This window comes from Pseudomonas sp. FBCC-B1565, from assembly GCF_059133265.1.
The window spans coordinates 115,343-173,013 of record NZ_CP101438.1 but is presented as its reverse complement, the minus strand read 5'-3'; the positions used below and the strand labels follow the sequence as shown (position 1 = coordinate 173,013).

Sequence of the window (57,671 nt, the reverse complement as noted above, 5' to 3'; positions counted from 1 at the left end):
AGGCGCTGTTCCAGCCCGGCGAACTCGCTTTGCAGGTGTGCCAATGGGCTGTCGCTGTTTTTGCCATCGTCCAGGGCAAAGGTCATGCCCCACACCTGGGCGCGCTCTTCCTTGCTCAGGTTGTCGAAAAACTCCATGAAGCCCGGCACCAGGTCGAGCTTGGTCAGCATCAGGTAGATCGGGAAGCGCACGCCCAGTTGGGTGTACAGCTCCTGGATACGCAGGCGGATGGCAGCGGCGTGGGCGGCGCGTTCGGCATCGGTGCCCAGCAACAGGTCCGACAGGCTGATGGCGATAAACGCACCATCGATGGGGCGACGCGAGCGCTGCTTTTTCAGCAGGTCGAGGAAGCCCAGCCAGGCGGCCTTATCGACCGTGGAGTTGCTGTCCTGGGTGGTGTAGCGGCCGGCGGTGTCGAGCAGCACGGCTTGATCGGTAAACCACCAGTCGCAGTTGCGCGTACCGCCGACGCCACGCACGGCGCCGGCGCCCAGTTGCGCGGCCAACGGGAAATGCAGCCCGGAGTTGACCAGCGCGGTGGTCTTGCCCGAACCCGGCGGGCCAATGATCACGTACCACGGCAACTCGTAGAGGTTGCGGCGCTCATCGCCACCGAGCTTGGCCTTTTTCAGCAGGGCCAGGGCCTCGTCCATACGCTGGCGCAGGGTGGTGAGTTCTTCGGCGGTGGCGACGCTGTTGGGGTCGGCCGGGGTTTCGGCGGCCAGGCTGCGCATCACTTCAGCGGCCTGACGGCGCGCCTGGATGATGCGGAACACGCGGTAGGCCAGCCACACCGCGAACACCAGGATGATCAACGCCCAGCGCCGGCCTTCTGGTACCAGCACGTCGAGCAACGGCCCGACAAACCAGATGATCAGGCTCAGGGCGATCAAACCCAGCACGGGGATCACCCAGCGAATCATGAAACTGAAAAACGCCTTCACTCGACGCCCTCCGCCAATACGGTGATTTCAACCCGACGATTGCGGGCACGGCCTTCGGCGGTGGCGTTGGTCGCCACCGGCTCGGTGTCGCTGCGCCCTTCGGCACTGAAGCGCTCGGCCTGGCCGGTCTTGGCCGCCAGGATCTCCAGCACCGACTTGGCCCGCGCTTCGGACAGCGCCCAGTTGGACGGGAAGCGCAACGTGGCAATCGGGCGGTTGTCGCTGTGCCCGGTCACCCGCACCTGGCCCTTGACCTTGCGGATGGCATCGGCGATACGCAGCATCAGCGGCTGGTAGTCGTCGACGATGCTGGAACTGGCGGAGGCGAACAGCTCATCGCCACGAATGGTCACCACGGAACGGTCGACCGCATCCTCCACCGCCACGCGGCCGGCCTTGATGTCTTCCACCAGGAAGCCCGCCAGGCGCGGGCGCTCGATGACTTTGGGCTGCGCCACAGGACGGTCGATGGCCTGCACCGGAATCTCGCCCAGGGCATGGATATTCTTGAACACCGGCTCGGCATCCGCCGCCAGCTTCATGCGCAAGCCAAACAGCAACGCCAGTAACAACGCCAAGCCGATGGCCACGGCGATCCACGGCGGCATGAACTGCGCCAGGCGGTCGCGGGCCACGGTCACGCCGCGCCAGTGCGGCGACAGCTCACGCTCATACTCGCCATGCGCACTGCGAATGGCTGCAGCAGTGCGTTCGCGCAGGGTCTCCAGCTGGCTGCGACCGTCGTTCATCACGCGGTAGCGGCCTTCGAACCCCAGGCACATGCACAGGTACAACAGCTCCAGCAGATACAGGCGTTCCCGTGGGCTTTGCAGGCAGTGGTCCAACAGCTGGAAGACCTTTTCGCCGCCCCAGGCTTCGTTGTGCACGGTGATCAGCAGGCTCTGTTTGCCCCAGTCGCTGGTACTGCCCCAGGGCGTGCTCAATACCGCTTCATCCAGCGCGGTGCACAGCGCGTAACGCGCCAGCAGCACTTCGTTGCGGGCGATGCCGGCGGCTTCGGCACGCTCTTCGAACTGGCGCAGGTAGGCCAACAGCTGTGCGCGCAGGCTGGCCGGCGCCGGGTGGGCGATGGTGTTGCGCAGGCGCGTCAGCAGCGCCAGCAGCGGGCCGGCGGCGCTTTCCAGGGGGTTGAGGCCGTGGCTCTTGCCGGTGAGCATCGGCGCGGCCGGCATGGCCAGGGGCGAAGGTTCGGTACTACGCACAGGTTCCGGCGCCCGGCCACCCGGACGCGGCATGAACTGGGTGCGGTCATCATCATTGGGATGCATCGCGGATTATCCTCGGATCGCCCAGAAGGCCAGGTTCAAGCCCGGGAACTGCCCGGCGATATGGAAGGCAAAACCGCCGGAATTGCCCAACTGTTGCCAGGCCTCGCTACCGCGATCCAGCTCGTAATAGGTCGAACCTGCGTGATACGGCAATTGGCGCGGCGCCACTGGCAGCGGCAACAGGCTGATGCCCGGCAGTTGCAGGTTGACCAGGTCGCGGATGTGCTCCACCGAGCCGACTTTGCTCTGCTGGCCGAAGCGTGCGCGCAGGGTTTCGCCGGGCACATCGGCGCGCACCACCAGGATGAAACTGGCGTTGTCGAGCAGGGTCTTGTCGGCCAGCATCGCCACGTGCACGCCGTAGGCTTTCTCGACAATCGGGATTGGCGTGGCCTTGCTGTCGATCAGCATCGACAGCGCTTCGCGCAATGCCGCCATCACCGGCGCGAAGCTCAGGGCCAGGTCGTCGTGCTGGTACTGCGGGTATTCCTGGGGGCGACGGCCGGAGGTGGAGAAGGTCGAGAACTCGCCGGCCAGGCTGACCAGCTCGCTGAAGAAGCGCTCCGGGTGCAACGGGCTCAACTGGCTCAAATGCTGGACCAGCGGTTGGGCACGGTTGACCAGTTGCAGCAGCATGAAGTCGGCAATCTCCGATGCGCCACCGGCGCCCGATGCCACCACCCGCCCCGCCAGGGCTTCGCCGCGCTGGTGCAGCAGGCCGAGCAGTTCGCTGCGAAAGGCACTGAGGGGTTTGCTCGCGGCCACATCCAATACCGGCGGGATGTAGGTGTCATCGAGCACCAATGCGCGGTCGGCACGTTTTTCCTTGATGCGCACCAGGCCCACGGCGGCGTAATCGCTGATGCCATCCTGGGCGGTGAGCAGGCGCAGGGCGCGGGAACCCACGGCCACCGGGGCGCGGTTTTCGAAGGGTGCGTTGTCATCGCGCACTTCGCGCACCTGGCTCACATAACGCGCAGCCTCCAGGGCTTCGCCTTCATCCACGGTATCGCGGGCGCCGGCGCGCTTGAGCGGCAGGGCCAGGTACACCAGGCCGTCGCGCAGGTTGTCGTCGATGTTCAGCGGGCTTGGTGCCAGGTCATCCTGGGGGATATTGAACGGCGTACCGTCGGGCAACAGGCCACGCGCCGATACGATCGCCAGCTTGCCCTGGGCCAGCAGGCCCTGGTCGATCAGCAGCTCGGAAAACCCCCAGGCGCCTGCAGACAACGGGCGGCTGCGGGCATCGATCAGGTTTTCCAGGTAACGGTCATGCTGCTGGAAGTGCTGCGTTCCGATGAACATGCCTTCCGACCAGACCACGCGATTGTTCCAGGACATGGGGGCTCCGATTGCTTCTTATTGGGCAGGGCTGGATGGGGTGGCCACGACGTCGGCGCGCACGGCACGCACATCGAGGCTGATCTGGTATTCGGTGTACTGGCGCGCGGGCACGTTGAGCACCGTACGCCATTGCGCACGGTCCAACTCGCGATAGCCCACCAGCAAGCCGATCTGGCGCGTGGACGGGTCGAGGTCGCGCTGGATGCTCAGTTGCTCGCCGGGTTGCACCATCACTTCGTCCTGGTCCAGCAGGTCCAGGCCCAGTGTGGATTGCGCACGGTCGGCCAGGGCGAAGTAATCGGAGCGGGCGAAGGTGGCGGCATTTTTCAGTTCGAAGATGCGCACCCGCACTGGGGCGGCCTGGCCGTTGGCACCGGGGTTAAGCCCGCTGATCGCATGAAAGTGCAGCTCGACGGCGGCCGTATCCACTTCGGCCTCGGCGGCTGTTTCGGGTTTGGCGGCGTCTTTGGCACACGCCGTCAGCAGAAACACGGTGGCGACTGCGAGTAAAAACCTGGGAATCATCCTGCGTCCTCAATGACGTACTTTGCTATCCGTTAAATCCATGTGCTGCGGTTCAGCGTCGCTGTCGTGCGCTGTGTTCTTCGTAGGCTCGGCTGAATTCGCGGCCGAACAGGTCCTGGAAATCTTCCTGGGCCTCGCGGGAAATATTGCTGTAGAGCTCGGTGAACTGCTGCCAGTACTGGGCCTGGCGCGAGCCATTGAAAATGCTCGACAGCCCGCCGGGCTTACCCATGCGTTCTTCCAGTTGGGCCGGCTCGAAGCGACTGAGCAGGTGCTTGATCGCCGCTTCCACGCCGGCCATCACCGCCAACTGGTGGGCACGCAGGTCGTTGAAACTGTCGCGCACGGCGAGGTCGGGTGCCATAAACGCCTGGTTGCCGTGGCGCAGGAGCAGCAGTAACGCTTCGTCGGCATTCGGGGCGAATTTCAACGGATTGTTTTCTGCCGGCTGGATCATGGTCTGCTGCATGCGAAACTCGCCCTTGAGGCTGGCACGGGCCCGCAGCACGTCGATCAGGCCTTCGACCATCAGACGGTAGCTGCGGCCGATGTTTTCCATCTGGGCCTCGGCCTGGGCTTTGTCCAGGCGCAGTTGATCCAGGCCCGCGCCGCGCAGGAAGGCTTGCAGCAGGTCCGGTTGCTGGCTGTCGGCCACGGGGGGCGGGGGCTCGACCACGGGGGGCGGCTGGATGACCGGCGGCGGCGCAGGTGGCGGCGCAGCGCTGACGACGGGTGCTGGCGTGTCACCAAACAGGTCCCAGTCTTCGGGAATCACCGCGCCCGACACCACCGGCGGTGCCACTACCGGCGCGGCCACTGGCGTCGGCGGACGGAAGTCATGTTGCTCGGAAGGCACGTGGTCCGGCACGGTCGGTGGCGGTACGGCGGTGGGGCTGAGGAAGTCGAACAGGTCCGGCAGCGTGTCCATCGATGAAGCGCCCTGGAACTGCGGCGCGATCACAGGGGTGGAAACAGGCACGGGCTTATTCGACACGGCACCCATCAGCGCTTCGAAACTGTTCGGCGCCTCGCCGGCAAACGGCTGGCTGTCGACGGCCTGTACGTTGAAATCGATACGCGCCTGGATCTCGTAATCGCCGATGCGGATCAGCTCGCCATCCTGCAACAGCTCGCTGTTACCTCTACGCAAACGAATACCGGCGTTAACCAACTCCACGCCGTTGGTACTGTTATCGGTTAAATAATAACGGCCATCTTTGTATTGAATAACGCAGTGCTGCGAGGAGACCAGACGCTCAGGATCAGGCAATACCCAGTCATTATCCGAGCTGCGGCCAATAGCCATCGAACCCTGATTCATGGACTTTTCGGAGCACTGCCCAGGGGTAATCTTGTGATAACTAGTGATAGTCAAACACAGCGACATCTTGCCTCCTTGCTGATACTTCGCGCGCGGTCGATTCCCGGGACAGCGCTTCCCGGGATATCCCCATCAGGTCGAGCAATCGACCGTCCAAAACCTGCCAATACCAGCATGATCGCTGATCTTAACTGGGCTCTATGACAAAAATCCTGTCCCGGTACGTCGTTCGACCCACTAGTCGCGCAGGTTGTTAAGCACCGCACATCTGTCACAGAGGGCGAATAGCTTACCTTGACAAGGCATAAGTACTACACCAAAAATGCACAACTTCTTGAATACCAGTGATGGCACATTAGTGGCGTCTTGCTTATATGACCAAGAAAACATGCAAAGTTCCTTGCGCAACTAATGCATGAATTGCCCGCCATCTAACGGGCTGATAGGGAGATCAAATTCAGTGGATGTGCCGTTGCTGCTCACCGCCGTTTCCGCGACTTCGCCCTGTGGCGAAGACATGGAATATGACGCGCAATTTCTGCAATTGGAGCGTGATGCCAAGGGCCAACCCGAGCGCAGCATGGGCGACTCGATCCTGCCCGCTGAACCGCCGGAATGGCGCAGCATCCAGCAGCAAAGCCTCGACTTGCTCGCGCGCAGCAAAGACCTGCGCATCACCCATTTCCTGCTGCAAAGCGCCCTCGCCCTCCAAGGCGTGGCCGGCCTGGCCGAAGCGCTGACGCTGATCGATGCGTTGCTGCGTGATTACTGGTCCGACCTGCACCCGCGCCTGGACGCCGACGACGCTAACGACCCCACCGTACGCATCAACGCCCTCACCGGCCTGACCTGCGACACCAACATCCGCCTGCTGCGCGAAAGCATCCTCACGCGCTCGCGCACCTTCGGCCCCGTGAGCCTGCGCGCCGCGCTCAACGCCAGTGGCCTGTTGAGCTTCCCCGATGAACAACTCGGCGCGCAGCAGCTCAACGCGGCGTTCCTCGACAGCGACCCCGAGCAGATACAGGCCACCCGCGACGCGCTGATCGCGGCGCGTGCGGCGTGCGAAGCCATCGAACAACAGGTCAACGATCAGGTCGGTTCCGCCCAGGGCGTGGACCTCAGTGCCTTGAAGCAACCGCTCAAGCAGGCGTTGCAGATACTCAACCAAGCGGTGCCCGGCGCCGCCGGCAGCAGCGAACCCGAGGCCGTCAGTGACGACAATGCCCCCTCGGCCGACTTCGCCGCCGCCCCCGCAGCACCGCGTCCCGTTGGCGATATCGCCAGCCGCGACGATGTGCTGCGCAGCCTCGACAAGATCCTTGCGTACTACACCCGGCACGAGCCTTCGAGCCCGCTGCCGGTACTGTTGAACCGGGCAAAGAATCTGGTGCATGCCGACTTTGCGGCCATCGTGCGCAATCTGATTCCCGACGGCATGTCCCAATTTGAAAACCTGCGCGGGCCGGACGGCGAGTAAGCCATCCGACTGTGCAGTAACAACACCGTCGCTCAAGCGACCAGGAGCAGCAACGTGGCGAAGCAAAGTTCTCAGAAATTCATCGCGCGCAACCGTGCGCCTCGAGTGCAGATCGAGTACGACGTCGAGCTCTACGGCGCCGAGAAAAAGGTCCAGCTGCCCTTCGTAATGGGCGTGATGGCCGACCTCGCCGGCAAGCCTGCCGAGCCGTTGGCGCCGGTGGCCGACCGCAAGTTCCTTGAAGTGGACGTCGACAACTTCGACTCGCGCCTCAAGGCCATGCAGCCGCGCGTGGCTTTCCACGTCCCCAACGAGCTGACCGGCGAAGGCAACCTGAGCCTGGACATCACCTTCGAAAGCATGGACGACTTCAGCCCGGCCGCCGTGGCCCGCAAGGTCGACTCGCTGAACCAACTGCTCGAAGCCCGCACCCAGCTGGCCAACCTGCTGACCTACATGGACGGCAAGACTGGCGCTGAAGAAATCATCATGAAGGCGATCAAGGACCCGGCACTGCTGCAAGCACTTGCCAGCGCGCCTAAGCCTGCAGGGGACCAGTAATCATGACTGACAATACCGCCCGCGAAGGCTCCCAGATCCTGGGCACCCAGACCGAAGAAGCCAGCGAGTTCGCCAACCTGCTGCTGCAAGAGTTCAAGCCCAAGACCGAGCGCGCCCGCGAAGCCGTGGAAACTGCCGTGCGCACCCTGGCCGAACAGGCCCTGGCCCAAACCGACCTGGTGTCCAATGACGCGATCAAGTCGATCGAATCGATCATCGCTGCCATCGACGCCAAGCTGACCGCCCAGGTCAACCAGATCATCCACCACCCGGATTTCCAACAGCTGGAAAGCGCCTGGCGTGGCCTGCACTACCTGGTCAACAACACCGAGAGCGATGAGCAGCTCAAGATCCGCGTGCTCAACATCTCCAAGCCGGACCTGCACAAGACCCTGAAGAAATTCAAGGGCACCGCATGGGACCAGAGCCCGATCTTCAAGAAGATGTACGAAGAAGAATACGGCCAGTTCGGCGGCGAACCCTACGGCTGCCTGGTGGGCGACTACTACTTCGACCAGTCGCCACCCGACGTGGAACTGCTGGGCGAGCTGTCCAAAGTCTGCGCCGCCATGCACTCCCCGTTCATCGCTGCGGCCTCGCCGACCGTGATGGGCATGGGCTCGTGGCAAGAGCTGTCGAACCCGCGCGACCTGACCAAGATCTTCACCACCCCGGAATACGCCGGCTGGCGTTCGCTGCGTGAATCGGAAGACTCGCGCTACATCGGCCTGACCATGCCGCGCTTCCTGGCGCGCCTGCCGTACGGTGCCAAGACCGACCCGGTGGAGGCCTTCGCCTTCGAAGAAAACACCGACGGTGCCGACAGTTCCAAGTACACCTGGGCCAACGCCGCGTACGCGATGGCGGTGAACATCAACCGTTCGTTCAAGCACTACGGCTGGTGCTCGCGCATCCGTGGCATCGAGTCTGGCGGTGAAGTGGAAAACCTGCCGGCCCACACGTTCCCGACCGATGACGGTGGCGTGGACATGAAGTGCCCGACCGAAATCGCCATCAGCGACCGCCGTGAAGCGGAACTGGCGAAAAACGGTTTCATGCCGCTGCTGCACAAGAAAAACACCGACTTCGCCGCGTTCATTGGTGCGCAGTCGTTGCAGAAACCGGCCGAATACGATGACCCGGACGCCACCGCCAACGCCAACCTGGCCGCGCGCCTGCCGTACCTGTTCGCCACCTGCCGTTTCGCTCACTACTTGAAGTGCATCGTGCGCGACAAGATCGGTTCTTTCAAAGAGAAGGACGAGATGCAGCGCTGGTTGCAGGACTGGATCCTCAACTACGTGGACGGTGACCCGGCGCACTCCACCGAAACCACCAAGGCCCAGCACCCATTGGCTGCCGCCGAGGTGATCGTGGAAGAAGTCGAAGGCAACCCGGGGTACTACAACTCCAAGTTCTACCTGCGCCCGCACTACCAGCTCGAAGGGCTGACGGTGTCGCTGCGCCTGGTATCCAAGCTGCCTTCGGCGAAAAGCGCGTAAACCACCGATGAGCTAGCTCTTCTGTGGGAGGGGGCTTGCCCCCGATGGCATCACCGGGGTGTAACTGACACACCGAGGTGCCTGCATCGGGGGCAAGTCCCCTCCCACACAAAAGCACTGCCCATTTGGAGTTAATCAAATTCAGTGGCCCACGCCACACAGGGAGAAAACATGGCTGTTGATATTTTCATCAAGATCGGCGACATCAAGGGCGAGTCCATGGACAAGGCCCACAAGGACGAAATCGACGTGCTGAACTGGAGCTGGGGCATGGCCCAGTCCGGCAACATGCACGTGGGCGGCGGTGGCGGCGCGGGCAAGGTGAATATCCAGGACCTGTCGCTGACCAAATACGTCGACAAGGCTTCGCCGAACCTGATGATGCACTGCGCCAGCGGCAAGCACATCGACAAGGTCAAGCTGACCGTGCGCAAGGCCGGTGGCGAAAGCCAGGTCGAGTACATGGTGATCAACCTGGAGGAAGTGCTGGTCACCTCGCTGAGCACCGGCGGTTCGGGCACCGATGACCGCCTGACCGAGAACGTGACCCTGAACTTCGCCCAAGTGATGGTCGACTACCAGCCGCAGAAAGCCGACGGCACCAAAGACGGCGGCGCGATCAAGTTTGGCTGGAACATCCGTTCCAACACCAAGCGCTGATAGCCTTTATGGCCGTGGCATCGCGCCACGGCCATACGTCCTCTGTCCCTCTCGCAACCCGTCCGTGGAGCTGCTTTGGTGATCACTGAAATCGCTTCCCGCGACCGTCTGCAACCGTCCCTGTTGGACCGGCTGACGGACGACGATCCAACCAACCCCAAGGAAAGCGCCGACAAACGCGTGCTGTCCCTGACCCAATTGAAAGCCTCGGTACTGCGTGACCTGGCGTGGCTGCTCAACACCACGTCGTTGCTCGATGCCGATGCCACGCTGCACACCCCGGCCGGCACCTCGGTGGTCAATTACGGCCTGCCGGCGCTGGCGGGCAACAGTGTTTCCAGCGTGGATATCAAGGCGCTGGAAGCCCTGATCTACCAGGCCATCGCCACCTTTGAGCCGCGCATTCTGCGCCACACCCTGCGTGTCAAAGCCCGTGTCGGCCATGGCGAGATGAACCACAACGCCCTGAGTTTCGAGATCGAAGGCGACCTGTGGGCCCAGCCGGTGCCGTTGCGCCTGTTGCTGCAAACCGACCTCGACCTGGAATCCGGCCACGTACGCGTGGTGAATGCCGACCAGCGGAGGCGCCCATGAACCCGCGCCTGCTGGAGCTGTACAACCAGGAACTGCACCACGTGCGCGAAAGCGCCGCGGAATTCGCCAAGGAATACCCGAAGATCGCCAGTCGGCTGACCCTGTCCGGTATGGACTGCGCCGACCCGTACGTCGAACGCTTGCTCGAAGGCTTTGCCTACCTCACGGCCCGCGTGCAGCTCAAGCTCGACGCCGAGTACCCGACCTTCACCCACAACCTGCTGGAAATCGCCTACCCGCACTACCTGGCACCGACACCGTCGATGACGGTGGTGCAGTTGCAGACCGACCCGGACGAAGGCTCGCTGGCCAGTGGTTTCCCGCTGCCTCGCGACACCGTATTGCGCGCTGCGCTGGGCCGCGAAACCCAGACCTGCTGCGAGTACCGCACCGCGCACCCGGTGACATTGTGGCCGTTGCAGGTGAGCAACGCCGAGTACTTCGGCAACCCCGCCGCTGTGTTGGGCCGCCTGGCCGCCAGCGAGCCGAAAGCCAAGGCCGGCCTGCGCCTGACCCTGCGCACCGGTGCCGAGCTGCCGTTCAACAGCCTCGACCTGGATAATCTGCCGCTGTACCTCAGTGGCGCCGACGAACAACCGTTCCGCCTCTACGAGCAACTGCTGGGCAACGCCTGCGCGGTGTTTGCGCGCAAGCCGGGTGGCGATTGGGTCGAGCGCCTACCGCAGGACGCGTTGCGTTCCCGTGGTTTCGACGACGCCGACGCGGCCATGCCGGTGGTGGCGCGGGCGTTCCAGGGCTATCGCCTGCTGCAGGAATACTTCGCCCTGCCCCACCGCTTCCTGTTCGTCGAGTTCGCCGAGCTGAGCCGTGCGGTCAAGCGTTGTGACGGCCAGGAGCTGGAACTGATCGTGCTGTTCGACCGCCACGAACCGAGCCTGGAAGGCAGCGTCGGCGCGGCGCAGTTCCTGCCGTTCTGTACCCCGGCAATCAACCTGTTTCCCAAGCGCGTGGACCGGATCCACTTGTCCGACCGGGTCAACGAGCACCATGTGATCGCCGACCGCACGCGGCCGATGGATTTCGAGATTCACTCCTTGAGCGGCATCACCGGCCACGGCACAGGGCCGGAGCAGCCGTTTTTGCCGTTCTACGCCGTGCGCGATCCGTCGCGTTATGGCCGTGACCAGGCGTATTACACCGTGCGCCGCGAGCCGCGTGTGCTGTCCAGCGACCAACGTCGCAACGGCCCGCGCTCCACCTATGTGGGCAGCGAAACCTTCGTCAGCCTGGTAGACAGCCGGCAGTCACCCTATCGCCACGACCTGCGCCAGCTCGGCGTGACCGCGCTGTGCACCAACCGCGATCTGCCGTTGTTCATGAGCGTGGGCAACGGCAAGACCGACTTCACCCTGGCCGACAGCGCGCCGGTATTGTCGGTGCGCTGCGTGGCAGGCCCCAGCCGCCCGCGCCCCAGCCACGCGCATGACGCCAAGGCCTGGCGCCTGATCAGCCAGCTCTCGCTCAACTATTTGTCCCTGAGCGAACAGGGCCAGGGCGCCGGCGCCTTGCGCGAACTGCTGCGCCTGTACGGCGACAGCAATGACGCCGCGCTGCAATTGCAGATCGAAGGCCTGCGCGACGTCAGCAGCAAAGCCGTGACCCGACGCCTGCCGATGCCCGGCCCGATCGTGTTCGGCCGGGGCCTGGAGATCACCCTGGAGTTCGATGAAAACGCGTTTCGCGGCACCGGCGTGTTCCTGCTCGGTGCGGTATTGGAGCGCTTCCTGGCACGCTACGTGTCGATCAACAGTTTTACCGAGACGGTGATCCGTACCACCGAACGCGGCGAGATCATGCGATGGAAAGCCAAGCCCGGACGTCGTCCGACCCTGTGAGTACCCTGGATGCGATGCACCAGGAGCCCTGGGAATACGATTTCTTCCAGGCGCTGCGGCGTATCGAGTGCGAATCGCCGGAGCTGCCGCGTCTGGGCCATTCCCTGCGCCTGGCGGATGACCCCCTGCGCCTGGGGCAGCAGGCCGATTGCACGTTTGCTCCGGCCACGCTGGCCTCGGTCGACCCCGGCGGCGACGGCAAGCCGGCGCGCCTGGAGCAGTTCTTCTTCGGCCTTGGCGGCCCCAACGGCCCCCTGCCGCTGCACATCACCGAGTACGTGCGCGAGCGTCAGCGCAACAACGCCGACAGCACCAGCAAGCAGTTCCTGGATGTGTTCCACCATCGCCTGCTGAGCCTGTTCTACCGGGCCTGGGCCGAGGCGCGGCCGACGGTCAGCCACGACCGCCCGGACGATGACTACTGGTCGGCACGCCTCGCCGCGCTGAGCGGCCGGGGCATGCCGAGCCTGCTGAATCAGGGGCTGATACCGGATACCGCGAAGCTGCATTACAGCGGCCACCTGTCGGCGCAAACCCGCTACCCGGACGGCTTGAAGGCAATTCTCAGCGAGTACTTCGGCCTGCCGGTGGAGATCGAAGAGTACGTCGGCCAATGGCTCGAACTGCCCGAGCGCAGCCGCGTGAGCGTCAGCGCCAACCGCCTGGGCGTGGACTTTTGCCTGGGCAGCTTCGTGTGGGACCGCCAGCACAAATTCCGTATCCGCCTGGGCCCGCTCACGCTGGATGACTACATGGGCATGCTGCCCGGCCACCAGCCGTTCAACGAGCTGGTGGCGTGGGTGGCCGAGTACCTGGGCCATGAACTGGACTGGGACCTCAACCTGGTTTTGCAACAACCCGAAGTCCCGGCGCTGCAACTCAACGGCCAGTTCCGCCTGGGCTTCAACACTTGGCTCGGCAAACCCGAGCATGACGCCAACGACCTAATCCTGGCCCGGCACTATGCCGACCACGCCACCACCTCAAGGAATCCAGAGCATGGGTGAAATCAGTCGCGCCGCACTGTTCGGCAAACTCAACAGCGTGGCCTACAAGGCCATCGAAGCCGCCACCGTGTTCTGCAAACTGCGGGGCAACCCGTATGTGGAACTGGCCCACTGGTTTCACCAGTTGCTGCAACTGCAGGACTCGGACCTGCACCGCATCATCCGCCAGTTCAACGTCGAGCCGGCGCGCCTGGCCCGCGACCTCACCGAAGCGCTGGACCGCCTGCCGCGTGGCTCGACGTCGATCACCGACCTGTCGTCCCATGTGGAAGAAGCGGTAGAACGCGGCTGGGTCTACGGCAGCCTGATGTTCGGTGAAAGCCAGGTACGCACCGGTTACCTGGTGCTGGGCATCCTGAAAACGCCGAGCCTGCGTCACGCGCTGCTGGGTTTGTCCGCCGAATTCGACAAGATCAAGGCCGAGGCCCTGAGCGAACGCTTTGATGAATACGTGGGCGACTCGCCGGAAAACGCGCTCAGCGCCAGCGACGGTTTCAACGCCGGCGCCGTGCCGGGCGAAGCCAGCGGCGCGATGGCGCCGAGTGCGATGGGCAAGCAGGAAGCGCTCAAGCGCTTCACTGTCGACCTGACCGAACAGGCGCGCAGCGGCAAGCTTGATCCGATTGTTGGCCGCGATGAAGAGATCCGCCAACTGGTCGACATCCTTATGCGCCGCCGTCAGAACAACCCGATCCTCACCGGTGAAGCCGGCGTGGGCAAGACCGCCGTGGTCGAAGGCTTCGCCCTGCGCATCGTCGCCGGCGACGTGCCGCCAGCCTTGAAAGACGTGGAACTGCGCAGCCTCGACGTGGGCCTGCTGCAAGCCGGCGCCAGCATGAAAGGCGAGTTCGAACAGCGTCTGCGCCAGGTTATCGAAGACGTCCAGGCCTCGCCCAAGCCGATCATCCTGTTTATCGACGAAGCCCACACCCTGGTGGGTGCCGGTGGCGCCGCCGGAACAGGTGATGCCGCCAACCTGCTCAAGCCGGCCCTGGCCCGTGGCACCTTGCGCACCGTGGCCGCCACCACCTGGGCCGAGTACAAGAAGCACATCGAGAAAGACCCGGCCCTTACTCGCCGCTTCCAGGTCGTGCAGGTCGCCGAACCGTCGGAAGACAAGGCGCTGCTGATGATGCGCGGCGTGGCCTCGACCATGGAAAAACACCACCAGGTGCAGATCCTCGATGAAGCCCTGGAAGCGTCGGTGAAGCTGTCCCACCGCTACATCCCGGCGCGCCAGTTGCCGGACAAATCCGTGAGCCTGCTGGACACCGCCTGCGCCCGCGTCGCCATCAGCCTGCACGCGGTGCCGGCGGAAGTGGACGACAGCCGTCGTCGTATCGAGGCGTTGGAAACCGAGTTGCAGATCATTGCGCGTGAGCATGCCATCGGTATTGCGATTGGTGCACGCCAGACCAACACCGAGGCGCTGTTGAATACTGAGCGTGAGCGTCTGGCGACCTTGGAAAGCCGCTGGGCCGAAGAGAAAACCCTGGTCGATGAGTTGCTGGCGACCCGTGCAACGCTGCGCGAAAAAGCAGGCGTTGTGGACAGCGGCAACGATGAGTTGCGTGCTCAGTTGGTCGACCTGCAACAGCGCCTCACCGAACTGCAAGGCGAAACCCCGCTGATCCTGCCCACCGTGGATTACCAGGCCGTGGCCTCGGTGGTCGCCGACTGGACCGGCATTCCGGTGGGGCGCATGGCGCGTAATGAGCTGGAGACGGTGCTCAACCTCGACCAGCACCTGAAAAAACGCATCATCGGCCAGGACCACGCCCTGCAGATGATCGCCAAGCGCATCCAGACCTCCCGCGCCGGCCTCGACAACCCGAGCAAGCCGATTGGCGTGTTCATGCTGGCGGGCACCTCGGGCGTGGGCAAGACCGAAACCGCCCTGGCCCTGGCCGAAGCCATGTACGGCGGCGAGCAGAACGTCATCACCATCAACATGAGCGAATTCCAAGAGGCGCACACGGTGTCGACCCTCAAGGGCGCGCCACCGGGTTACATCGGCTACGGCGAAGGCGGCGTGCTGACCGAAGCGGTGCGGCGCAAGCCCTACAGCGTGGTGCTGCTGGACGAAGTGGAAAAAGCCCACCCGGACGTGCACGAGATCTTCTTCCAGGTGTTCGACAAGGGCGTGATGGAAGACGGCGAAGGCCGGGTGATCGACTTCAAGAACACCTTGATCCTGCTGACCACCAACGCCGGCACCGAGCTGATTTCCCACGTCTGCAAAGACCCGGCGAACATCCCTGAGCCGGAAGAAATCGCCAAGGCCCTGCGCCAGCCGCTGCTGGAGATCTTCCCGCCAGCCCTGCTCGGCCGCCTGGTGACCATTCCGTACTACCCGCTGAGCGACGAGATGCTCAAGGCGATCACCCGCCTGCAGCTCAACCGCATCAAGAAGCGTGTGGAGAACACTCACAAAGTGGCCTTCGACTACGACGACGCGGTGGTCGACCTGATCGTCTCGCGCTGCACCGAAACCGAAAGCGGCGGGCGCATGATCGATACCATCCTCACCAACAGCCTTCTGCCGGACATGAGCCGTGAGTTCCTCACGCGCATGCTGGAGGGCAAGGCGCTGGCGGGTGTGCGCATCAGCAGCCGGGATAACGAGCTGCACTACGACTTCAGCGATTGACCTGTCGAAATGTGATTAAAACTGTGGGAGGGGGCTTGCCCCCGATGGCGTCGGGTCAGCCAGAAATTTCTAACCTGATACACCGCTATCGGGGGCAAGCCCCCTCCCACACTTGATTCGGTTTCTTCAGTTATCAAGTCATTTACGGGTTAACCGATGCTATTCAACCAAGCCTCACGCCTGGCCAAGATCACCAGCCCCCTCGGGCCGGATGTGCTGCTGCTCAATGAAATGGGCGGCGGCGAAGAGCTGGGCAGGCTGTTCAGTTACGAGCTGCAACTGACGTCCCTGGACGCCAACATCGACCTCAACCAGTTGCTCGGCAAACCCATGAGCGTGGGCCTGCAACTGGCGGACGGCGGTGAACGGCACTTCCACGGCATCGTCGCGCGGTGCAGCCAGAACATCGACCAGGGCCAGTTCGCCAGTTACCAGGTGACCCTGCGTCCGTGGCTGTGGCTGCTCAGCCGCACCTCCGATTGCCGGATTTTCCAGAACCTGAGCATCCCGCAGATCATCAAGCAGGTGTTCCGCGACCTGGGCTTTTCCGACTTCGAAGACGCCCTGAGCCGGCCGTACCGCGAGTGGGAATACTGCGTGCAGTACCGCGAGACCAGCTTCGATTTCGTCAGCCGCTTGATGGAACAGGAAGGCATCTACTACTTCTTCCGCCACGAGCAAGACCGCCATGTGCTGGTGCTGGCCGATGCCTACGGCGCCCACACCACGGTGCCGGGCTACGCGTCGATCCCGTATTACCCCAAGGACGAACAGCAGCGCGAACGCGACCACATGCACAACTGGCACCTGGCGCAGGAAGTGCAACCGGGTTCACTGGAGCTCAACGACTACGACTTCCAGCGCCCCAGCGCCAGCATCGACGTGCGCTCTGCCATGCCGCGCCCGCACACCGCCGGCGACTACCCGCTGTACGACTACCCCGGCACCTACGTGCAAAGCGCAGACGGCGAACATTACGCGCGCACGCGCATCGAAGCCCTGCAAACCCTGCATGAACAGATCGAGTTCAGCGGCAATGCGCGGGGGTTGGGTTCGGGGCATTTGTTCAGCCTCACCGGCTTCAGCCGCCAGGACCAGAACCGCGAATACCTGATCGTCGGTTGCCGCTACTACATCGTCCAGGAAAGCCTGGAAAGCGGCGGTGGTTCAGGCTCTGCGCAATTTGAAAGCAGCCTCACGTGTATCGACGCCCAGCAGAGCTTCCGCCCGTTGGCCAGCACCCACCGCCCTATCGTCAAAGGCCCGCAAACCGCGCTGGTGGTCGGCCCCAAGGGCGAGGAAATCTGGACTGACCAATACGGCCGCGTGAAGGTGCACTTCTACTGGGACCGCCACGACCAATCCAACGAGAACAGCTCGTGCTGGATTCGCGTGTCGCAATCCTGGGCCGGCAAGAACTGGGGTTCGATGCAGATTCCACGGATCGGCCAGGAAGTGATTGTGAGCTTTCTGGAAGGTGATCCCGACCGACCGATCATCACCGGGCGGGTGTACAACGCCGAGCAGACCGTGCCTTACGACCTGCCGGAAAACGCCACCCAGAGCGGCATGAAAAGCCGTTCGAGCAAGGGCGGCACGCCGGCCAACTTCAATGAAATCCGCATGGAGGACAAGAAGGGGTTGGAGCAGTTATATATCCATGCCGAGCGCAACCAGGACATCGTGGTCGAGGTGGATGAGAGCCATTCGGTGGGGCATGACCGCAACAAGAGCATCGGCCACAACGAGACGGTGACCATCGGCAACAACCGCCTGCGCATCGTCAAGCAGGAAGACATCCTCTCGGTGGGCCAGCGCAAGACCGACAGCATCAGCCAGAGCTACGTCATAGAAGTGGGCGAAAACCTGCGGCTGGTGTGCGGCGAAAGCATCCTGGAGTTGAACGCCAGCGGACAGATCAACCTCACCGGCGTGCAGATCAGCTTCTATGCCAGCGGCGACGCCGAGTTCAACACCGGCGGCGTGCTGCACCTGAACAACGGTGGCGGCCCCGGCGCCACACCCGATGGCCAGGGCCAGAAAGCCGCCATCGACGCCAATATCAAAGCCGCGTTCCCCGCGCCTAAAAGCTCCTGACGAGACCTGTTCTCATGACGTATCGAATCAACGAATTCCAGTTTCAACTGCCCGCCAGCGAGTTGCAGGACGCGACGATCAATATCCTCAAGTTCCCTGAATTGGGCACCTCCCTGATCGTCAGCCGTAGCCTGCTCGCCGAGGGTGAAACCCTGCACAGCAACTTCAATGACCAGCTCCAGCGCCTGGAAAAACAGGTACAGGATCTGCGTTATCAGCCGGGCGTTGATGTGCGCCTGGGCGCCGCGCAAGAGGTCGAAGGCATTGAGCTGCGCAGCCAGTTCAACAAGGGCAATGACAAGGTGTTCCAGTATCAACTGGCGCTAGTGCTACCGGGTACGCGCAAGATGCTTGCCTTGAGTTACGTGAAAGCCGACAAGCTCGGGGATGCCGAGGCGGCGCATTGGTCGACGATCAAGGGCTCGCTCGTGTTCGACGTCCCCCAGTGAAGCGGCCTTTGCATGTCTGACGCACTGCTCTGGGCTGCGCGCCTGGGCGATGGGCTGTCCCACACCTCTGTCATGGCGGACATCCTCGGCGGCGTACTGGAGGTGGCGGCCAATGTGGCGATTACTGCATTGGCGACCGCTGCGGTGGTGGCGGCTACCGGCATTACCGTCGCGACCGGTGGACTGGGGGCCTGCGTGCTGGGCGCGGTCGTCGGCGTCATCGTCGGCATCGCCATGAGCAAGACCGGGGCCGACAAGGGGTTGAGCGCCATGTGCGAAGGAATCGGCAACGCGCTGTTCCCTCCCTCGGTCATGGCCACGATCCTTAGCGGGTCCACCGACACACTGATCAACGCCTTGCCCGCTGCGCGCGCGGCCGGCGTCGTGCCCTCCCACGTTGCACCTGCGGGCACCGAAACCGAAACGCCGCCAGCACCGGAACAGAGCGAAGAGCCCGGCTACCTGGACATGGCCAAAGGATTCTTTGCGCAAATGTGGCGCCCCACCGTCGCCACGCCAGCGCCAGGTGCAGTCCCTAAACCGCTGGACGTGGTGACCTGCACAAAACACCCGCCGATGCCGCCGCAGTTTCTGGCCGAAGGCTCGGAAAAGGTCACGGTCAACGGTCAACCGGCGGTACGCAGCGGTGACCGCAGCACCTGCGATGCCACCGTGGTGTCGTCGGGGCTGATTTCGCCCAATGTGACTATCGGCGGCGGCTCAGTCGTGGTGCGCGAGATCCGCAGCGGCAAGACGCCGGGGGTTGGCCTGGCCGTCACCGCACTGATGATGCTCAAGGGGGGTAAAGGCAAGTTCCTCAGCAACCTTCCCTGCATGCTGCTGGCAGGCGTCAATTCGTTTGTGGTCAGTCAGGCCATGGGCGCACTGGCCAACGCCGCCATGGGCTCTTCCAACCCGGTGCACGCGAGCACGGGGGCCAAGGTGCTGGGCGGTCCCGAGGAGCTGGATTTCGCCTTGCCCGGAATCATGCCCATCGACTGGCAGCGTTTCTACAACAGCCGAGATGAACGCCGCGATGGCTTGTTTGGTGCCGGCTGGAGTGTGCCCTATGAAGTCAGCGTGCAGCTGCTGCCTCACACTGAAGGGGGCGACTACGCGTTGTACATCGACGAGCAGGGTCGACGTATCGACATGGGTTCGATCCCTTTGGGCGGTGCCGTGTTCAGCGCTGGCGAAGGCCTCAGCGTCAAGCGTCACTTGAACGGCCAGTGGCTGATCGAAAGCGCAGACGGCTTGTACCGGCTATTCGATCCGGCGCCACAGGACGCATCGTTGCTACGCCTGAGCCAACTGGGAGATCGCAACGACAACCGAATCCACCTCGACTATGCCGACGATGGTCGCCTGCTGGGCCTGCGTGACACCTTTGACCTGGTCAGGGTCGAGCTGACCTACGACAGCACTTGGCCCCGGCGCGTCAGCCGGATCGAACGGCTGTATCCCGACCACCACCGTGAAGTACTGATGCATTACGCCTACGACGTCCGTGGCGACCTGGCCGCTGTACGCCAGTCCGACGGGCACGTGAAGCGCCGTTTTGCCTATGATGCCGGGCAGCGCATGGTCGAGCATCAACTGCCCAGCGGCCTGCGTTGCTTCTATCAGTGGGCCAGGGTTGACGACCGTGAATGGCGTGTTGTGCGGCATTGGACGGAGGCCGGGGACACCTACACATTCGACTATGCGCTGGACACCGGCATCACCCGTATCACCGACGGGCTGGCGCGTGTCAGCATTCGACACTGGGATGAGCGACACCAGATCATCGCGTCCACCGATGCACTGGGGCGAACCTGGGCCTTCCGGTGGAATGATGAAAGCCAACTACTGGGCGCAACCGACCCTCTCGGTGGGCATTATCAGTTCAGCTACGACGATGCCGGCAACCTGACTGAGACCCTCGACCCCCTGGGGCGCAGTGAATCGACCTTGTGGCTGGAGCACTGGGCGCTGCCACTGGCGGAGACCGATGCCGCTGGCAATACCTGGCAGTACCATTACGACTCGCGGGGCAACTGCATTCGCGAAACCGACCCGCTGGGCAACCGCACGGTCTATCACTATGACGGACACGGCCAGGTCAGGGAGATCATCGACGCCAGCGGCAAGCGCAAGACCTTGCGCTGGTCCCCACTGGGTCAATTGACCGAGCACACCGACTGTACGGGCCTGACCACTCGTTTGAGCTACTGCAAGCGAGGCTTGCTGCTGGCCAGTACCGACGCGCTCGGGGAACGCACCACCTTCAAGTATGACGACCAGGGCCGCCTGATCAGCAAGCAGTTGCCCGATGGGCGCAACGAGCATTATCAGCGTGACGCCAGCGGCCAGTTGATCGGCTACAGCGACCCGGCCGGCCACACCACGCGCTTTGAGCATGCGTCGAACGGCCAGTTGCGCCAACGCATCGACGCCCATGGCCGCCGTGTGGAGTTGAGCCACGACGCCTATGGCCGCCTGCACAGCCTGACCAACGAAAATGGCGAGCGCTACCGATTCGACTGGGACGACGGTGATCGCCTGACCCTCGAACAGCGCCTGGACGGCTGCCGGAAACGGTACACGTACGACCCGCTGGACAATGTCACACAGGTAGAAACCCTCGCATCGTCCGACACCGAGCCCGCCATCATTCATGATCTGGAGCGGGACGCAGCTGGCCGGATGATCGCCAAGCGCACCGTGGATGGCTGCACGACGTACCGCTACGATCAGCTCGACCAAGTCACAGCCATCACCTTTACAGGCCACGACGGCGAGCAGCAAACCCTGGGCTTCGGTTATGACGCCCTCGGCCAGCTGACCCTTGAACAAAGCGCCGCCGGTTGCCTGGAGCATCTCTACGACGAATTGGGCAACCTGGCCCAGACCCGCCTTCCCGACGGCCGCTGGCTCAACCGCCTGCGCTACGGTAGCGGGCACTTGCATCAGGTCAACCTGGATGGGCAGGTCATCAGTGACTTCGAGCGCGACCGTCTGCACCGCGAAGTGCTGCGCACCCAGGGCCGCATCAGCACGCGTTGCGAATATGACCGCAGTGGACGTCTGCGCGCCCGCCAGCGCCGCCAACCGGACCATTCACTGTTACATCCACCGGCGCAGACACGCCTGGGCTATGACGACAGCGACCAACTGGTCGAACGCTACGACAGCCAGCCCGGCGCGGCACACCGCCAATTGCTGCATTACGACGCCACCGGCCGCATTCTGGCTAGCCAGGACAACCTCTTGGGCCAACGGGAAGCCTTCCGCTACGACCCGGCCGCCAACCTGTTGGATGGCTCAGGACAGGTCGCCCACAACCGATTGCTGACCTACCAGGACAAACACTACCGCTATGACGGTTTTGGCCGGATGGTTGAAAAGCGCAGCCTTCGGCGCGGCACCCAGCGCTTCAGCTACGACGCGGAGCAACGGCTGGCACAGGTGCATAACGATGACGGCTCCCGGGTCGTCATGACCTATGACCCGCTGGGCCGACGCACCGCCAAGACCACCTACGACTGCAACGGTGTGCAGCGCAGCCAGACACGTTTCACTTGGGACGCGTTGCAACTCGTGCAGGAGCACTGCAGTCAGCAGACCAGCCTCTATATCTATGCCGACGAGGGCTACGAACCACTGGCCCGTGTCGACGGCATGGGTCACCTGCAAAAAATCCGCTACTACCACAACGACCTCAACGGATTGCCCGAACGCCTCACCGAGAGCGACGGCCATACGGTGTGGCAAGCGCGCTATGAAGTCTGGGGCAATACCGTCGAGGAAAGCCGAGAACCCTACTTCATCGAAGAACAGAACCTGCGTTTCCAGGGCCAGTATCTGGACCGGGAAACGGGGCTGCACTACAACACTCTGCGCTTTTATGACCCGGATATCGGGCGCTTCACCACACCCGATCCCATCGGTCTGGCCGGCGGCCTGAATCTCTACCAATATGCGCCCAACCCGCTGAGCTGGATTGACCCGTTGGGCCTGATGAAATGCTCCAGCCCACCCAAGGGGCGCAAGGTCAGTCGCACCGTGTATCGGTTCGAGGAACCGGGGCGCATCGGGACCACTTGGCAGGCACACAAGTGGAATGTGGAGTCCACCCACCGCTACACCACCAAAGGCGTCGGCGGGGTGTATGGCGCGAACTCACGGAAAACCGCGCTGGGCGAGGTCACGCACTGGAAGGTCGACCTGTCCAAACGGGTGTTGGTCAGCAAGAAAGTGCAGCTCAATAATGTCCTGGATCTGACCCGCGCCGATGTGCGCAAACAGCTAGGGGTCAGCCTTAAAAGCATCACCGGCTCGAAGTACACCGAGACCCATCAGATCGGCAATTGGGCCAAGGCCAACGGCTATGATGGAATCCTGGCGCCATCGGCACGCAACCCGACCGGCAGCAACTTGATCTCCTTTGCAGGTTTTTGAACATGGAACGACTGGAAAACGAATACCCGGGTGACGCGGACTGGCAGAGCACAGTGGCCCTGTATGAAGAGGACTACCTTGACGACGATGCACGTGAACTGGCCAAGGCCTTGGGCGGCCATCTCGACCTGGCAGTGATACTGCGTGGAAAACGAGGCCTTGAAGAGGGGTTGTGGTGGATCGGGCAAAAGGTTCCGGCACTCGACAACCTCACCCCGCTGGAGTGCCTGGAAAGTCCCACGCTGATAAAACGCTTGAAGACAGCACTGATGCGCATGCCATAACACCCAAGGACACGGCGACTATGGACAGTTGTGCGTTCAATTCAATCAGACACAGGAGTGCAGTGCGTGTCTGATGCACTCTGGGCGGCCCGGATGGGCGATGCGCTGACTCACACCTCGATGATGGCGGACATCCTTGGCGGGGTGTTGGAGGTGGCGGCCAATATCGCGATCACGGCGGTAGCGACGGCGGCTGTCGTCGCCGCCACCGGGATTACCGTCGCCACTGGTGGGCTTGGCTGTTTCCTGCTGGGAGCGGTGGTGGGCACGATTGTCGGCCTGGCCATGAGCAAGACCGGGGCGGACAAAGGCCTGACGAATTTATGCGATACGTTCGCCAACGCGCTGTTTCCGCCCACGGTGCAGGCCAATATTCTTACCGGCGCCATCGATACCCTGACCAACAACATCCCCGCTGCACGCGCCGCCGGGGCGATCAGCTCCCATGTCGCACCGGCCGGTACCGAACTGGAAGACCCCGCACCCGAGCAGGAAGCCAGCTATCTGGATATGGCCGAAAGTTTCTTCTCGCAGATGTGGCGCCCTACCGTCGCCACCCCCGCGCCTGGGGCCGAGCCCAAGCCGCTGGACCTGGTCACCTGCATGAAGCATCCGCCGATGCCGCCGCAGTTTCTGGCCGAGGGATCGGACAAAGTCACCATCAACGGCCAACCGGCGGTGCGCAGTGGTGATCGCAGTACCTGTGATGCGACAGTGGTGTCGTCGGGGTTGATTTCTTCCAACGTGACCATCGGCGGCGGCTCGGTGGTGGTGCGTGAGATCCGCAGCGGCAAGACCCCGGGCGTGGGGCTGGCGGTCACGGCGTTGTTGATGCTCAAGGGCGGCAAGGGCAAGTTCTTCAGCAAACTGCCGTGCATGTTGATCGGCGGCGCTACGTCGATGGCGGTCAGCAGCGCGATGGGGGCCGTGGCGAACGCAGCGATGGGCTCTTCGAATCCGGTGCATGCGGCCACCGGCGCGAAGGTGCTGGGCGGCGATGATGAGCTGGATTTCGTCCTGCCCGGCATCCTGCCGATTGATTGGCAACGCTTCTACAACAGCCGCGACGCACGCACGGGCAGTCTTTTCGGCGCAGGCTGGAGCGTGCCGTATGAAGTGTGCGTCGACATCCAGCCTCACCCCGATGGCGGCGAAACGCTGGTCTACACCGATGAACAAGGCCGCCCCATCGACATGGGCTCGATTCCCTTGGGCGGCGCCGTGTTCAGCGCGGGTGAAGGGCTGGCCGTGCGGCGACATCTCAATGGGCAGTTGCTGATCGAAAGCGATGACGGGTTGTATCGCTTGTTTGAACCCTCTGCCAACCCGTCGTTGCTGCGCCTTAGCCAGCTCGGCGACCGAAATGACAACCGCATCCAAGTCGACTACGACGCCGCCGGGCAACTGGTGCGACTGCGCGATACCTTCGACCTGGTGCAGGTTGAGTTGATCCGTGATCAGGGCCAGTTGGCGCGCATCGAACGCCTGTACCCCGATCAGCGCCGCGAAGTGCTCGTCAGCTATGGCTTCGACGCGCAGGGCAGCCTGGCTGAAGTGCGCGATACCACTGGCCAGGTCCAGCGGCGTTTCGCCTACGACAGTGGCCAGCGGATGGTGGAGCATCAACTGCCCACCGGATTGCGCTGCTTCTATGAGTGGGCCTTGGTTGAAGACCTGGAATGGCGCGTGGTGCGGCACTGGACCGACGAAGGCGACGCCTACCAGTTCGACTATGACTTGCAGGCCGGTATCACGCGAATTACCGATGGCCTGCAACGCGTCAGTACCCGGCATTGGAACACCCAACACCAGATCATTCGATACAGCGACAATCTCGGCCACACCTGGCTGTTCGAATGGAACGACGAGCGCCAGTTGCTCAGTGCCACTGATCCGCTGGGCGGGCGCTTTGCATACAGCTATGACGAGGCCGGCAACCTGATCGGCGAAACCGACCCGCTAGGGCGCAGCGATTCGACCTTGTGGCTTGAGCACTGGGCACTGCCACTGGTGGAGACCGACGCCGCCGACAATAGCTGGGCGTATCGCTACGATCAGCGCGGCAACTGCATCGCCGAAACCGATCCGCTGGGCTACGTCACCCGCTACCGCTATGACGACCACGGTCAGGTCGTGGAAATCATCGATGCCACCGGCAAAAGCAAAAAGCTGCGCTGGAATCCGTTCGGGCAACTGGTCGAGCATACCGACTGCTCGGGTTACCCGACGCGTTTCAGCTATGACGAGCGCGGCTATCTGCAGGTCATCACCGATGCTCTCGGCGAACGCACTCAATTCAGCTATGACGCACAGGGGCGCTTGCTCACCACCCAGTTGCCAGACGGTCGTATCGAGCAGTACCAGCGCGATACGAGCGGGCAACTGGTGGGTTACACCGACCCGGCCGGACATACCACGTTGTACCAGCACAACCGTCGCGGGCAGGTACGCCAGCGCATCGATGCCCATGGCCGGCAAGTGCAGTTCGGCTATGACAGCTATGGGCGGTTGCAGGCACTGATCAATGAGAACGGCGAGCGATATCGTTTCGCGTGGGACGCTGGCGATCGGCTGGTTGAGCAGCAAGACCTCGATGGCAGCGCCAAGCGCTACGATTACGACGCGTTGGATAATGTCACGACGCTGACGGCCGTTCCCGCGCCTTACGGCAATGGCCTGGCGTTGGTGCCCGACATACCACCCGCGCCTATCGTGCATCGACTCGAACGCGATGCGGTCGGCCGGTTGGTGACCAAAACCACGGACGATGGCCGCACCGAGTACCGCTACGACGAGCTCGACCAACTCACTGCTGTCACCTTCACCGACCTGCAAGGCAACGCCCAGGCCCTGGGCTTCGCCTACGACGCCCTCGGCCAGTTGGTGACCGAACAAAGCTCGGCAGGCGGCCTGCACCACCACTACGACGAGCTCGGCAACCTGATCCAGACCCAACTGCCGGACGGCCGCTGGCTCAATCGCCTGTACTATGGCAGCGGCCACCTGCACCAGATCAACCTCGACGGCCAGGTCATCAGCGACTTCGAACGCGACCGCCTGCACCGCGAAGTGCTGCGTACCCAGGGCCAGCTCAGCACCCGCAGCGAATACGACCGCAGCGGCCGCCTGCGCGCACGTCAGCGTCGTCACGCCGGTCAATCCACCTTGCTGCCCGCTGCGGCGCAAAAACAGTTCGAGTACGACCCCGCCGACAACCTGATCGGCAAACTCGACCAGCAGCCCGCCACGCAACACCGCCAACTGCTGCACTACGACGCCACCGGCCGCATCATCGCCAGCCAAGACAGCCTGCACGGCCAGCGTGAAACCTTCGCCTACGACGCCGCCGCCAACTTGCTGGACGGCCCGCAGGCTGGCGCGGGGTTGGTGGTGCATAACAAGCTGCTGACCTATCAGGACAAGCGTTATCGCTATGACGCGTTTGGCCGCACGATTGAAAAACGCAGCGCCAAACGGGGCGTGCAGCGGTTTGCCTACGATGCTGAAAGCCGCTTGGTTGAAGTGCGTAACGATGACGGCAGCGTCGTGCGAATGACCTATGACCCACTGGGCCGACGCATCGAAAAAACCGAGCATGGCCGTGACGGGTATCCGCTGGGAGAAACGCAGTTTGTGTGGGATGGACTGCGGTTGTTGCAGGAGCATAAACACAGCCAGACCAGCCTCTATGTTTACGACGATGACGGCTACGAACCGCTGGCCCGCGTCGACGGCCTTGGCCCGTTGCAGAAGATTCGCTACTACCACAACGACCTGAACGGGTTGCCCGAACAACTGACCGAGGCCGATGGGCACAGCGTCTGGCAGGCGACTTATCGGGTGTGGGGCAACACACTGGAGGAAGTGCGCGAGCCTTATTACATTGAAGAGCAGAATCTGCGGTTCCAGGGGCAGTACCTGGATCGGGAGACGGGGCTGCATTTCAATACGTTCAGGTTTTATGATCCGGATGTGGGGCGGTTTACTACGCCGGATCCGATTGGGTTTGATGGTGGGCTCAATTTTTACCAGTACGCCCCCAATCCAATATCCTGGATTGATCCATGGGGTCTGGCCCCCGAGCTTTACTATCTGATTGCGAAGAAAGATGGCCTTTATGATGAAATGGCGTGGGGCCATAAAAAGCCAGTTGGTAAAGTTTATTTGAAGAAAGGTGAAGTCTGGAAAGTCGGTGAAACTGTCAATCCGAACAGGCGATACACGCAAAAGTGGCTCAAAGCTAACAACCTCGCTTACAAACGCGTGATGGCGGCCCCCACGAAAGGCAACATGCAAGTATGGGAAAGGCTAAAAATCGGAAAGTATTTCAAACGCCGAGGAAAACTGCCTCCAGGTAACAAGTGCAGACACTGAGATGAGGATTACTTTATGCGAGTCGATACAACATCGGACTCACCCAGCTGGACAAAAGTCTTTGAAATCACTGACGAGCTAAATGGCTTGAGTGAGATTCTTGAGAAGAAATATCCCTCCCTCGACTGGGAACTTGCAGTCTGCATGCGATGCCTGCCTCAGGGGCTCGAGCGGAAAACATTTTGCCGTTACTACACCAAAGACAAAATGTTCGGCCTGGACATCGCTATGGACGAGGAAGATTTCATCCCGTACAAAAAGGATAAGGCCGCTCAACGTAAATTAATCGGCGCAGCGTTTTTTGAGTTTTTTGTTGAGAGCATTAAAAAATACGAAAAAAAGCTCCCCAATCTTCAGCCGGTTTCAGAACAACTGATCGCCGATGTGAAGCAATGGTGTACCGAAAACGAATGGGTAGCCTGAAATCCCAAAAAAGGCTACGGGGTGCCCCACAAAAAATGGGCACCCAACCCCGTCGGCGTGCCCATTTTTCCTACCACCCCGCCCCCTTCGAGACGGTAACGCTCTTACGCGTTAACAGTGTCTTTCAGCGATTTACCCGGCTTGAACGCAACCGTGTTGCTGGCCTTGATTTTCACCGGCTCACCGGTTTGAGGGTTTTTGCCAGTGCGAGCGCCACGGTGGCGTTGCAGGAAGGTGCCGAAGCCAACCAGGGTGACGCTGTCCTTGCGGTGCAGGGCGCCTGTGATTTCTTCGAGAACGGCGTTGAGGACGCGGTTGGCCTGTTCTTTAGTGAGATCGGCTTTTTCAGCGATGGCGGCTGCGAGTTCTGGTTTACGCATAAGTGAAGCCTCTTTGACGGTTTTTTGTTGTTATGTCCGTGCTGCTCTCTTCTGGAGCAGCGCCCAAAGCGCCGCAGGCTCTACTCTGCGGCAGACGGGAGTGAGGATGGCATGCCCTCGCACGCTCCGCCAGTCTAGCGGCGACCTTTCTGGAGGGAAAAACGTGCTTATTCCGACAGAACGACCGGTATTTACGCCAGCAACGGCGGAAGTTCTTTGTTGAGGGCCAGTTTTTCCATCACGGCGCTCCCAGTCAGTGCGTAACCCAGCAGGCGACCGCTGGCGTCACGGCACAGGGCCTTGATGTCGGCGCCCTCGCCTTCGACGCTCCAGACACCTTCGGTGCCTCGTGGCGGTGGCGACACCACCAGCGGGCAGATCGGGGTTTTCACGGTCACCGGCATTGGGCCGTAGCTGACGGCGGTGGCGTTTCCGGCCAGGGTCTGAGCCAGGGCGCGGGCGCAGCTCATCAGCGGCATCACGTACAGCAGGTTCAGGCCGTCGACCTCGGCGCAGTCGCCCAGGGCGTAGATGTTGGCGTGGGAGGTCTTGAGGTGGCGGTCCACCATGATCCCGCGATTGGTCTGCAGGCCCGCGGCGGCGGCCAGGTCGACGCGGGGGCGCAGGCCGATGGCCGAGACCACCAGGTCGCAGGCGATCACTTCGCCGTCCGACAGGTGGGCTTCCAGGCCATCAGCGTTGCGTTGCAGGCGATTGAGCACCGGGCCCAGGTGGAAGCGCACGCCGAGGCCTTCAAGGCCTGCCTGTACCGCAGCAGCGGCGGCCGGGTGCAGCAGGGTCGGCATGACCTGCTCGCACGGCGCCACCAGGTCGATTTCATAACCGCCCAGGATCAGGTCATTGGCGAACTCGCAGCCGATCAGGCCGGCGCCGAGCAGCAGCACGCGGCGCTTGCCGGCAGCGGCGGCACGAAAGCGTGCGTAGTCTTCAAGGTCGTTGATCGGGAAAATCAGGTCAGCCGCATCGCCTTCAACCGGCACACGCACGGTTTCGGCGCCCCAGGCCAGGATCAGGTCGCGATAGGCCACCGCTTCTTCGCCGATCCACAGGCGTTTGTGGCCGGGGTCGATGCCACTGACGCGAGTGTGGGTGCGCACTTCGGCCTTGAGTTGCTCGGCCATGGCACCGGGTTCAGCCATGCTCAGGCCATCGGCTTCCTTGTTCTTGCCAAAGCCGGTGGAGAGCATGGGCTTGGAGTAGGAGCGCCCATCATCGGCAGTGATCAGCAGCAATGGGGTCTCGCTGTCGAGCTTGCGAAACTCCCGGGCCAGGTTGTAACCGGCCAATCCGGTGCCGATGATCACGACAGGTGCGTTCATTCCTTTCTCCTTGTAGTACTTTTCTGAAAACCGAGAATCAGCCGATCTCGATCATTTCGAAATCCATTTTGCCCACGCCGCAGTCCGGGCACAGCCAGTCTTCCGGGACGTCTTCCCAACGGGTGCCAGGCAGAATTCCATCATCCGGCCAGCCGTCTTTCTCGTCATAGATCAGGCCACAGACTACACATTGCCACTTCTTCATCACTTGCTTCCTCAGGGTCAGGCATCTTGGCCGACGGTCGATAGACCCGCGTTGCCGTGCGGCTCAGGGCGTTTTGTACTGATGGTGGCCGGCAGATGCAAGCGTGATCGACGCAAACAGCCGGTTGCGTCCGGCAAAAACCCTGATCGCCATGGTAAGCTCGCCGCCTCTTTTGCTGCCGATACTGACTCACCGTGCCGCACTCAATCGACCCTGCCGATGCTTGCCAATGGTTGACCCAGAGCCTCCTGGCCCCTGTACCCACGTCCTTGACCCTCAATTGGCTGTTCAACGAAGACTCGCTGACGCGGCGGTTGACGTGGCTGTCCAACGACGGTTTCAGCGTCACGCCACTGTTCGAAGGCTGGCAGCCGCTACGCGATGACGAATGTGCCGCCCTGGCGCTGGCGCCGGCCAGTATCGGTTGGGTGCGCGAGGTGTATCTGCGTGGGCATGGCCAGCCGTGGGTGTTCGCACGCAGTGTGGCCGCACGCGGCGCTCTGCAGGGCGACGGCCTGCATATGGATGAGTTGGGCAGCCGGTCCCTGGGCGAACTGCTGTTCTGTGACCAGGCCTTCACCCGCCAGGCCATCGAAGTGTGCCATTACCCTCGGCACTGGTTGCCAGCGGCCGATCAGGTCGACGGGCTGTGGGCACGCCGCTCACGCTTTGATCGCGGGCCACTGAGCGTGCTGGTCGCGGAGGTCTTCTTGCCCAGTTTCTGGCACGCTCTGCACGCCCATCCGGAGAATTGCTGATGTATCAACGTCTGCTCAAGTCCCTGAACCACCTGAACCCCAGGGCCTGGGATTTCATTCAGTTGACCCGCATGGACAAGCCCATCGGCATCTACCTGCTGTTGTGGCCGACGCTGTGGGCGCTGTGGATCGCCGGCAAAGGCTCGCCCTCTTTAATCAATATCGTGATCTTCGTGCTGGGCGTGGTGCTGACTCGCGCCGGCGGCTGCGTGATCAATGACTGGGCCGACCGCAAGGTCGACGGCCACGTAAAGCGCACCGAGCAACGCCCACTGGTCAGCGGCAAGATCACTTCTAAAGAGGCACTGGTGTTTTTTGCGGTGCTGATGGGCATCAGTTTCCTGCTGGTGCTGCTGACCAACGCCACCACTATCCTGCTGTCCCTCGGTGGCCTGGCGCTGGCGGCGAGCTACCCGTTCATGAAGCGCTACACCTATTACCCGCAGGTGGTGTTGGGGGCGGCGTTTTCCTGGGGCATGCCGATGGCGTTCACCGCCGAGACCGGCAGCCTGCCTGCCACCGCGTGGCTGCTCTATATCGCCAATCTGCTCTGGACGGTCGGCTACGACACTTATTACGCGATGACCGACCGGGATGACGACTTGAAGATCGGTGTGAAATCCACCGCCATTTTGTTTGGTGATGCCGATCGCGTGATCATTCTGACGCTACAAGGGCTGTCGCTGGTGTGCCTGTTGCTGGCGGGTGCGCGATTCGAGTTGGGTGGCTGGTTCCACCTGGGTCTGGTGGCCGCGGCGGGCTGTTTTGCCTGGGAGTTCTGGTATACCCGGGACAAGGACCGCATGAAGTGCTTCAAGGCGTTCCTGCACAACCACTGGGCGGGGTTGGCGATATTTGTCGGGATTGTGCTGGATTACGCGTTTCGCTGAGGTTTTTGTGCCGGCTGTCGCGACCTCATCGGGGGCAAGCCCCCTCCCACAGTTGGAATGTGTTCGCCTGTAGGAGGGGGCTTGCCCCCGATGCTTTCAGTGGCGCCGCGTGATCAAGGTTTGGCGACCTTCCAGGCCCCGTCCATTTTGCCCTCACCGGTCATGTCGCCCGCTTTCTTGTCCATGATGAAGGTATAGAGCGGCTTCCCGCTGTATGCCCATTGGCTTTTTTGATCGTCACGGGTGATGACGGTCCATTTACCCATAGGCTTGTCGGTGGATTCGGCCATCAGTGGGGGCCAGTTGGTGGCGCACTTGTCGTTGCACATGGACTTGCCATCGGCGTCCTTGGCAAAGGTGTAGAGCGTCATGCCCTTGTGATCCACCAGCATCCCGTCTTTGGTCATCGCCGGCTCCGCCGCGAACGCCAGGCCCGGCAGCGTCAATGCCGCCGTCACCAGCAGGGCTTTCCAGGAAATCGTGCTGTAAGTCATCGGAACCTTCCTTTTGTGGTTGTCAGGATTCGGACTCAAAGCGTAGTCCAGAGAGGCGGGAATTGCCCGAGCGACTAAATTACTGTCACACGACTGCAATAATTCCGTTATCTAATGCGGCGCAAGACAGTTAAATGACAAGAGGATTTTCGAGCATGGTTGGCAGGAGCATTCTGATTGTTGACGACGAAGCGCCCATCCGCGAGATGATCGCCGTTGCGTTGGAAATGGCCGGCTACGACTGCCTGGAGGCGGAGAACTCCCAGCAGGCCCATGCCATTATCGTCGACCGCAAGCCGGACCTTATTCTGCTGGACTGGATGCTGCCCGGCACCTCCGGCATCGAACTGGCCCGCCGCCTCAAGCGTGACGAACTGACCGGGGACATACCGATCATCATGCTCACCGCCAAGGGCGAAGAGGACAACAAGATCCAGGGCCTGGAAGTGGGTGCCGATGACTACATCACCAAGCCTTTTTCCCCACGGGAACTGGTCGCACGCCTGAAAGCCGTACTGCGCCGTGCCGGGCCTACCGATGGCGAAGCGCCGATTGAAGTCGGCGGCCTGCTGCTGGACCCGATCAGCCATCGCGTGACCATCGACGGCAAGCCGGCCGAGATGGGCCCCACCGAATACCGCCTGCTGCAATTCTTCATGACCCACCAGGAACGTGCCTATACCCGTGGCCAATTGCTGGACCAGGTGTGGGGCGGCAACGTGTACGTGGAAGAGCGCACCGTGGACGTGCATATCCGTCGCCTGCGCAAAGCCTTGGGCGATGCCTACGAGAATCTGGTACAAACCGTGCGCGGTACTGGTTACCGCTTCTCTACCAAGGGCTGAGCCAATCGCAGCCTGACTTAACAGCTGACAAGGACGCATGTTCAAGTGAACCAAAACTGGCATGGCACCCTGATCCGCCACATGCTTTTGCTGATCACCGGCTGCCTGCTGGTTGGCCTGGTCAGCGGCTATTACGGCTGGAGCCTGGCAGTCGGCATTGCCCTGTACCTGGGCTGGACCCTCAAGCAACTGCTGCGCCTGCACGAATGGCTGCGCCAGCACAAACCCGACGAAGCACCTCCCGATGGCTACGGCCTGTGGGGCGAAGTGTTCGACAGCATCTACCACCTGCAACGCCGCGACCAGCGTGTGCGCGGGCGCCTGCAAGCGGTGATCGACCGGGTGCAGGAGTCCACCGCCGCGCTCAAGGACGCAGTGATCATGCTCGACAGCGACGGCAACCTGGAATGGTGGAACCGCGCCGCCGAAACCCTGCTGGGCCTCAAGACGCCCCAGGACAGCGGCCAGCCGGTGACCAACCTGGTGCGCCACCCGCGCTTCAAGGAGTACTTCGAACAGGAGAACTACGAAGAAGCCCTGGAAATCCCCTCGCCCACCAATGACCGCGTACGCATCCAGCTGTACCTGACGCGCTACGGCAACAATGAACACCTGATGCTGGTGCGCGACGTCACCCGCATCCATCAGTTGGAACAGATGCGCAAGGACTTCGTCGCCAACGTCTCCCACGAGTTGCGTACACCGCTGACGGTGATCTGCGGCTACCTGGAGACGCTGCTGGACAACGTCGACGAGATCAACCCCCGCTGGAGCCGGGCCCTGCAACAAATGCAGCAGCAAGGTTCGCGCATGCAGACACTGCTCAACGACCTGCTGTTGCTGGCCAAGCTGGAGGCCACCGATTACCCGTCGGACAACCACCCGGTGGCGGTGCAGAGCCTGTTGCAGACCATCAAGAACGACGCCCAGGCCCTCTCCGGCCAACGCGGGCAGCAGATCACCCTGGAAGCCGACCCGGCCGTATTGCTCAAGGGCAGCGAAGGCGAGTTGCGCAGCGCGTTTTCCAACCTGGTGTTCAACGCCGTGAAATACACCCAGGACAAAGGCAATATCCGCATCCGCTGGTGGGCCGACGACCAAGGCGCGCACTTGAGCGTGCAGGACTCCGGCATCGGCATCGACGCCAAGCACCTGCCGCGCCTGACCGAGCGTTTCTACCGTGTCGACTCCAGCCGCAATTCCAACACCGGTGGCACCGGGCTCGGCCTGGCGATCGTCAAACACGTGCTGCTGCGCCACCGCGCACGCCTGGAAATCAGCAGCGTGCTGGGACATGGCAGCACGTTTACCTGCCATTTTCCGCCGGCGCAGATGACGCGTTCGCGAGCCCTCAGCAACGACGAGTAATCCAAATACACCACGGGCCTAAATGTGGGAGGGGGCTTGCCCCCTCCCACAGGGGACCGGTGTTGTTTTAGAGAGTGCATTCCAAGCCCCGCCCGGCAGTGGGCACTAGGCAAGCGCCCCGTCAGCCGCTACATTGGCCGACTTGCGCCTGCCTTTCAGGCCCACCTGCCACCCCTTACTGAACATACGGAACCTGCAAAACCCCATCATGGACCCTTCCCCTGGTATCACCCTCGCGACACTCTTCGCCGACTTCGGCATGATTCTTTTTGCACTGGTCCTGGTACTGCTCAACGGTTTCTTCGTTGCGGCGGAATTTGCCATGGTCAAGCTGCGCGCCACCCGGGTCGAGGCCATCGCCCACAAAAACGGCTGGCGCGGGCAGATCCTGCGCACCGTGCACAGCCAGCTCGACGCCTACCTGTCGGCCTGCCAGCTGGGTATCACCCTCGCCTCCCTGGGCCTGGGCTGGGTCGGTGAGCCGGCCTTCGCGCATATCCTCGAGCCGCTGCTGGGCGCCGTGGGCGTCGAGTCGCCGGAAGTGATCAAGGGCGTGTCGTTCTTTGCGGCGTTCTTCGTGATTTCCTACCTGCACATCGTCGTTGGTGAGTTGGCGCCCAAGTCCTGGGCGATTCGCAAGCCCGAGTTGCTGTCGCTGTGGACGGCGGTGCCGCTGTACCTGTTCTACTGGGCCATGTACCCGGCGATCTACCTGCTCAACGCCAGCGCCAACGCCATCCTGCGCATCGCCGGCCAAGGCGAGCCTGGCCCACACCATGAGCACCACTACAGCCGCGAAGAGCTCAAGCTGATCCTGCACTCCAGCCGTGGCCAGGACCCGAGCGACCAAGGCATGCGTGTACTGGCCTCCGCCGTGGAAATGGGCGAGCTGGAAGTGGTGGACTGGGCCAACTCCCGGGAAGACCTGGTGACCCTGGACTTCAACGCCCCGCTCAAGGAAATCCTCGCGCTGTTCCGTCGTCACAAGTTCAGCCGTTACCCGGTGTATGACGCGGTACGCAACGAATTCGTGGGCCTGCTGCACATCAAGGACCTGCTGCTGGAACTGGCGGCCCTGGACCACATCCCCGAGTCGTTCAACCTGGCCGAGCTGACCCGCCCGCTGGAGCGTGTGTCGCGGCACATGCCGTTGTCGCAGCTGCTGGAACAGTTCCGCAAAGGCGGCGCGCACTTCGCCCTGGTGGAAGAAGCCGACGGCAAGATCATCGGCTACCTCACCATGGAAGACGTGCTGGAAGTACTGGTGGGCGATATCCAGGACGAACACCGCAAGGCCGAGCGCGGCATCCTGGCCTATCAGCCGGGCAAGCTGCTGGTACGTGGCGATACGCCCCTGTTCAAGGTCGAACGCCTGCTGGGCGTGGACCTGGACCACATCGAAGCCGAAACCCTCGCCGGCCTGATCTACGACACCCTCAAGCGGGTGCCGGAAGAGGAGGAAGTGCTGGAGGTTGAAGGTTTGCGCATCATCATCAAGAAGATGAAAGGGCCGAAGATCGTGTTGGCCAAGGTGCTGCTGCTGGATTGACCGTCAATTGCCCAATGCAAAGTTGGGCAATGCACCGACCGGCTGGTTGAACTCATACGGAATCGAGACCAGCCCCGCCTCGGTGGCGCGCTGCACCACAAAATGCAGATGCGGCCCGCTGCTGTTGCCGGTATTGCCCGACAGCGCCAGCGGACTGCCCACCGCCACACGCTGACCGACCCGGACGCTGACCGAACCTTGCTTGAGGTGCAGGTAGACGCCCTCGGTGCCGTCGTCGTGGCGCACCCTCACGAAATTCCCCGACGCATCGCTGCCTCGCCCGGCCTGCGCGTTTTCGGTCTTCACCACCATTCCACTACGCGCCGCAATGATCGGCGTGCCTTCGGGCATGGCGATATCCATGGCGTAGCGACTTTTGGCGTCGGTGTGGCTGAAGCTGCCGTTGGGGCCTTGGGTCATGCGGAAGGGGCCGCCACGCCAGGGCAAGGGGTAGCGGTAGGCTTGTTGTGCACGATTGGGCCCGGGCACGACAAGCATCGGTCGCTCAACCTTGCGCTCCTGGATCACAAACACCTGGGCGCCAGGCGTATGCCGGTCGCTGATAAACACCAGGCCATTGGCATCGACGGATTTGTAGAGGGTCATGGCCTGGGCCGACATAGCGACCATTGCCAGCCCGCAGCACAGCAAAAAGCGCATGAGCATGGCGTGAACCTGCCGGGATGACTGAACGGCAGGTTAGCGCGGTTTGATGACAACTTCAGGCAGGCAGCCCGTTGAAACAAATATCCACGTTCATTTGGGCAGCCGCCGACAAATTGACCAAGGCATCCAGGGAGAGTTTGTCGATCTTGCCCGTGAGAACGTCGTTAAGTCGGGGCTGACTGATCCCCAGTCTTTGCGCCGCATCTTTTTGAGAAAGCTCCCAGCTGCGAATGGTTTGGCACAGCTCCAAAAGCAATTTTGAACGCAGCCGCATATTGGCAGCTTGCTGGGGTGTCTCTTCCAGAGCGTCCCAAACAGAGCTGAAACGCTCGCCGTAAACTTTTTGATTTGCCATGGGCTCACCCTAACTCCTGCAATCTGGCGCGAGCCAGCTCGATATCACGCCCTTCGGTTTTCTGTGAGGTCTTGCGCAGCGCGTGCAACACATAGATGGCCTCTGGCCGGTTGACCACATAGAACACCCGAAAAGCACCCGATTCTTCAGTGATCCGGATCTCACTGACGCCCCTCCCAATGGTCTTCATCGGCTTGCAGTCAAAGGGTTGCTCACCCTGCTGCAAGAGATCCAACTGAAAACCCACTGCCCTCCGAGCATCGAGCGGAAACGCTTTGAGATCCTTGAGCGAGCTTCCTAGAAACACCACATCCTTGTGCCTTGGCATTGGCTTCTCTTCTCCTTTCATGGAAAGAAAAAGCGTAATCGACGATTCGGCCAAGGGACGTGGAGGTTTGTTTCAAGGCATAGCAAAGGCTCGATAACACCGGAGCGTTATCGAGAGACTATATCGAAACAGATATAAATCAAGGCAGGCACCGGGAATCAGACAGTCGGTCGGTTCCCGGCAATCAGGGAGTCACGCACCCGGCACAAAATGCTTCTGTGCTGTACCGCGCGCAATCAGGCGGGAGATGTAGTCGAGCTTCTGCGCATCCTGGTCGATAAACCGGAAGGTCAGTTGCAGCCAATCGCTGTCCGGCTTCGGTTCAAAGGCGACGATGGCGTGCAGGTAGCCATTGAGGCGGGCCACTTCGGCGTTGTCGCCTTGTTCCAGGTCGAGCACGGCGCTTTCCAGTACCTGGGGCAGGACTTCGCCGCGACGCACCACCAGCAGCGCTTCCTTGATGCTCAGCGCCTTGATCACGCATTGCTGGGTGCCGCTGGACAGGCGCAATTGGCCCTGGCCACGACCACCCGCCGGCGCAGCCGCTACCGGGGCCTGCACCGGTGGGCTGTTGAGCAAGCCTTTGTTAGGCGCAGGCGCAGCAGCAACAGGAGCCGCACGTGCCACTTCGGGTTTGCCGCCGGTCAGGGCGCTCAAGGAATCGTTGCCGAACGCCGAGTTCATCTTGGTCGGCGCGCTGGCGACCAGGGCGTCGAGGCGGCCGATCTTGTGCAGGGCCTGCTTGACCTTGTTCAGCAACTGTTCGTTGGTGAACGGTTTGCTGACGTAGCCTGAAACCCCGGCCTGGATAGCCTGGACTACGTTTTCCTTGTCGCCACGGCTGGTGACCATCACGAACGGCATGGCTTTGAGGTGAGGCTGCTCGCGGCACCAGGTCAACAGCTCAAGGCCGGACATCTCCGGCATTTCCCAGTCGCACAGCACCAGGTCGAAGGTCTCGCGCATCAGGATGGCCTGGGCCTTTTTGCCGTTCACCGCGTCTTCAAGCTTGATCCCGGGGAAGTAATTGCGCAGGCACTTCTTCACCAGGTCGCGGATAAACGAGGCGTCATCCACCACCAATACACTGACTTTACTCATCGACCCTTCATCCTATAAAAACTTCGGCACGCAAGACGCCTGACTGATGGCATTTTGCCAAAAACTCTGCAGTCACGTTGGGACTTTCTTGTGTCCCCTCGCTGAAAAATTCGCGCCCGCAAACAAAAACGCCCGACCAAAGGCCGGGCGTTAATTTCTCGGGCAACCTTACTTATCGTCAGGTACGCCCGGAACATTAGGGATTTGATCGACTGAACCTTCAACTTCGGCCTTCATGCGCTTGAGGCCCATGTGCCGTACGTCAGTGCCGCGCACCAGGTAGATCACCAGTTCGGAGATATTGCGCGCATGGTCGCCAATCCGCTCCAGGGAGCGCAGCACCCAGATAATGCTCAAGACCCGCGAGATAGAGCGCGGGTCTTCCATCATGTAGGTGGCCAGCTCACGCAGCGCGGTCTTGTACTCACGGTCGATGACCTTGTCGTACTGGGCCACCGACAGGGCCAGTTCGGCGTCGAAGCGGGCAAAGGCGTCGAGCGCATCGCGCACCATGTTGCGCACCTGGTCACCGATGTGGCGCACTTCCACGTAACCGCGTGGCGCTTCGCCTTCTTCGCACAGCTGGATAGCGCGGCGGGCGATCTTGGTGGCTTCGTCGCCGATGCGTTCCAGGTCGATCACCGACTTGGAGATGCTGATGATCAACCGCAGGTCGGACGCCGCCGGCTGGCGACGGGCGAGAATGCGCAGGCATTCTTCGTCGATATTGCGTTCCATCTGGTTGATCTGGTCATCGATCTCACGCACTTGCTGGGCCAGGCCCGAGTCGGCCTCGATCAGCGCGGTGACCGCATCGTTGACTTGCTTCTCCACCAGCCCGCCCATCGCCAGGAGGTGGCTGCGCACTTCCTCGAGCTCGGCGTTGAACTGCGCGGAGATGTGGTGGGTAAGGCCTTCTTTGCTAATCATGTTGGCGTCCTTGGAGCGTCCGGTAAGGTGCGGAGAACCGCAGCGTCAGTGCAATCAGAACCACAGCTTCCTAGCCGTAGCGACCGGTGATGTAGTCTTCGGTCTGCTTCTTCGCCGGATTGGTGAACAGGGTATCGGTGTCGCCGAATTCCACCAGTTTGCCCATGTACATGAACGCGGTGTAGTCGGAAACCCGCGCCGCCTGTTGCATGTTGTGGGTCACGATAACGATGGTGAACTTGGACTTGAGCTCGTAGATCAGTTCTTCGACTTTCAGCGTCGAGATCGGGTCGAGTGCCGAGCAGGGTTCGTCGAGCAGCAACACTTCCGGCTCCACGGCGATGGTGCGCGCGATCACCAGGCGCTGTTGCTGGCCGCCGGACAGGCCGAGGGCCGAGTCGTGCAGGCGGTCCTTCACTTCGTCCCACAACGCCGCGCCTTTCAAGGCCCACTCAACCGCTTCGTCGAGGATGCGCTTCTTGTTGATGCCTTGGATGCGCAAGCCGTAGACCACGTTTTCGTAGATGGTCTTGGGGAACGGGTTGGGCTTCTGGAACACCATGCCCACGCGGCGACGCAACTCGGCCACATCCTCACCCTTACGGTAGATGTTGGTGCCGTAGAGGTTGATGGCACCGTCCACGCGGCAACCGTCCACCAGGTCGTTCATGCGGTTAAAGGTACGCAGCAGCGTGGACTTGCCGCAGCCCGACGGGCCGATGAAGGCGGTCACGCGCTGCTTGGGGATGTTCATGCTGACGTCGAACAGCGCCTGTTTTTCACCGTAGTACAGGCTCAGGCCCGGTACTTCGATGGCCACGGTTTCCTGGGCCAGGCTCAGGCTCTGCTTGTCGCGACCCAGGGCAGACATGTTGATGCCGTGGGTGTGGGTGTCTTGTTGCATGGGATGCTCCCTGTGCTGTTGTGTGGGAGGGGGCTTGCCCCCGATGGCAGTGTGTCAGTCAGCACATCTGTTTCTGATCCGCCGCTATCGGGGGCAAGCCCCCTCCCACATTTATTCTGCGTTCACTTATAAATCAGCTATCCAGCGCCTTGTACTTTTCGCGCAGGTGGTTACGGATCCACACCGCCGACAAGTTGAGCGTGGCGATCACCAGCACCAGCAGCAGCGCGGTGGCGTACACCAGCGGCCGCGCGGCTTCGACGTTGGGGCTCTGGAAGCCGACGTCATAGATATGGAAGCCCAGGTGCATGATCTTCTGGTCCAGGTGCAGGTACGGGTAGTTGCCGTCCAGCGGCAGCGACGGCGCCAGTTTCACCACGCCCACCAGCATCAGCGGCGCCACTTCACCGGCGGCGCGGGCCACGGCGAGGATCATGCCGGTCATCATTGCCGGGCTGGCCATCGGCAGCACGATCTTCCACAGCGTTTCCGCCTTGGTCGCACCCAGCGCCAGGGAGCCCTCCCGCACGGTGCGGGGAATCCGCGCCAGGCCTTCTTCGGTGGCCACGATCACCACCGGCACCGCCAGCAGCGCCAGGGTCAGCGAGGCCCACAACAGGCCCGGCGTACCAAAGGTCGGTGCCGGCAGGGCTTCGGCGAAGAACAGGCGGTCCACCGAGCCCCCCAATACATACACGAAGAAGCCCAGGCCGAACACGCCGTAGACGATGGCCGGTACACCGGCCAGGTTGTTCACGGCGATGCGGATGATGCGCGTCAGGGCGTTCTGCTTGGCGTATTCACGCAGGTACACCGCCGCCAGCACGCCGAACGGAGTGACGATCATCGCCATAATCAGGGTCATCATCACGGTGCCGAAGATGGCCGGGAAGATCCCGCCTTCGGTGTTGGCTTCCCGTGGGTCATCGCTGAGGAATTCCCAGACCTTGCTGAAGTAGAAGCCGATCTTGGTGATGGTGCCCATGGCGTTTGGCTGGTAGGCGTGCACCACTTTGCCGATGCCGATTTCCACTTCCTTGCCGTTCGCATCGCGTGCCGTCAGGGCGTCGCGGTTGAACTGGGCGTGCAGGTCGGCCAGGCGGGCTTCGATGTCCTGATAACGGGCATTCAGCTCGGCGCGGTCGGCGTCCATATCGGCCTGGGCGGCGGCGTCGAGCTTGCCTTCCAGTTCCAGTTTGCGGCCATGCAGGCGGATACGTTCGAGGCCGGCGTTGATCGCGCCGATGTCGGACTTCTCCAGAGTCTTGAGCTGGGCAGCCAGCTTGTTGACGCGGTCCACACGAGCCTGCAGCTCCGGCCAGGCAGCCTCGCCTTCGGCAATGACCTTGCCATCCTGCTTGACGTTGACCAGGGTGCCGTAGAAGTTGCCCCACTCACGCCGCTCGATGGTCATGAGATTCGCTGGCGTGGTCTGGTCCTTGAGCCACTCGCCGACGATCCAGGTGAAGTCGTTGCCGTTCAGGTCACGGTTGCCGACCTTGATCAGCTCGCGGGTCATGAACTCCGGGCCTTGGTCCGGCACCGGCAGGCCGGCGCTTTTCAGGCGCTCGCGGGGCACTTCTTCCTTCTGCACCACTTCGCCGATGACGATATGGTTTGCCTGGCCCGGCACGCTGTAGTTGGCCTGGATCAGGTCGGCCGGCCAGAAGTGGCCCAGGCCACGCACGGCAATCACCGCCAGCAACCCAATAGTCATGATGACCGCGATGGACACCGCGCCACCGCTGATCCAGACACCGGGGGCGCCGCTCTTGAACCATCCATTCAGGGAGTTCTGTTTCACAGACTTCTACCTTTCTTAAAGCGACGAGTATTTCTTGCGCAGACGCTGACGGATCAGCTCGGCGAGGGTGTTCATGATGAAAGTGAACAGCAGCAGTACCAGCGCCGAGAGGAACAGTACGCGGTAGTGACTGCCACCCACTTCCGACTCGGGCATTTCCACCGCGACGTTGGCCGCCAGTGTGCGCAGGCCTTCGAACAGGTTCATCTCCATCACCGGGGTGTTACCGGTGGCCATCAACACGATCATGGTCTCACCGACAGCACGGCCCATGCCGATCATCAGCGCCGAGAAGATGCCCGGGCTGGCGGTGAGGATGACCACGCGGGTCATGGTCTGCCACGGCGTGGCGCCCAGGGCCAGGGAACCCAGGGTCAGGCCGCGTGGCACGCTGAACACGGCGTCTTCGGCGATGGAGTAGATGTTCGGGATCACCGCGAAACCCATGGCCAGGCCGACCACCAGGGCATTGCGCTGGTCGTAGGTGATACCCAGGTCGTGGGAGATCCACATGCGCATGTCGCCGCCGAAGAACCAGGTTTCCAGGTACGGGCTCATGTACAGCGAGAGCCAGCCCACGAACAGGATCACCGGGATCAAAATCGCGCTTTCCCAGCCATCCGGTACACGCAGGCGCAGGGATTCAGGCAAGCGGCTGAAGATGAAGCCGGCCACCAGGATGCCGATCGGCAACAGCATCAACAGGCTGAAAATCCCCGGTAGATGCCCTTCCACATACGGCGCCAGGAACAGGCCGGCGAAGAAGCCGAGGATCACCGTCGGCATGGCCTCCATCAACTCGATCACCGGCTTGACCTTGCGGCGCAGGCTCGGGGCCATGAAGTAGGCGGTGTAGATCGCGGCGGCAACGGCCAGCGGCGCGGCCAGCAGCATGGCGTAGAACGCGGCCTTCAAGGTGCCGAAGGTCAGCGGGGCCAGGCTCATCTTGGGTTCGAAGTCGGTGTTGGCGGCGGTCGACTGCCAGACGTATTTAGGCTCGTCGTAGTTTTCGTACCAGACCTTGCTCCACAGCGCGCTCCAGGACACTTCCGGGTGCGGGTTGTCGAGCATCAGTGGTTGCAGCTTGCCGCCCGCCTCCACGATCACGCGGTTGGCTCGTGGTGACAGGCCGAACACGCCCTGGCCGTCGACCACCGGGTCCACCAGCAAAGTGCGGTGAGCGGTGCTGTGGAATACGCCGAACTTGCCGGACGCGTCGAGGGCGGTGAAGCCTTTGCGGCGCTCTTCGGCGGTGATTTCAATGATCGGCGTGGCGCCCATCTGGAAGGTACGGATCTGCTTGAAGCGCTGCTCGCCATCCGGGTCGCGGGCCATGAACCACTGGGCCAGGCCGCCCTTGGAGTTACCGATGATCAGCGAGATACCGCCCACCAGCTGGGTGCTCGCGGTGACTTCAGCATTGCCATCTTCCAGCAGTTTGTAGCGTCCATTGAGGCTCTTGTCGCGCAGGCTGAACACATCGGCCAAAGCACGGCCGTTGATCACGTACAGCCATTGCTGACGCGGGTCGATGAAGATCGCCTTCACCGGCTCGGTCATTTGCGGCAGCTCGATACGCTTCTGCTCGCTGGTGAGTTCGCCGGTCATCATGTTTTCTTCGCGGCTCAGGGACAGCACGTTCAAGTGCGAACCGGCGGAGCCTGCCACCACTAGGGAGGAGTCCGTGGCGTTGAGGGCCACGTGTTCCAGCGGGCGGCCGGCGTCATCCAGCACGATCGGCGTTTCACCGTAGGGGTATTCGATCGCGGGGGTGATGGTTTTCTTGCCGTCCGGGTAGGACACCTTATAGGTGTGGCGGAACACCAGGGACTGGCCGTTGGACAGACCGAGGATCACCAGCGGGCTGCCGGGTTGGTCTTCGCCGATAGAAGCAACACTGGTGCCGGCGGGCAGGGGCAGGTCGACACGCTTGAGTTCGGCACCGGTCTCGACATTAAAGAACAGCGCCTGGCCCTTGTCGGAAACCCGCATGGCGACTTGGTTCTGTTCTTCGAGGGAGATCATCAGCGGCTTGCCGGCGTCCTGGATCCAGGCCGGGGTCAGGGCGTCTTCCTTGGTCAACGAGGCGCCCTGGAACAGTGGCGCGACCACATAAGCCAGGAAGAAGAAAATCAGGGTGATGGCGCCGAGGACGGCGAGGCCGCCGACCAGCACGTACCAACGGGTCAGGCGATCCTTGAGCGCGCGAATGCGGCGCTTGCGTTGCAACTCAGGCGTATTGAAGTCAATGCGCTTGGGGGGAGAAGTCGTCGTCATGGTGGAATTGGCCAGATCATTCATGCGCACACCCTAGCGATCCTGTATGACAGAAAGATGACAGTGCAGTGACGCAACAAATCCGCCGCGAAGCAAGGCTGGCAGCGGACTAGAAAATTCGGATGCGGGGCCGGTACGCCGGCCCCGCAGAGGCAATCAGTTGCCTTCTTTCAGACCCAGGTCAGCCAGGGCCTTGGCGGCGACTTTGGCTGGCAGTGGGATGTAGCCGTCTTTCACGACAACTTCCTGGCCCTGTTTGGACAGAACCAGCTTCACGAACTCGGCTTCCAGCGGGGCCAGAGGCTTGTTCGGGGCTTTGTTGACGTACACGTAGAGGAAGCGCGACAGCGGGTATTTGCCGTTCAGGGCGTTTTCTTCGCTGTCTTCGATGAAGTCAGTGCTGCCTTTCTTGGCCAGAGCCACGGTCTTCACGCTGGCGGTCTTGTAGCCGATGCCCGAGTAACCGATGCCGTTCAGCGAGGAGCTGATCGACTGCACGACCGACGCCGAGCCGGGTTGTTCGTTCACGTTTGGCTTGTAGTCGCCTTTGCACAGGGCTTCTTCCTTGAAGTAGCCGTAGGTGCCGGACACCGAGTTGCGACCGAACAGTTGCACCGGCTTGTTGGCCAGATCGCCGGTCACACCCAGGTCGCCCCAGGTTTTCACGTCGGCTTTGCCACCGCACAGGCGAGTCGAGGAGAAAATCGCGTCGACTTGTTCCATGGTCAGGTGCTGGATCGGGTTGTCCTTGTGCACGAACACCGCCAGGGCATCCACGGCAACCGGAATCGCGGTTGGCTTGTAGCCGTACTTCTGCTCGAAGGCCGCCAGTTCGGTGTCCTTCATCTTGCGGCTCATCGGGCCCAGGTTGGAGGTGCCTTCAGTCAGCGCAGGTGGCGCGGTGGCGGAGCCGGCAGCTTGAATCTGGATGTTGACGTTCGGGTATTCCTTTTTGTAACCCTCGGCCCACAGGGTCATCAGGTTAGCCAGGGTATCGGAACCAACGCTGGACAAGTTGCCCGACACACCAGTGGTCTTGACGTACGCCGGGATTGCCGGATCAACACCAGCGGCCACCGCGTTGGCGGTCGCAACGCCAGCAGCGACAAAAGTCATTGCCGCCATCAAACGTTTCAGTTTCATGCCTTGCTCCTAGCAGATTGGGATAATTGGATCGGGGCCAAGTATCGGGAGGCCGTGTGAACACTCTATGTCTGGAATGTGACAGTTAGATGAAAGGCCACTATTGGGTGAGGATTTGCATTTAAGAAGAAATTTTCAGAAATGCCGGCCTGAGCGGGAAGATAAGTGTGATAAGGCTCTGGCTTGAAACCATGCTGCAATTGCTGACCGGAGATTTCCCACAGCTTTTTAGGGTTGTCGCTCGGAACTGGCCTTAATAACCTCCTCCTGCCGCTGCAAATTCAGCGACCGGGACTGCAAGCCCGCCGAAACTATGTTGGGAGTTCATAAGCGCCTCTATAATCGGAGCGCTTTTATGGCCGTCGCTTTATGGCGGCTGTGTGCGGGAGACCTTCGGGTCTGCCGGGATGCTCCTAACCTCGGTCTTGCAGACCCGCGCACAGCTGCCACCCATCATCTGCAAGTGATGCTGGCCGCTCCCATTTTGTTAGGAGCTTTTACGATGATCAAAGATAGCCCCAATCCCCCGCTCAATTCGGCTCCACTGCACGCAGACGCTCACAGAGCCATCAATTCCAATCCGACACGTTCTGCTGAATCCACCCTATCTGCTGATGGGCTTTTTACCGTGCGTACAGATCTGGATGCCGAGACCCTGCTGGCAAACGCGTCCCAGGATCTCACCTCGGTACAAGTCTTGGCTGCAAATTTGGCGTTCGAGGTCGACGGTGCTGCGCGAGACGTGGCGCTGGGAATATGCCGGATGCTTGAGGGAATTCAGTTATTGGTAGATCGGACGCTGGATCAATTTGAAACTCAAAACCCGATGGCAAAATTATGAAATCCGCTCCGGTCCAAAGCCTGGTTAAAGTCTGAGCGATTCACGGCGAACCTTAGGTTGACAAAAAAAAACCAAAGCATAGTCTTGTCAACCTAAGGAGACCTCACATGATCAATGACCGAATTCGCCGCGCAAGGTTATTGCGTGGCATGTCGCTAGAAGCACTGGCACTGCATCTCGGTGACATAACCAAGCAAGGCCTGAGCAAATATGAAAAAGGGCTGAGTACCCCAAACTCTCAGCGTCTTTTGCAATTAGCAAAGGCACTGGACGTGAGCCCGGAGTATTTTTTCCGCACTCAGGCACTCCCACTCGCGCCGCTCGAGTTCCGTAAGCTTGCGAAGATGCCTCAGTACCGTCAGGTTCAAGTCGAGGAGCAGATTCGAGAGCATCTGGAACGCTATATATCTCTTGAAGAGTGTTTCGACCCAGGAGATATCAAGACTGCCGAAACCCCAGCGCAAATGCTCCCTGTGTCCTCCTTAGAAGAAGCGGAACGAGCGGCGGATGAGCTCCGGAAGTATTGGGATATAGGCGAGGACCCTATTGCTCATCTGACTGAGCAGTTGGAAGAGCACGGCATCAAAGTGGTGATGCTGGATGGTCCTGATGATTTTGATGGCGCTTGCGCAGCCACCAATGACGGCGAACATGTGCTGATCGCTCTAAATGCTCAGAGAGCAGGTGAACGAATTCGCTTCACCGCTGCTCACGAATTGGGTCACTGGGTGATGAAATTGCCTGATGATATGCCCGAGCGCGATAAAGAAAATTGCTGTCACCGCTTCGCTGGGGCTTTCCTTTATCCAGCTAAAAGCGTGACCGGAGATTTTGGGAATCACCAACGCTCCCGTGTCCACCCTAGAGAACTATTGATTGCTAAGCGCCAATATGGGCTCTCAATGCATGCAGCGCTCCGTCGATTGAAGGACCTTAAGCTATTAGGCGAAGGCGGCTTCAAGTCCCTGACTATTCAGTTCAGTAGCAATGGCTGGCGCAAAGCAGAACCTGAACCATTACCTTGCAAACCACCTCAGCGTTTTGAGTCTCTCGTTTTCTGGGGGTTAGCGGAAGGTCTGATCACCAAATCAAGAGCGGCCGAGTTGCTGCGTCGCCCGGTGAGAGCTCTAGATCCCAATTTTCTGGGCTCATTGGAGAGTGCATGAGCCTTATCTATATCAGAGACACCAACATCTGGATTGATTTCAGGAATGCGGGATTGCTGGAGCATATATTCAGGCTGCCACTCACTTTCTGCTGCACCGACTTTGTCATGCACGAGCTTGAGGATTTCCCCCATGATGAACTACTCACCCAAGGGTTGGTTGTCGAATCATTTGACGAGGGAGGAGTGAAAAAACTCTTAGGGCTTAAGGTCGAACACAATAATAGTTCCTTAGCCGATGTTTCTTGCTACCTACTAGCACAAACAACCGGAAGGCCGTTACTCACTGGCGATGGAAAACTACGTCGTCAGGCCATTCGGGATGGACTACAGGTACACGGCGCACTTTGGCTGCTCGACCTAATGGTCGAGCATCAAGTCCTCAATGCTATTGACGCAGCAACGGCGTTGGAGCATATGCTAACTGATGGCGCCCGCTTACCAGCATCAGAATGTCAAATAAGGCTCTTAGGTTGGAGACCTATATGAAGCGTAAGCGATCCATCACCTACACATTCAAAGCCTCAAGTTGAAATCTGATGCTGTGCTCCCGATCCTTTTCTGGAGCCATTCCGTCATGATGCGACCCGACGCCAAAGTCGAAAAAGTCTACCTCTACCCCAAGCCCGTGGATTTTCGAAAATCCATTGATGGCCTCGCCGCTCTGGTCGAGCTGGACATCAAAGTGGCGGTGTTCGACCCTGTGCTTTTCGTCTTCCTCAACAAGCCACGCAACCGAGTGAAGATATTGTATTGGGAGCGCAACGGCTTCTGCCTCTGGCTCAAGCGCCTCGAATCCGAGCGTTTTAAAACTTCGCCCGATGCCAGCGACGAGGCGATCGTCCTGACGGTCCAGGAACTCAACTGGTTACTCGATGGTTTTGACCTTTGGCGCAACCGCCCTCATCAGGTTTTGACCCCACGCTACGTAGCCTGACCCGGTATAATCCGGGCCATGATTTCCCTGCCCGACGACCTTCCTGATGATCCTGTTTTGCTCAAGCAACTGCTGCTTGAGGCACTCAGTCGCCAGGAAGAAGTGGCCCAGGCTTATCAAACCCACATCGTCGACCTGAGAGAACAGATCAAGTTGCTGCGCGACCGCTTGTTCGGGCGCAAGTCCGAACAGACTGTCGAGCCCAACACGCCGCAACTGGCGCTGTTCAACGAGCCCGAAAGCGAGCCGATGCCGCTCGTTGATGACCCCAACGAAGAAGCCGTTGCGCCGACGCAGCGCCGTGGCAAACGCAAGCCGTTGTCGGCCGATCTGCCGCGTATCGAAGTCATCCACGAACTGCCCGAACACGAACTGACCTGTGCATGCGGTTGCCGCAAACACGCCATCGGCGAAGAGACCAGCGAGCAACTGGACATCGTGCCGATGCAGATCCGTGTCATCAGGCACATCCGCAAGGTCTACGGTTGCCGGGGCTGTGAAACTGCACCGGTCACGGCTGACAAGCCTGCCCAACTGATCGAAAAGAGCATGGCCAGCCCCAGCGTGCTGGCGATGCTGCTGACTACCAAGTATGTCGATGGCTTGCCGTTGCACCGGTTTGAAACCGTGCTCAGCCGACATGGCGTCGAGATTGCGCGCCAGACGCTGGCGCGCTGGGTGATCCAGTGCAGCGAACACTTCCAGCCACTGCTGAATTTGATGCGCGACCGCTTGCTGGAAAGCCCGGTGATCCACTGCGATGAAACGCGCGTCCAGGTGTTGAAGGAGCCGGATCGTGACCCGACCAGTCAATCCTGGATGTGGGTGCAGGCCAGCGGCCCACCGGACAAGAAAGTCGTGCTGTTCGACTACACCTCCAGCCGAGCGCAGGACGTGCCGTTGCGCTTGCTGGACAGTTATCGCGGCTACGTGATGACCGATGATTACGCGGGCTATAACGCCTTGGCGTTGCAGCCGGGCGTGGAACGTCTGGCATGCATGGCCCATGCACGCCGCAAGTTCGTGGATGCGCAAAAAGTGCAGCCCAAGGGTAAAACCGGGAGGGCAGATATCGCGCTGACGATGATCAACAAACTGTACGGCATCGAACGCGAATCCAAAGACGCCAGCGATGAACAACGGTTTATCGCTCGTCAGGAAAAGAGCTTGCCGATCCTGGCCCAACTGAAAAGCTGGCTGGCTAAGACCCAGCCGCAAGTCACGGCGCAAAGTGCACTGGGTAAGGCCGTGCATTATCTGGCGAACAACTGGAGCCGGCTGGAGCGTTACGTCGAAGCCGGTTTTTTACCCATAGACAACAACGCCGCTGAAAGAGCGATTAAGCCGTTTGTAATAGGACGCAAGGCATGGCTGTTCAGCGATACGCCCAAGGGTGCCACGGCCAGCTCCCAGATCTACAGCCTGGTCGAGACCGCCAAGCTCAACGGCCAGGAGCCCTATACGTGGCTGCGCCACGTACTGGAGCGGTTGCCGTATGCCTCGACGGTCGAAGACTACGAAGCCTTGCTGCCGTGGAACTGCTCACCGGAGATGCCACGGTAAACCGTTGACCCACCTTGGGATAGGTGGGGTTTATGGAGCGCATACTATGAAGCTCAACCCGGATACTGAATATCCACCCAGCGGTTGTAAACATCACCATACTCACCTTCCAAAGCAGAAAACTTAGTTTCAAAAAGCTCCATGGCTTTGATTGCGTCAGCTGACGGATAACTCATGAAGCGATACCCCGTCATTACCCTAAATTTGAAATATCCGAATCCGTCTGAAATTATTCGACTGAGATGAGCCAAATGAATTGAGTCCCTTTCATCGGCGCCTCGGAAGTCTCGCTCCATCGGCATTCCAACCCCAATGCAGTCAGCATGATGTATATGACTAGCGTTCGAGTATTCATGTAGCAACGCTGCATAACCTTTAAACAACGGGTCGCCACTATTCGTGAGACCGGCAATCAAACCAGTGAACCCCCATCTGCGCTCAAGTTCTTGACGAGTTTTTCTATCATATTTCTGATTTACTTCAGCTCTTTTTTCTGGCGAAATTAAAAGATCCTTGATGGGTTTCCACTCTCGGTCATCAGGATTCGTCACAGAATTCAAAAGCTCTTGAGCCTTACTATCGTTTTTCAATAATGAAATTTCAAAAAGGTCAGTATCAAACTCTTCAATTCGCCGCCTAAAACTCTCACGCGACTGGAGTATATACAATACTTTCAGTGTACCCTCGCACACCGAACGCATGATTACATCCGCATCCCAAAGTTGACCGTAAGCAGACAATAAAAATGCGCTTTCCGTAGATCGCGCTGTCGCCGATAAAAGCTCACCGAGAACTTGCCGTTCTCGCTTGCTGAATTCAGAAAAAGCTGACACTGGAACCATTAGTGGCAGCAACTCCCTCATTAACAAAACCGCTTTTTCGGACCACTCTTTCTGAATTTTAATTAGTACTTCCGTGTACATAGACTACTCCTGAACAGACTACCGTCCGCGCTTCCACAGATACCCACCCACCACCATCCCCATCACGCACAGGGCGGCAACGTAGTAGGCCGGGCCCATCGGGCTTTCCTTCATCAGCAGCGACACCACCAGTGGCGTCAGCCCGCCGAACACGGCGTAGGCCACGTTGTAGGAGAACGACAAGCCACTGAAACGCACCACGGGCGGAAAGGCCTTGACCATTACGTAAGGCACCACGCCGATGGTGCCCACAAAGAGGCCGGTCAGGGCGTACAGCGGGAACAGCCAGTCTGGGTGGGCCATGAGGCTGTGATAAAGCGTCCAGGACGTCGCCAGCAACATTGCGCAACCGGCGACCAGTACACGGCCTGCACCGAAGCGGTCGGCCAGGGCGCCCGAAGCGATGCAACCCAGGCTCAGGGTGACGATGGCCAGGCTGTTGGCCTGCAACGCAACGGTCGGGCTGAAGTGGTAGATGGTCTGCAGCACGGTCGGGGTCATCAGGATCACCACCACGACGCCAGCCGACAGCAACCAAGTCAGCAACATCGACAAGACGATGGCGCCACGATGGTCGCGCAGCACCGCGCGCAAGGGCAGCTCGGCGGCCAGGGTCTTGCGTTGCTGCATCTCGGCGAAGATCGGCGTTTCATGCAACCAGCGGCGCAGGTACACCGACAGCAGGCCGAATACACCGCCGAGCAGGAACGGGATACGCCAGGCGAAATCCGAGACCTGCTCAGGGCTATAGATAGTATTGATGGCGGTGGCCACCAGCGACCCCAGCAGGATCCCGGCGGTAAGGCCGCTGGTCAGGGTGCCGCAGGCATAGCCGATATGCCGTGGCGGTACGTGTTCGGAGACGAACACCCACGCGCCTGGCACTTCACCGCCGATCGCCGCGCCCTGGATGATGCGCATCAGCAGCAACAGTACCGGTGCCCACAGGCCGATCTGCGCGTAGGTCGGCAGCAGGCCCATGATCAGGGTCGGCACGGCCATCATGAAGATGCTCAGGGTGAACATTTTCTTGCGGCCCAGCAGGTCGCCGAAGTGCGCCATGATGATGCCGCCCAAGGGGCGCGCGAGGTAACCGGCGGCAAAGATGCCGAAGGTCTGCATCATGCGCAGCCATTCGGGCATGTCGACCGGGAAGAAGAGTTTTCCGACCACGGTGGCGAAAAACACGAAAATGATGAAATCATAAAACTCCAACGCCCCGCCCAAGGCAGACAGCGACAGGGTTTTGTAGTCGTTGCGGGTCAGCGGGCGCGACGGTTGCGCACTGCTTGCGGGCACGGAGGACATGGCAAGGCTTCTCTTATAGTAGTCGGGACGGCAAGCCCGGGACTTGCGGCAGGCTTGGCAAGATAGCAAATCGCTCGAAAAAGCACAGCGTTGAGCGAATAACAGTTCAACAGCGCGAAATATTCCGCATTTTTACGCTTTATCTGCGCACAGAAGCACAGTTGCCGGAAAAAGCCGCGATACAGCCGTTATTTGCCGACCAAATGAGCGCCCAGAGGTCGTCGTGGCGCCGGGGTCTCGATATACTCGGCCCGTGCAAGCGCAAGACCCCCAGTCTTGAGGGGCTGCTGTGCCAAAACGTCGTTGGGCACCCACCAGCCGATTTGGCAGAGTTTCCCTTTAGTACGCCTTACGAGAAACGCATCACGCGGTGTATGTTGGTGCTGAAACGTTTTTTTCGAAGACGGCTATCCACTTGAAATACCCATGAAGCGTTACGGGTCAGAGGCACCCTTGGCATGATCGAACTCGAACAAGAAGATCCTATCCCGCAAGGCGATCTCGCCCTGCAAATCACCGCCCTGCCGCGTGAAACCAACGGTTTCGGCGATATCTTCGGCGGTTGGCTGGTCGCGCAGATGGACCTGGCCGGCACCGCGATGGCCAGCAAGGTTGCAGGCGGGCGTGTCGCCACGGTGGCCATTGATCGCATGGCGTTCCTGGTGCCGGTGGCCGTCGGCGCGCAGTTGTCCTTCTATACCCAGGCTCTGGAAATCGGCCGCAGCTCGATCCAGATGATGGTCGAAGTGTGGAGCGACGACCCGCTGTCCAGCGAATGGCGCAAGGTGACCGAGGCGGTATTTGTATTCGTCGCCATCGACGGCAGCGGCCGCACGCGCTCGGTTCCATCGCGCGCACGTTAAACCTCGCCGGGTTTTGACGGTCAACTGCCCCACTGCCTGCTATTGAGAGTGCTTTGTTATGCCGACGCCCCACGTTGAAACCGTGAAAACCGACGAGCTGGACTGCTGGCGCATCCGCCACAACGGCGCGGAACTGATGGTGGCCCAACAGGGCGCGCATATATTCAGTTACCAGCGCGACGGCGAGCAGCCGCTGATCTGGCCGAACCCTGAAGCGGTGTTCAAGCAGGGCAAGGGCATTCGCACCGGCGTACCGGTGTGCTGGCCGTGGTTTGGCGTGTTCGACCGCAACCCGCAGAGCGTCAAGGCGATGCGCCAGAGCGACCAGCCGGCCGGCGCCCACGGTTTTGTGCGTACGGCACTCTGGGAATTGGCTGCGACGGAACTCGAAGGCCATGCGCTACGGGTGGATTTGCTACTGCCGGTGCCGACGGGCGGTTTTCCGGGCTGGCCGCACCAGGTCGACCTGAAACTGAGCCTGCTGCTGGACGATCAGTTGCATATCCGCCTGACCAGTCATAACCGTGGCGCTGACACCGTAACCCTCAGCCAGGCGCTGCACACCTACTTTGCGGTGAGCGATGTGCGCAATGTAGAGGTCGATGGGCTGGACGGCGTGACGTATATCGATACCGCGGACGGCTGGGCCGAGAAGGTGCAATCCGGCCAGCTGCGCTTCACTGCCGAGACCGATCGCATCTACCTCGATACGCCGTCCCAGTTGAACATCGTCGACACAGACTGGCAGCGCCGCATCCAGCTCACTGCCGAGGGCTCAAAGTCGACGGTGATCTGGAACCCCTGGACCGAACGTGCCAAGGCGTTTGATGACATGGCCGATGATGGCTGGCCGGGCATGCTGTGCATCGAGACGGCGAATGTGCTGGACGATGTGGTGAGCCTGGCGCCCGGCGAAAGCCACACCTTGGGTGTGAGGATCAGCGCTGTCGCCCTGTAAGAACGCCAATCAAAATGTGGGAGGGGGCTTGCCCCCGATAGCAGTGGATCAGTCAGCACAACGGCTACTGGTAGACCGCTATCGGGGGCAAGCCCCCTCCCACATTGGTTATATGTTGCCCTTTAAAGATCGGATTCCTTGACCACCCGCACTTTCCCCGCATCCAGCGCATAGGCCGCATCGGCAAGATCGTTATTGACCTTCTCCACCTTCAACGTGCCCGTGACCCACAGCGGCGTATAGATATCATCCAGCTTCAAGCCCTTGGGATAACGCACCAGCACCAACTGGTTAGGCGGTGGTGGCGGCACATGGATACATGCGCCCGGATACGGTACGAGGAAGAACAAGGTGCTGCGGCCCTTGGCATCAGTCTCCAACGGCACCGGATAGCCGCCGATGCGGATGTCCTTGCCATTCATGGCCGCCACGGTCTTGGTTGAGTACATCACCGCCGGCAAGCCCTTGCTCTGCTTCAGGCCACCCTTGTCGGTGAATGTGCCTTGGGCTTCGGGGGAGTTGTGGTCGATCTCGGGCATGGCTTCGAGGGCTTTTTGATCCGACAGCGGCATCAGGTCGAGCCAGTCGGTTTCCGGCAGTTCGCCAGCGTGCGCCAGGCCAGGGCCCAGCAGGAGGAGTGTTAACAAAAGACGGCGCATGGAGAGGCTCGACAAGTACAGGTGGCGAGCATTCTAGCTCCCTGCGCCTGCGCAGCGCAGAGAGCTTCGTCGCTTAGATCATTTCTTTTTCAGCAGGCCGTAGATCACCAGCAGCACGATGGCGCCGATCAGCGCGCCGAGGAAGCCGGCGCCCTGGCCTGCCTGGTAGATGCCCAGGGCCTGGCCACCGTAAGTGGCGACCAACGAACCTGCGATGCCCAGCAGGATGGTCATGATCCAGCCCATGCTGTCGTCGCCTGGTTTCAGGAAACGCGCGAGCAGGCCGACGATCAAGCCGATAAAGATGGTTCCGATGATACCCATGGCATTTCCCTCTGAATGTAGGTGAGCTATGCCAAAGCCTAGTCAGGCTTTGGCATCCTGCAATCAGAGAGACGACGGTCACCAATGGTTCCCGTCGGACTTGCCTTATTGCTCGGCGATCAGCGCTTCAACCTTGAGGATCTGCGCTTGCAGCGTCGCGCGGTCCTTGCAGCGCAGGTTGGCATGGCCGACCTTGCGCCCGGCCTTGAAGGCCTTGCCGTAGTGATGCAGGTGGCAGTCGTCGATGGCGATGACTTTTTCCACGGGTGGCACCACACCGATGAAGTTGAGCATGGCGCTCTCACCGACCTTGGCCGTGGAACCCAACGGCAAGCCCGCCACCGCCCGCAGGTGGTTTTCGAACTGGCTGCACTCGGCGCCTTCGGTGGTCCAGTGCCCGGAGTTGTGCACGCGCGGGGCGATTTCGTTGGCCTTGAGGCCACCGTCGACTTCAAAGAACTCGAACGCCATCACGCCAACGTAATCCAGCTGCTTGAGCACACGGCTGGAATAGTCTTCGGCCAGGGCCTGCAACGGGTGATCGGTACTGGCCACGGACAGCTTGAGGATGCCGCTGTCGTGGGTGTTGTGCACCAACGGGTAGAAGCGGGTTTCGCCATCACGGGCACGCACGGCGATCAGCGAGACTTCACCGGTGAACGGTACGAAACCTTCCAGCAGGCAGGCGACGCTGCCCAGCTCGGCAAAGGTGCCGACCACATCGGCAGCGGTGCGCAGGACTTTCTGGCCCTTGCCGTCATAACCCAGGGTACGGGTTTTCAGCACAGCCGGCAGGCCAATGCTGGCGACGGCGGCATCCAGGTCCGCCTGGGACTGGATATCGGCGAAGGCCGGGGTCGGAATGCCCAGGTCCTTGAACATGCTCTTCTCGAACCAGCGGTCGCGGGCGATGCGCAGGGCTTCGGCGCTCGGGTACACCGGGACGAACTGCGAAAGGAACGCGACGGTTTCGGCCGGGACGCTTTCGAATTCGAAGGTCACCAGGTCGACTTCGTCGGCCAGTTGGCGCAGGTGGTCCGGGTCGCTGTAGTCAGCGCGCAGGTGCTCACCCAAGGCCGCCGCGCAGGCGTCCGGCGCCGGGTCCAGGAAAGCGAAGTCCATCCCCAGCGGGGTTCCCGCCAAGGCCAGCATGCGGCCCAGTTGGCCGCCACCGATTACACCGATTTTCATCGTCAACCACCTCAGGCGATGCGTGGGTCTGGATTGTCCAGCACGCTGTCTGTCTGTTCAGCACGGAATTTTTTCAGCACCGCGTGGAACTGCGGGTGCTTGGCGCCCAGGATGCTGGCGGACAGCAGGGCGGCGTTGATCGCGCCGGCCTTGCCAATCGCCAGGGTCGCCACCGGGATGCCGGCCGGCATTTGCACGATGGACAACAGCGAATCCACGCCCGAGAGCATCGCCGACTGCACCGGCACACCGAGCACCGGCAGGTGGGTCTTGGCCGCACACATGCCCGGCAGGTGCGCTGCACCACCGGCACCGGCGATGATCACCTCGATGCCACGGGATTCTGCTTCATCGGCATACTGGAACAGCAAATCCGGAGTGCGGTGGGCGGAGACCACTTTCACTTCGTAGGGAATGCCGAGTTTTTCCAGCATATCGGCGGTGTGGCTAAGGGTGGACCAATCGGACTTGGAGCCCATGATCACGCCAACCAATGCACTCATCGTCGTGCCTCTTCTCTCTGGGCGCCCGCAGGCGCGTCAAAAAACAACAAGCCACGCGGGAAATCCGGCGTGGCTTGGTGTACGAATTAAGGCCGGTTGGACCGGCCGAAGGCCGCGCAGTATACCGTAATAATCCAGATAAACAGCCCCTGGGATGACCATCTGTCTTAAGCGCCAAAGCGGCAGATTTACTGACTTGCAGGTCAACCCGGCGGACTTTCAAGAACATGGAAACTTCACCCCGCCAACATCGAATGCCACTACCGCATTTGCCTATGACACCGACAGGCAATGGCAGGACCCAGCCTTATCGTGGGCAGCGACACACCCCACTGACTTCCCCAAGGACAAGGACTGCCCCATGCCTGCATCGGTCGAGTATTACCGCACCCTACCCGCGCCCCACGACATCCTCAACCTGACACCGCCCGAAACGGCCACATTGCTGAGGTCGCTGAACAAAAACGTCACTTACACCCTTGGTCATATGCCAACCCGTCCAGTCAGTGCGCTTAAGCTGCTGACCCAGGTACTCACGCACTCCCTGCCCACGCCCGAACTGGACTGCATCTTCTTCGCCTGCCCGCCATCGGACGCTACCCCGCAACAAACCTTGTACGAGCTCTACCACAACCTCGTTCTGTTCAACGCGCTGCCCTCGACCTACGACGCCAGTACGGCAGTGTTCTACACCCCCGGAGCAGACGCCTTGCAAGCCCTGCCGTCCGACTGCCAGACGCGATTAAAGATAGCCCTGCAGAACCTCCAGGGTATCGAGTTCTACCTGAGTGACCTCGCCGACTTCTGGCAAGCCCAGCACCCCTACGCCGACATGACCAACCAGGCGTACGTGGCCCGAGCCTTCGCGGCCCAACTTCAGTGTGCGGCATCGCTCAGGCTGGCAGATGGTTCGCTGGACCATGAAAGTGTCGCGTTGATCACGCTTCTGGCGTCGCCTGGGCATATTTCCGGTTGCCATCTCTACCGCATCGCGTTTCAGGATGAAGAACAACAGGCGCACATCCCTCTGTACGGCGCCTTCCTGATGACCCGCACTCCTGCCAGCGCAGTACCCGGTCAAAACCCCTGTGTCCTTTACGTGCCCGGGCTCAAGTTGCAGGCGTTCTACTCGCCGGCCCTGCTCAGGGCCCACCTGATTGCCGAGTTGAGCGAGACCAGCCTCCACCGTCTGCTGCCGTGTATCGACCGCAATCAACTCCAGCGCTTGGAAGAGCTGGCCAGGCACGGGCTGCGGGACGATCACGTCAGCCTGTCACCGATGGTGTTCAGCCCGCACTT

The 57,671-nt window shown here is 61.1% G+C and carries 51 protein-coding genes (2 of these 51 running past the window's edge); 27 read left to right on the top strand and 24 right to left on the bottom strand.

Features of this window, described 5'->3' with window-relative positions:
- The 5 genes in view from tssM to tagH are tightly spaced (at most 52 nt apart) and all read right to left on the bottom strand, a layout consistent with a single transcriptional unit that may run on beyond the window.
- Positions 1-944: the 5' portion of a type VI secretion system membrane subunit TssM gene (gene tssM, locus NL123_RS00700; RefSeq protein ID WP_494357051.1), read on the bottom strand. It extends 2,557 nt beyond the left edge of the window; the window shows 944 of its 3,501 coding nt (coding positions 1-944); it begins with the start codon at positions 942-944; its stop codon lies beyond the left edge, outside the window.
- The gene (locus NL123_RS00695) at positions 941-2,233 is read right to left on the bottom strand and encodes a DotU family type VI secretion system protein (protein ID WP_494357050.1); all 1,293 of its coding nucleotides are present in this window, start codon (positions 2,231-2,233) and stop codon (positions 941-943) included. Before NL123_RS00695 ends, tssM begins: the two co-directional genes overlap by 4 nt.
- 6 nt (positions 2,234-2,239) lie before the next feature.
- Positions 2,240-3,574, bottom strand: a complete 1,335-nt coding sequence (gene tssK, locus NL123_RS00690) for a type VI secretion system baseplate subunit TssK (RefSeq protein WP_494357049.1) — start codon at positions 3,572-3,574, stop codon at positions 2,240-2,242.
- Positions 3,575-3,592: 18 nt separating this feature from the next.
- Positions 3,593-4,102 (bottom strand): type VI secretion system lipoprotein TssJ, encoded by a 510-nt coding sequence (gene tssJ, locus NL123_RS00685; RefSeq protein ID WP_071494635.1) that lies wholly within the window; start codon positions 4,100-4,102, stop codon positions 3,593-3,595.
- Between the two features lie 52 nt (positions 4,103-4,154).
- The gene (gene tagH, locus NL123_RS00680; RefSeq protein ID WP_494357048.1) at positions 4,155-5,489 is read right to left on the bottom strand and encodes a type VI secretion system-associated FHA domain protein TagH; all 1,335 of its coding nucleotides are present in this window, start codon (positions 5,487-5,489) and stop codon (positions 4,155-4,157) included.
- Between the two features lie 394 nt (positions 5,490-5,883).
- On the opposite strand from tagH, the gene tssA reads away from it, so the two are divergent.
- The 14 genes from tssA to NL123_RS00610 all read left to right on the top strand — a co-directional run bounded on the left by tssA (position 5,884) and on the right by NL123_RS00610 (position 27,800).
- Entirely contained in the window at positions 5,884-6,903 is a 1,020-nt protein-coding gene (tssA, locus tag NL123_RS00675; RefSeq protein WP_494357047.1) for a type VI secretion system protein TssA, read from the top strand.
- 54 nt (positions 6,904-6,957) lie between these two features.
- Positions 6,958-7,464, top strand: a complete 507-nt coding sequence (gene tssB, locus NL123_RS00670; protein WP_010207547.1) for a type VI secretion system contractile sheath small subunit — start codon at positions 6,958-6,960, stop codon at positions 7,462-7,464.
- A gap of 2 nt (positions 7,465-7,466) precedes the next feature.
- Positions 7,467-8,966 (top strand): type VI secretion system contractile sheath large subunit, encoded by a 1,500-nt coding sequence (tssC, locus tag NL123_RS00665; protein ID WP_058424268.1) that lies wholly within the window; start codon positions 7,467-7,469, stop codon positions 8,964-8,966.
- A 171-nt stretch (positions 8,967-9,137) separates the two neighbouring features.
- A complete protein-coding gene (locus NL123_RS00660; RefSeq protein ID WP_005792512.1) occupies positions 9,138-9,626 on the top strand; it encodes an Hcp family type VI secretion system effector in 489 nt (162 codons plus the stop codon).
- A gap of 78 nt (positions 9,627-9,704) precedes the next feature.
- Positions 9,705-10,220, top strand: a complete 516-nt coding sequence (gene tssE / locus NL123_RS00655; RefSeq protein WP_058424463.1) for a type VI secretion system baseplate subunit TssE — start codon at positions 9,705-9,707, stop codon at positions 10,218-10,220.
- Entirely contained in the window at positions 10,217-12,076 is a 1,860-nt protein-coding gene (tssF, locus tag NL123_RS00650; RefSeq protein ID WP_248485374.1) for a type VI secretion system baseplate subunit TssF, read from the top strand. The genes tssE and tssF overlap by 4 nt, the downstream gene beginning before the upstream one ends.
- Positions 12,040-13,083, top strand: a complete 1,044-nt coding sequence (gene tssG, locus NL123_RS00645) for a type VI secretion system baseplate subunit TssG (protein WP_058424270.1) — start codon at positions 12,040-12,042, stop codon at positions 13,081-13,083. Before tssF ends, tssG begins: the two co-directional genes overlap by 37 nt.
- Positions 13,076-15,733: a type VI secretion system ATPase TssH gene (tssH, locus tag NL123_RS00640; RefSeq protein WP_248485376.1), complete on the top strand. Its 2,658-nt coding sequence runs from the start codon at positions 13,076-13,078 to the stop codon at positions 15,731-15,733. The genes tssG and tssH overlap by 8 nt, the downstream gene beginning before the upstream one ends.
- A gap of 156 nt (positions 15,734-15,889) precedes the next feature.
- On the top strand, positions 15,890-17,830 hold the full coding sequence (locus NL123_RS00635) for a type VI secretion system Vgr family protein (protein WP_494357046.1): 1,941 nt from the start codon (positions 15,890-15,892) through the stop codon (positions 17,828-17,830).
- Between the two features lie 14 nt (positions 17,831-17,844).
- The gene (locus tag NL123_RS00630; protein ID WP_071488101.1) at positions 17,845-18,279 is read left to right on the top strand and encodes a DcrB-related protein; all 435 of its coding nucleotides are present in this window, start codon (positions 17,845-17,847) and stop codon (positions 18,277-18,279) included.
- Between the two features lie 12 nt (positions 18,280-18,291).
- Complete coding sequence (locus NL123_RS00625; RefSeq protein ID WP_494357045.1) at positions 18,292-22,719, top strand: RHS repeat-associated core domain-containing protein; 4,428 nt, start codon at positions 18,292-18,294, stop codon at positions 22,717-22,719.
- Between the two features lie 2 nt (positions 22,720-22,721).
- On the top strand, positions 22,722-23,003 hold the full coding sequence (locus NL123_RS00620) for a hypothetical protein (protein ID WP_058424275.1): 282 nt from the start codon (positions 22,722-22,724) through the stop codon (positions 23,001-23,003).
- A 66-nt stretch (positions 23,004-23,069) separates the two neighbouring features.
- Positions 23,070-27,377, top strand: coding sequence for an RHS repeat-associated core domain-containing protein (locus NL123_RS00615; protein WP_494357044.1), 4,308 nt, complete (start codon positions 23,070-23,072; stop codon positions 27,375-27,377).
- Positions 27,378-27,392: 15 nt separating this feature from the next.
- Positions 27,393-27,800 (top strand): Imm44 family immunity protein, encoded by a 408-nt coding sequence (locus NL123_RS00610; protein ID WP_058424277.1) that lies wholly within the window; start codon positions 27,393-27,395, stop codon positions 27,798-27,800.
- A gap of 104 nt (positions 27,801-27,904) precedes the next feature.
- Here the strand turns inward: NL123_RS00610 and NL123_RS00605 are convergent, their stop codons facing one another.
- The 3 genes from NL123_RS00605 to NL123_RS00595 form a co-directional block, all read right to left on the bottom strand.
- Positions 27,905-28,180 carry an HU family DNA-binding protein gene (locus tag NL123_RS00605; RefSeq protein ID WP_003176958.1) on the bottom strand — a complete coding sequence of 92 codons (276 nt, stop codon included), beginning with the start codon at positions 28,178-28,180 and terminating at the stop codon, positions 27,905-27,907.
- Between the two features lie 191 nt (positions 28,181-28,371).
- On the bottom strand, positions 28,372-29,520 hold the full coding sequence (locus NL123_RS00600) for an NAD(P)/FAD-dependent oxidoreductase (protein WP_494357043.1): 1,149 nt from the start codon (positions 29,518-29,520) through the stop codon (positions 28,372-28,374).
- Positions 29,521-29,557: 37 nt separating this feature from the next.
- Complete coding sequence (locus NL123_RS00595) at positions 29,558-29,725, bottom strand: rubredoxin (RefSeq protein ID WP_015886569.1); 168 nt, start codon at positions 29,723-29,725, stop codon at positions 29,558-29,560.
- Between the two features lie 194 nt (positions 29,726-29,919).
- Between NL123_RS00595 and NL123_RS00590 the strand changes: the two genes are divergently transcribed.
- Positions 29,920-30,483: a chorismate--pyruvate lyase family protein gene (locus tag NL123_RS00590; RefSeq protein WP_248485383.1), complete on the top strand. Its 564-nt coding sequence runs from the start codon at positions 29,920-29,922 to the stop codon at positions 30,481-30,483.
- Complete coding sequence (ubiA, locus tag NL123_RS00585) at positions 30,483-31,373, top strand: 4-hydroxybenzoate octaprenyltransferase (RefSeq protein ID WP_248485385.1); 891 nt, start codon at positions 30,483-30,485, stop codon at positions 31,371-31,373. The genes NL123_RS00590 and ubiA overlap by 1 nt, the downstream gene beginning before the upstream one ends.
- A gap of 113 nt (positions 31,374-31,486) precedes the next feature.
- On the opposite strand, the gene NL123_RS00580 is transcribed toward ubiA, so the two are convergent.
- Complete coding sequence (locus NL123_RS00580; RefSeq protein WP_071494653.1) at positions 31,487-31,867, bottom strand: COG4315 family predicted lipoprotein; 381 nt, start codon at positions 31,865-31,867, stop codon at positions 31,487-31,489.
- A 155-nt stretch (positions 31,868-32,022) separates the two neighbouring features.
- On the opposite strand from NL123_RS00580, the gene phoB reads away from it, so the two are divergent.
- From phoB to NL123_RS00565, 3 genes are all read left to right on the top strand, one after another.
- The gene (gene phoB, locus NL123_RS00575) at positions 32,023-32,712 is read left to right on the top strand and encodes a phosphate regulon transcriptional regulator PhoB (protein ID WP_003176964.1); all 690 of its coding nucleotides are present in this window, start codon (positions 32,023-32,025) and stop codon (positions 32,710-32,712) included.
- Positions 32,713-32,793: 81 nt separating this feature from the next.
- Entirely contained in the window at positions 32,794-34,080 is a 1,287-nt protein-coding gene (gene phoR / locus NL123_RS00570) for a phosphate regulon sensor histidine kinase PhoR (RefSeq protein WP_494358359.1), read from the top strand.
- Positions 34,081-34,288: 208 nt separating this feature from the next.
- Positions 34,289-35,629, top strand: coding sequence for a hemolysin family protein (locus NL123_RS00565; RefSeq protein ID WP_058424283.1), 1,341 nt, complete (start codon positions 34,289-34,291; stop codon positions 35,627-35,629).
- Positions 35,630-35,632: 3 nt separating this feature from the next.
- Here the strand turns inward: NL123_RS00565 and NL123_RS00560 are convergent, their stop codons facing one another.
- The 9 genes from NL123_RS00560 to NL123_RS00520 all read right to left on the bottom strand — a co-directional run bounded on the left by NL123_RS00560 (position 35,633) and on the right by NL123_RS00520 (position 45,137).
- The gene (locus tag NL123_RS00560) at positions 35,633-36,295 is read right to left on the bottom strand and encodes a M23 family metallopeptidase (protein WP_248485386.1); all 663 of its coding nucleotides are present in this window, start codon (positions 36,293-36,295) and stop codon (positions 35,633-35,635) included.
- A 55-nt stretch (positions 36,296-36,350) separates the two neighbouring features.
- Positions 36,351-36,650, bottom strand: a complete 300-nt coding sequence (locus tag NL123_RS00555; RefSeq protein ID WP_058424285.1) for a helix-turn-helix domain-containing protein — start codon at positions 36,648-36,650, stop codon at positions 36,351-36,353.
- A 4-nt stretch (positions 36,651-36,654) separates the two neighbouring features.
- Positions 36,655-36,978, bottom strand: a complete 324-nt coding sequence (locus tag NL123_RS00550; RefSeq protein ID WP_248488281.1) for a type II toxin-antitoxin system RelE/ParE family toxin — start codon at positions 36,976-36,978, stop codon at positions 36,655-36,657.
- A gap of 192 nt (positions 36,979-37,170) precedes the next feature.
- Positions 37,171-38,079, bottom strand: a complete 909-nt coding sequence (locus NL123_RS00545; protein ID WP_248485387.1) for a response regulator — start codon at positions 38,077-38,079, stop codon at positions 37,171-37,173.
- A gap of 168 nt (positions 38,080-38,247) precedes the next feature.
- Complete coding sequence (gene phoU / locus NL123_RS00540; protein ID WP_058424288.1) at positions 38,248-39,009, bottom strand: phosphate signaling complex protein PhoU; 762 nt, start codon at positions 39,007-39,009, stop codon at positions 38,248-38,250.
- Positions 39,010-39,079: 70 nt separating this feature from the next.
- Positions 39,080-39,913, bottom strand: coding sequence for a phosphate ABC transporter ATP-binding protein PstB (gene pstB / locus NL123_RS00535; protein ID WP_025856391.1), 834 nt, complete (start codon positions 39,911-39,913; stop codon positions 39,080-39,082).
- Between the two features lie 133 nt (positions 39,914-40,046).
- A complete protein-coding gene (pstA, locus tag NL123_RS00530) occupies positions 40,047-41,717 on the bottom strand; it encodes a phosphate ABC transporter permease PstA (RefSeq protein ID WP_248485388.1) in 1,671 nt (556 codons plus the stop codon).
- A gap of 15 nt (positions 41,718-41,732) precedes the next feature.
- Complete coding sequence (locus NL123_RS00525) at positions 41,733-43,766, bottom strand: ABC transporter permease subunit (RefSeq protein WP_494358358.1); 2,034 nt, start codon at positions 43,764-43,766, stop codon at positions 41,733-41,735.
- A 384-nt stretch (positions 43,767-44,150) separates the two neighbouring features.
- Positions 44,151-45,137, bottom strand: a complete 987-nt coding sequence (locus tag NL123_RS00520; protein ID WP_016978637.1) for a phosphate ABC transporter substrate-binding protein PstS — start codon at positions 45,135-45,137, stop codon at positions 44,151-44,153.
- A 502-nt stretch (positions 45,138-45,639) separates the two neighbouring features.
- On the opposite strand from NL123_RS00520, the gene NL123_RS00515 reads away from it, so the two are divergent.
- The 5 genes from NL123_RS00515 to tnpC all read left to right on the top strand — a co-directional run bounded on the left by NL123_RS00515 (position 45,640) and on the right by tnpC (position 49,643).
- The gene (locus NL123_RS00515) at positions 45,640-45,978 is read left to right on the top strand and encodes a DUF6124 family protein (RefSeq protein WP_494358357.1); all 339 of its coding nucleotides are present in this window, start codon (positions 45,640-45,642) and stop codon (positions 45,976-45,978) included.
- A 107-nt stretch (positions 45,979-46,085) separates the two neighbouring features.
- Positions 46,086-47,144 (top strand): helix-turn-helix domain-containing protein, encoded by a 1,059-nt coding sequence (locus NL123_RS00510; protein WP_494357042.1) that lies wholly within the window; start codon positions 46,086-46,088, stop codon positions 47,142-47,144.
- A complete protein-coding gene (locus NL123_RS00505; protein WP_494357041.1) occupies positions 47,141-47,632 on the top strand; it encodes a PIN domain-containing protein in 492 nt (163 codons plus the stop codon). Before NL123_RS00510 ends, NL123_RS00505 begins: the two co-directional genes overlap by 4 nt.
- A gap of 88 nt (positions 47,633-47,720) precedes the next feature.
- Positions 47,721-48,080, top strand: coding sequence for an IS66 family insertion sequence element accessory protein TnpB (gene tnpB, locus NL123_RS00500; RefSeq protein WP_027912621.1), 360 nt, complete (start codon positions 47,721-47,723; stop codon positions 48,078-48,080).
- Positions 48,081-48,098: 18 nt separating this feature from the next.
- On the top strand, positions 48,099-49,643 hold the full coding sequence (gene tnpC / locus NL123_RS00495; RefSeq protein ID WP_494357040.1) for an IS66 family transposase: 1,545 nt from the start codon (positions 48,099-48,101) through the stop codon (positions 49,641-49,643).
- A 53-nt stretch (positions 49,644-49,696) separates the two neighbouring features.
- On the opposite strand, the gene NL123_RS00490 is transcribed toward tnpC, so the two are convergent.
- Together NL123_RS00490 and NL123_RS00485 are read right to left on the bottom strand one after the other, a co-directional pair.
- Positions 49,697-50,566: a hypothetical protein gene (locus NL123_RS00490; RefSeq protein ID WP_494357039.1), complete on the bottom strand. Its 870-nt coding sequence runs from the start codon at positions 50,564-50,566 to the stop codon at positions 49,697-49,699.
- Between the two features lie 18 nt (positions 50,567-50,584).
- Positions 50,585-51,874, bottom strand: coding sequence for an MFS transporter (locus NL123_RS00485; protein ID WP_494357038.1), 1,290 nt, complete (start codon positions 51,872-51,874; stop codon positions 50,585-50,587).
- 458 nt (positions 51,875-52,332) lie between these two features.
- On the opposite strand from NL123_RS00485, the gene NL123_RS00480 reads away from it, so the two are divergent.
- Together NL123_RS00480 and NL123_RS00475 are read left to right on the top strand one after the other, a co-directional pair.
- On the top strand, positions 52,333-52,737 hold the full coding sequence (locus tag NL123_RS00480; protein ID WP_003176975.1) for an acyl-CoA thioesterase: 405 nt from the start codon (positions 52,333-52,335) through the stop codon (positions 52,735-52,737).
- A 58-nt stretch (positions 52,738-52,795) separates the two neighbouring features.
- A complete protein-coding gene (locus NL123_RS00475) occupies positions 52,796-53,695 on the top strand; it encodes a D-hexose-6-phosphate mutarotase (RefSeq protein ID WP_494357037.1) in 900 nt (299 codons plus the stop codon).
- A gap of 122 nt (positions 53,696-53,817) precedes the next feature.
- On the opposite strand, the gene NL123_RS00470 is transcribed toward NL123_RS00475, so the two are convergent.
- The 4 genes from NL123_RS00470 to purE form a co-directional block, all read right to left on the bottom strand.
- Positions 53,818-54,354, bottom strand: a complete 537-nt coding sequence (locus NL123_RS00470; RefSeq protein WP_076952089.1) for a DUF3299 domain-containing protein — start codon at positions 54,352-54,354, stop codon at positions 53,818-53,820.
- Between the two features lie 78 nt (positions 54,355-54,432).
- A complete protein-coding gene (locus NL123_RS00465) occupies positions 54,433-54,678 on the bottom strand; it encodes a GlsB/YeaQ/YmgE family stress response membrane protein (RefSeq protein ID WP_058424295.1) in 246 nt (81 codons plus the stop codon).
- A gap of 105 nt (positions 54,679-54,783) precedes the next feature.
- Positions 54,784-55,869 (bottom strand): 5-(carboxyamino)imidazole ribonucleotide synthase, encoded by a 1,086-nt coding sequence (locus NL123_RS00460; protein ID WP_248485393.1) that lies wholly within the window; start codon positions 55,867-55,869, stop codon positions 54,784-54,786.
- A gap of 11 nt (positions 55,870-55,880) precedes the next feature.
- Positions 55,881-56,372: a 5-(carboxyamino)imidazole ribonucleotide mutase gene (purE, locus tag NL123_RS00455; protein WP_003176980.1), complete on the bottom strand. Its 492-nt coding sequence runs from the start codon at positions 56,370-56,372 to the stop codon at positions 55,881-55,883.
- A gap of 154 nt (positions 56,373-56,526) precedes the next feature.
- On the opposite strand from purE, the gene NL123_RS00450 reads away from it, so the two are divergent.
- Positions 56,527-57,671, top strand: the 5' portion of a protein-coding gene (locus tag NL123_RS00450) for a zinc metalloprotease (RefSeq protein ID WP_494357036.1). 805 nt of this gene lie beyond the right edge of the window; 1,145 of the gene's 1,950 nt are visible here — the first part of the coding sequence; its start codon is at positions 56,527-56,529; its stop codon lies off the right edge, out of view.

What these genes read in the sequence shown, in the direction of transcription:
- NL123_RS00605 (WP_003176958.1), bottom strand. Translation starts at nt 28,180, where the DNA reads ATGCGTAAACCAGAACTCGCAGCCGCCATCGCTGAAAAAGCCGATCTC.
- NL123_RS00695 (WP_494357050.1), bottom strand. Translation starts at nt 2,233, where the DNA reads ATGCATCCCAATGATGATGACCGCACCCAGTTCATGCCGCGTCCGGGT.
- NL123_RS00510 (WP_494357042.1), top strand. Translation starts at nt 46,086, where the DNA reads ATGATCAATGACCGAATTCGCCGCGCAAGGTTATTGCGTGGCATGTCG.
- tssJ (WP_071494635.1), bottom strand. Translation starts at nt 4,102, where the DNA reads ATGATTCCCAGGTTTTTACTCGCAGTCGCCACCGTGTTTCTGCTGACG.
- purE (WP_003176980.1), bottom strand. Translation starts at nt 56,372, where the DNA reads ATGAGTGCATTGGTTGGCGTGATCATGGGCTCCAAGTCCGATTGGTCC.
- tssG (WP_058424270.1), top strand. Translation starts at nt 12,040, where the DNA reads ATGGAAAGCCAAGCCCGGACGTCGTCCGACCCTGTGAGTACCCTGGAT.
- NL123_RS00550 (WP_248488281.1), bottom strand. Translation starts at nt 36,978, where the DNA reads ATGCCAAGGCACAAGGATGTGGTGTTTCTAGGAAGCTCGCTCAAGGAT.
- NL123_RS00485 (WP_494357038.1), bottom strand. Translation starts at nt 51,874, where the DNA reads ATGTCCTCCGTGCCCGCAAGCAGTGCGCAACCGTCGCGCCCGCTGACC.
- NL123_RS00480 (WP_003176975.1), top strand. Translation starts at nt 52,333, where the DNA reads ATGATCGAACTCGAACAAGAAGATCCTATCCCGCAAGGCGATCTCGCC.
- NL123_RS00620 (WP_058424275.1), top strand. Translation starts at nt 22,722, where the DNA reads ATGGAACGACTGGAAAACGAATACCCGGGTGACGCGGACTGGCAGAGC.
- NL123_RS00475 (WP_494357037.1), top strand. Translation starts at nt 52,796, where the DNA reads ATGCCGACGCCCCACGTTGAAACCGTGAAAACCGACGAGCTGGACTGC.
- NL123_RS00555 (WP_058424285.1), bottom strand. Translation starts at nt 36,650, where the DNA reads ATGGCAAATCAAAAAGTTTACGGCGAGCGTTTCAGCTCTGTTTGGGAC.
- NL123_RS00515 (WP_494358357.1), top strand. Translation starts at nt 45,640, where the DNA reads ATGATCAAAGATAGCCCCAATCCCCCGCTCAATTCGGCTCCACTGCAC.
- NL123_RS00565 (WP_058424283.1), top strand. Translation starts at nt 34,289, where the DNA reads ATGGACCCTTCCCCTGGTATCACCCTCGCGACACTCTTCGCCGACTTC.
- NL123_RS00635 (WP_494357046.1), top strand. Translation starts at nt 15,890, where the DNA reads ATGCTATTCAACCAAGCCTCACGCCTGGCCAAGATCACCAGCCCCCTC.
- NL123_RS00560 (WP_248485386.1), bottom strand. Translation starts at nt 36,295, where the DNA reads ATGCTCATGCGCTTTTTGCTGTGCTGCGGGCTGGCAATGGTCGCTATG.
- NL123_RS00490 (WP_494357039.1), bottom strand. Translation starts at nt 50,566, where the DNA reads ATGTACACGGAAGTACTAATTAAAATTCAGAAAGAGTGGTCCGAAAAA.
- tssC (WP_058424268.1), top strand. Translation starts at nt 7,467, where the DNA reads ATGACTGACAATACCGCCCGCGAAGGCTCCCAGATCCTGGGCACCCAG.
- ubiA (WP_248485385.1), top strand. Translation starts at nt 30,483, where the DNA reads ATGTATCAACGTCTGCTCAAGTCCCTGAACCACCTGAACCCCAGGGCC.
- NL123_RS00505 (WP_494357041.1), top strand. Translation starts at nt 47,141, where the DNA reads ATGAGCCTTATCTATATCAGAGACACCAACATCTGGATTGATTTCAGG.
- NL123_RS00580 (WP_071494653.1), bottom strand. Translation starts at nt 31,867, where the DNA reads ATGACTTACAGCACGATTTCCTGGAAAGCCCTGCTGGTGACGGCGGCA.
- NL123_RS00610 (WP_058424277.1), top strand. Translation starts at nt 27,393, where the DNA reads ATGCGAGTCGATACAACATCGGACTCACCCAGCTGGACAAAAGTCTTT.
- NL123_RS00465 (WP_058424295.1), bottom strand. Translation starts at nt 54,678, where the DNA reads ATGGGTATCATCGGAACCATCTTTATCGGCTTGATCGTCGGCCTGCTC.
- NL123_RS00545 (WP_248485387.1), bottom strand. Translation starts at nt 38,079, where the DNA reads ATGAGTAAAGTCAGTGTATTGGTGGTGGATGACGCCTCGTTTATCCGC.
- tssK (WP_494357049.1), bottom strand. Translation starts at nt 3,574, where the DNA reads ATGTCCTGGAACAATCGCGTGGTCTGGTCGGAAGGCATGTTCATCGGA.
- tagH (WP_494357048.1), bottom strand. Translation starts at nt 5,489, where the DNA reads ATGTCGCTGTGTTTGACTATCACTAGTTATCACAAGATTACCCCTGGG.
- NL123_RS00460 (WP_248485393.1), bottom strand. Translation starts at nt 55,869, where the DNA reads ATGAAAATCGGTGTAATCGGTGGCGGCCAACTGGGCCGCATGCTGGCC.
- phoU (WP_058424288.1), bottom strand. Translation starts at nt 39,009, where the DNA reads ATGATTAGCAAAGAAGGCCTTACCCACCACATCTCCGCGCAGTTCAAC.
- pstB (WP_025856391.1), bottom strand. Translation starts at nt 39,913, where the DNA reads ATGCAACAAGACACCCACACCCACGGCATCAACATGTCTGCCCTGGGT.
- NL123_RS00660 (WP_005792512.1), top strand. Translation starts at nt 9,138, where the DNA reads ATGGCTGTTGATATTTTCATCAAGATCGGCGACATCAAGGGCGAGTCC.
- NL123_RS00600 (WP_494357043.1), bottom strand. Translation starts at nt 29,520, where the DNA reads ATGAACGCACCTGTCGTGATCATCGGCACCGGATTGGCCGGTTACAAC.
- tssF (WP_248485374.1), top strand. Translation starts at nt 10,217, where the DNA reads ATGAACCCGCGCCTGCTGGAGCTGTACAACCAGGAACTGCACCACGTG.
- NL123_RS00630 (WP_071488101.1), top strand. Translation starts at nt 17,845, where the DNA reads ATGACGTATCGAATCAACGAATTCCAGTTTCAACTGCCCGCCAGCGAG.
- NL123_RS00520 (WP_016978637.1), bottom strand. Translation starts at nt 45,137, where the DNA reads ATGAAACTGAAACGTTTGATGGCGGCAATGACTTTTGTCGCTGCTGGC.
- phoB (WP_003176964.1), top strand. Translation starts at nt 32,023, where the DNA reads ATGGTTGGCAGGAGCATTCTGATTGTTGACGACGAAGCGCCCATCCGC.
- tssH (WP_248485376.1), top strand. Translation starts at nt 13,076, where the DNA reads ATGGGTGAAATCAGTCGCGCCGCACTGTTCGGCAAACTCAACAGCGTG.
- tnpB (WP_027912621.1), top strand. Translation starts at nt 47,721, where the DNA reads ATGATGCGACCCGACGCCAAAGTCGAAAAAGTCTACCTCTACCCCAAG.
- phoR (WP_494358359.1), top strand. Translation starts at nt 32,794, where the DNA reads ATGCTTTTGCTGATCACCGGCTGCCTGCTGGTTGGCCTGGTCAGCGGC.
- NL123_RS00625 (WP_494357045.1), top strand. Translation starts at nt 18,292, where the DNA reads ATGTCTGACGCACTGCTCTGGGCTGCGCGCCTGGGCGATGGGCTGTCC.
- NL123_RS00595 (WP_015886569.1), bottom strand. Translation starts at nt 29,725, where the DNA reads ATGAAGAAGTGGCAATGTGTAGTCTGTGGCCTGATCTATGACGAGAAA.
- NL123_RS00470 (WP_076952089.1), bottom strand. Translation starts at nt 54,354, where the DNA reads ATGCGCCGTCTTTTGTTAACACTCCTCCTGCTGGGCCCTGGCCTGGCG.
- tnpC (WP_494357040.1), top strand. Translation starts at nt 48,099, where the DNA reads ATGATTTCCCTGCCCGACGACCTTCCTGATGATCCTGTTTTGCTCAAG.